Origin of the sequence: Streptomyces sp. NPDC085927 (assembly GCF_044540975.1) — a bacterium.
Lineage (GTDB): Bacteria > Actinomycetota > Actinomycetes > Streptomycetales > Streptomycetaceae > Streptomyces > Streptomyces hirsutus.
In genome coordinates, this window is sequence record NZ_JBITSN010000001.1 from 337003 (window position 1) to 394673 (window position 57671).

49 protein-coding genes and 1 pseudogene (2 of these 50 only partly in view) are annotated in these 57671 nt (G+C 70.5%); 12 read left to right on the top strand and 38 right to left on the bottom strand.

Annotated features, from left to right (window positions below; genetic code table 11):
* Both ACIF80_RS01600 and mshB read right to left on the bottom strand, forming a co-directional pair.
* Positions 1–415, bottom strand: partial view of a DUF6113 family protein gene (locus ACIF80_RS01600; protein WP_399797984.1) — the 5' portion only. The gene continues 14 nt to the left of window position 1, outside the view; only the first 415 of its 429 coding nucleotides appear in the window; it begins with the start codon at positions 413–415; its stop codon lies off the left edge, out of view.
* The gene (gene mshB / locus ACIF80_RS01605) at positions 412–1344 is read right to left on the bottom strand and encodes an N-acetyl-1-D-myo-inositol-2-amino-2-deoxy-alpha-D-glucopyranoside deacetylase (protein ID WP_399797986.1); all 933 of its coding nucleotides are present in this window, start codon (positions 1342–1344) and stop codon (positions 412–414) included. The genes ACIF80_RS01600 and mshB overlap by 4 nt, the downstream gene beginning before the upstream one ends.
* A gap of 45 nt (positions 1345–1389) precedes the next feature.
* On the opposite strand from mshB, the gene ACIF80_RS01610 reads away from it, so the two are divergent.
* Positions 1390–1632 carry a hypothetical protein gene (locus ACIF80_RS01610; protein WP_399797989.1) on the top strand — a complete coding sequence of 81 codons (243 nt, stop codon included), beginning with the start codon at positions 1390–1392 and terminating at the stop codon, positions 1630–1632.
* A gap of 99 nt (positions 1633–1731) precedes the next feature.
* On the opposite strand, the gene ACIF80_RS01615 is transcribed toward ACIF80_RS01610, so the two are convergent.
* The 4 genes from ACIF80_RS01615 to ACIF80_RS01630 form a co-directional block, all read right to left on the bottom strand.
* Positions 1732–1941 (bottom strand): hypothetical protein, encoded by a 210-nt coding sequence (locus ACIF80_RS01615; protein ID WP_399797991.1) that lies wholly within the window; start codon positions 1939–1941, stop codon positions 1732–1734.
* 190 nt (positions 1942–2131) lie between these two features.
* Positions 2132–2869, bottom strand: a complete 738-nt coding sequence (locus ACIF80_RS01620; protein ID WP_399797993.1) for an APC family permease — start codon at positions 2867–2869, stop codon at positions 2132–2134.
* An 80-nt stretch (positions 2870–2949) separates the two neighbouring features.
* Positions 2950–3594 carry a hypothetical protein gene (locus tag ACIF80_RS01625; RefSeq protein WP_399797996.1) on the bottom strand — a complete coding sequence of 215 codons (645 nt, stop codon included), beginning with the start codon at positions 3592–3594 and terminating at the stop codon, positions 2950–2952.
* A gap of 523 nt (positions 3595–4117) precedes the next feature.
* The gene (locus ACIF80_RS01630) at positions 4118–4681 is read right to left on the bottom strand and encodes a dihydrofolate reductase family protein (RefSeq protein WP_399797998.1); all 564 of its coding nucleotides are present in this window, start codon (positions 4679–4681) and stop codon (positions 4118–4120) included.
* A gap of 337 nt (positions 4682–5018) precedes the next feature.
* On the opposite strand from ACIF80_RS01630, the gene ACIF80_RS01635 reads away from it, so the two are divergent.
* Positions 5019–6281, top strand: a complete 1263-nt coding sequence (locus ACIF80_RS01635; protein ID WP_399798000.1) for a pyroglutamyl peptidase — start codon at positions 5019–5021, stop codon at positions 6279–6281.
* Between the two features lie 197 nt (positions 6282–6478).
* Here ACIF80_RS01635 and ACIF80_RS01640 read toward each other — a convergent pair whose 3' ends face one another.
* The gene (locus ACIF80_RS01640) at positions 6479–6955 is read right to left on the bottom strand and encodes an ATP-binding protein (protein ID WP_399798002.1); all 477 of its coding nucleotides are present in this window, start codon (positions 6953–6955) and stop codon (positions 6479–6481) included.
* A gap of 155 nt (positions 6956–7110) precedes the next feature.
* On the opposite strand from ACIF80_RS01640, the gene ACIF80_RS01645 reads away from it, so the two are divergent.
* Positions 7111–7995, top strand: a complete 885-nt coding sequence (locus tag ACIF80_RS01645) for a helix-turn-helix domain-containing protein (RefSeq protein WP_399798005.1) — start codon at positions 7111–7113, stop codon at positions 7993–7995.
* Positions 7992–8264, top strand: coding sequence for a DUF397 domain-containing protein (locus ACIF80_RS01650; RefSeq protein ID WP_399798007.1), 273 nt, complete (start codon positions 7992–7994; stop codon positions 8262–8264). The genes ACIF80_RS01645 and ACIF80_RS01650 overlap by 4 nt, the downstream gene beginning before the upstream one ends.
* Positions 8265–8656: 392 nt before the next feature.
* Here the strand turns inward: ACIF80_RS01650 and ACIF80_RS01655 are convergent, their stop codons facing one another.
* Positions 8657–10078 (bottom strand): amidase, encoded by a 1422-nt coding sequence (locus tag ACIF80_RS01655; RefSeq protein WP_399798010.1) that lies wholly within the window; start codon positions 10076–10078, stop codon positions 8657–8659.
* 26 nt (positions 10079–10104) lie between these two features.
* Between ACIF80_RS01655 and ACIF80_RS01660 the strand changes: the two are divergent.
* Positions 10105–10410 (top strand): annotated as a pseudogene (locus ACIF80_RS01660) (DUF4157 domain-containing protein); the annotation flags it as partial.
* A 177-nt stretch (positions 10411–10587) separates the two neighbouring features.
* Here ACIF80_RS01660 and ACIF80_RS01665 read toward each other — a convergent pair.
* Positions 10588–10965 carry a DUF4267 domain-containing protein gene (locus ACIF80_RS01665; RefSeq protein WP_399798013.1) on the bottom strand — a complete coding sequence of 126 codons (378 nt, stop codon included), beginning with the start codon at positions 10963–10965 and terminating at the stop codon, positions 10588–10590.
* A 113-nt stretch (positions 10966–11078) separates the two neighbouring features.
* Here ACIF80_RS01665 and ACIF80_RS01670 point away from each other — a divergent pair, with 113 nt between their 5' ends.
* Positions 11079–11681 carry a TetR/AcrR family transcriptional regulator gene (locus tag ACIF80_RS01670; RefSeq protein WP_399798016.1) on the top strand — a complete coding sequence of 201 codons (603 nt, stop codon included), beginning with the start codon at positions 11079–11081 and terminating at the stop codon, positions 11679–11681.
* Here ACIF80_RS01670 and ACIF80_RS01675 read toward each other — a convergent pair.
* Complete coding sequence (locus tag ACIF80_RS01675; RefSeq protein ID WP_399798019.1) at positions 11629–12186, bottom strand: hypothetical protein; 558 nt, start codon at positions 12184–12186, stop codon at positions 11629–11631. The genes ACIF80_RS01670 and ACIF80_RS01675 overlap by 53 nt on opposite strands.
* 76 nt (positions 12187–12262) lie before the next feature.
* A complete protein-coding gene (locus ACIF80_RS01680) occupies positions 12263–12457 on the bottom strand; it encodes a hypothetical protein (RefSeq protein WP_042172665.1) in 195 nt (64 codons plus the stop codon).
* Positions 12458–12635: 178 nt separating this feature from the next.
* Between ACIF80_RS01680 and ACIF80_RS01685 the strand changes: the two genes are divergently transcribed.
* Entirely contained in the window at positions 12636–14792 is a 2157-nt protein-coding gene (locus ACIF80_RS01685) for a prolyl oligopeptidase family serine peptidase (protein ID WP_399798022.1), read from the top strand.
* A gap of 366 nt (positions 14793–15158) precedes the next feature.
* Positions 15159–16874: an ABC-F family ATP-binding cassette domain-containing protein gene (locus ACIF80_RS01690; protein WP_399798024.1), complete on the top strand. Its 1716-nt coding sequence runs from the start codon at positions 15159–15161 to the stop codon at positions 16872–16874.
* Positions 16875–16908: 34 nt separating this feature from the next.
* Here the strand turns inward: ACIF80_RS01690 and ACIF80_RS01695 are convergent, their stop codons facing one another.
* The 12 genes from ACIF80_RS01695 to ACIF80_RS01750 form a co-directional block, all read right to left on the bottom strand.
* On the bottom strand, positions 16909–18003 hold the full coding sequence (locus ACIF80_RS01695) for an ABC transporter ATP-binding protein (protein WP_399798026.1): 1095 nt from the start codon (positions 18001–18003) through the stop codon (positions 16909–16911).
* Positions 17996–18979 (bottom strand): ABC transporter ATP-binding protein, encoded by a 984-nt coding sequence (locus ACIF80_RS01700; protein ID WP_399798029.1) that lies wholly within the window; start codon positions 18977–18979, stop codon positions 17996–17998. Before ACIF80_RS01700 ends, ACIF80_RS01695 begins: the two co-directional genes overlap by 8 nt.
* Positions 18980–18988: 9 nt before the next feature.
* Positions 18989–19969 carry an ABC transporter permease gene (locus ACIF80_RS01705; RefSeq protein WP_399798032.1) on the bottom strand — a complete coding sequence of 327 codons (981 nt, stop codon included), beginning with the start codon at positions 19967–19969 and terminating at the stop codon, positions 18989–18991.
* Entirely contained in the window at positions 19962–20885 is a 924-nt protein-coding gene (locus ACIF80_RS01710) for an ABC transporter permease (protein ID WP_399798035.1), read from the bottom strand. The genes ACIF80_RS01705 and ACIF80_RS01710 overlap by 8 nt, the downstream gene beginning before the upstream one ends.
* Before the next feature lie 6 nt (positions 20886–20891).
* Positions 20892–22526, bottom strand: coding sequence for an ABC transporter substrate-binding protein (locus ACIF80_RS01715; RefSeq protein WP_399798038.1), 1635 nt, complete (start codon positions 22524–22526; stop codon positions 20892–20894).
* Positions 22527–22795: 269 nt separating this feature from the next.
* A complete protein-coding gene (locus ACIF80_RS01720; RefSeq protein ID WP_399798040.1) occupies positions 22796–23935 on the bottom strand; it encodes an ABC transporter ATP-binding protein in 1140 nt (379 codons plus the stop codon).
* 27 nt (positions 23936–23962) lie between these two features.
* Complete coding sequence (locus tag ACIF80_RS01725; protein WP_399798042.1) at positions 23963–25024, bottom strand: ABC transporter ATP-binding protein; 1062 nt, start codon at positions 25022–25024, stop codon at positions 23963–23965.
* A gap of 10 nt (positions 25025–25034) precedes the next feature.
* Positions 25035–26012: an ABC transporter permease gene (locus ACIF80_RS01730; RefSeq protein WP_399798045.1), complete on the bottom strand. Its 978-nt coding sequence runs from the start codon at positions 26010–26012 to the stop codon at positions 25035–25037.
* Between the two features lie 117 nt (positions 26013–26129).
* Positions 26130–27932 (bottom strand): ABC transporter substrate-binding protein, encoded by a 1803-nt coding sequence (locus tag ACIF80_RS01735; RefSeq protein ID WP_399798047.1) that lies wholly within the window; start codon positions 27930–27932, stop codon positions 26130–26132.
* A 107-nt stretch (positions 27933–28039) separates the two neighbouring features.
* Positions 28040–29071 (bottom strand): ABC transporter permease, encoded by a 1032-nt coding sequence (locus ACIF80_RS01740; RefSeq protein WP_399798050.1) that lies wholly within the window; start codon positions 29069–29071, stop codon positions 28040–28042.
* A gap of 1072 nt (positions 29072–30143) precedes the next feature.
* Positions 30144–32060, bottom strand: coding sequence for a translational GTPase TypA (gene typA, locus ACIF80_RS01745; RefSeq protein WP_399798053.1), 1917 nt, complete (start codon positions 32058–32060; stop codon positions 30144–30146).
* A gap of 179 nt (positions 32061–32239) precedes the next feature.
* Positions 32240–34627, bottom strand: a complete 2388-nt coding sequence (locus ACIF80_RS01750; protein ID WP_399798055.1) for an ABC transporter family substrate-binding protein — start codon at positions 34625–34627, stop codon at positions 32240–32242.
* A gap of 300 nt (positions 34628–34927) precedes the next feature.
* Between ACIF80_RS01750 and ACIF80_RS01755 the strand changes: the two genes are divergently transcribed.
* The 4 genes from ACIF80_RS01755 to ACIF80_RS01770 all read left to right on the top strand — a co-directional run bounded on the left by ACIF80_RS01755 (position 34928) and on the right by ACIF80_RS01770 (position 38917).
* Complete coding sequence (locus ACIF80_RS01755; protein ID WP_065002018.1) at positions 34928–35221, top strand: hypothetical protein; 294 nt, start codon at positions 34928–34930, stop codon at positions 35219–35221.
* Between the two features lie 67 nt (positions 35222–35288).
* Complete coding sequence (locus ACIF80_RS01760) at positions 35289–36125, top strand: hypothetical protein (protein WP_399798058.1); 837 nt, start codon at positions 35289–35291, stop codon at positions 36123–36125.
* 90 nt (positions 36126–36215) lie between these two features.
* On the top strand, positions 36216–38144 hold the full coding sequence (locus ACIF80_RS01765) for a fumarate reductase/succinate dehydrogenase flavoprotein subunit (protein WP_399798061.1): 1929 nt from the start codon (positions 36216–36218) through the stop codon (positions 38142–38144).
* Entirely contained in the window at positions 38141–38917 is a 777-nt protein-coding gene (locus ACIF80_RS01770; protein ID WP_399798063.1) for a succinate dehydrogenase/fumarate reductase iron-sulfur subunit, read from the top strand. Before ACIF80_RS01765 ends, ACIF80_RS01770 begins: the two co-directional genes overlap by 4 nt.
* Positions 38918–39033: 116 nt before the next feature.
* Here ACIF80_RS01770 and ACIF80_RS01775 read toward each other — a convergent pair whose 3' ends face one another.
* The 15 genes from ACIF80_RS01775 to ACIF80_RS01845 form a co-directional block, all read right to left on the bottom strand.
* Positions 39034–40002: a class I SAM-dependent methyltransferase gene (locus ACIF80_RS01775; RefSeq protein WP_399798066.1), complete on the bottom strand. Its 969-nt coding sequence runs from the start codon at positions 40000–40002 to the stop codon at positions 39034–39036.
* Positions 40003–40117: 115 nt separating this feature from the next.
* Complete coding sequence (locus ACIF80_RS01780; protein WP_399798069.1) at positions 40118–41233, bottom strand: hypothetical protein; 1116 nt, start codon at positions 41231–41233, stop codon at positions 40118–40120.
* A gap of 145 nt (positions 41234–41378) precedes the next feature.
* Entirely contained in the window at positions 41379–41972 is a 594-nt protein-coding gene (locus ACIF80_RS01785; protein WP_399798071.1) for a GNAT family N-acetyltransferase, read from the bottom strand.
* A 65-nt stretch (positions 41973–42037) separates the two neighbouring features.
* Complete coding sequence (locus ACIF80_RS01790) at positions 42038–44845, bottom strand: SpoIIE family protein phosphatase (protein ID WP_399798074.1); 2808 nt, start codon at positions 44843–44845, stop codon at positions 42038–42040.
* A gap of 290 nt (positions 44846–45135) precedes the next feature.
* Positions 45136–45588, bottom strand: coding sequence for an ATP-binding protein (locus ACIF80_RS01795; RefSeq protein WP_399798075.1), 453 nt, complete (start codon positions 45586–45588; stop codon positions 45136–45138).
* 136 nt (positions 45589–45724) lie between these two features.
* The gene (locus ACIF80_RS01800) at positions 45725–47185 is read right to left on the bottom strand and encodes a nitronate monooxygenase (protein ID WP_399798078.1); all 1461 of its coding nucleotides are present in this window, start codon (positions 47183–47185) and stop codon (positions 45725–45727) included.
* 199 nt (positions 47186–47384) lie between these two features.
* Entirely contained in the window at positions 47385–47786 is a 402-nt protein-coding gene (locus ACIF80_RS01805; protein ID WP_399798081.1) for an NUDIX domain-containing protein, read from the bottom strand.
* Between the two features lie 167 nt (positions 47787–47953).
* A complete protein-coding gene (locus ACIF80_RS01810) occupies positions 47954–48142 on the bottom strand; it encodes an SPOR domain-containing protein (protein ID WP_399798083.1) in 189 nt (62 codons plus the stop codon).
* Positions 48143–48520: 378 nt separating this feature from the next.
* Complete coding sequence (locus ACIF80_RS01815; RefSeq protein ID WP_399798085.1) at positions 48521–49273, bottom strand: GntR family transcriptional regulator; 753 nt, start codon at positions 49271–49273, stop codon at positions 48521–48523.
* Positions 49274–49420: 147 nt separating this feature from the next.
* The gene (locus ACIF80_RS01820) at positions 49421–50689 is read right to left on the bottom strand and encodes a DUF4190 domain-containing protein (RefSeq protein WP_399798088.1); all 1269 of its coding nucleotides are present in this window, start codon (positions 50687–50689) and stop codon (positions 49421–49423) included.
* A gap of 263 nt (positions 50690–50952) precedes the next feature.
* Entirely contained in the window at positions 50953–52533 is a 1581-nt protein-coding gene (locus ACIF80_RS01825; RefSeq protein ID WP_399798091.1) for a S8 family peptidase, read from the bottom strand.
* 434 nt (positions 52534–52967) lie between these two features.
* Entirely contained in the window at positions 52968–54707 is a 1740-nt protein-coding gene (locus ACIF80_RS01830) for a CocE/NonD family hydrolase (RefSeq protein WP_399798093.1), read from the bottom strand.
* The gene (locus ACIF80_RS01835) at positions 54704–55699 is read right to left on the bottom strand and encodes an MBL fold metallo-hydrolase (RefSeq protein WP_399798095.1); all 996 of its coding nucleotides are present in this window, start codon (positions 55697–55699) and stop codon (positions 54704–54706) included. Before ACIF80_RS01835 ends, ACIF80_RS01830 begins: the two co-directional genes overlap by 4 nt.
* A gap of 35 nt (positions 55700–55734) precedes the next feature.
* Positions 55735–56658, bottom strand: a complete 924-nt coding sequence (locus tag ACIF80_RS01840; RefSeq protein ID WP_399798098.1) for an alpha/beta hydrolase — start codon at positions 56656–56658, stop codon at positions 55735–55737.
* 4 nt (positions 56659–56662) lie between these two features.
* Positions 56663–57671 carry the 3' portion of an FAD-dependent oxidoreductase gene (locus ACIF80_RS01845; protein ID WP_399798100.1) on the bottom strand. The gene runs 107 nt beyond the window's last position, so only the last 1009 of its 1116 coding nucleotides appear in the window; its start codon lies off the right edge, out of view; it ends in the stop codon at positions 56663–56665.

The window sequence follows — 57671 nt, forward strand, 5'->3', positions numbered from 1 at the left end:
GGACAGGATCGCCCTGCGGTTGCCGCCCCGGCGCGAGGGTGGCACACATCACAGCGACGGCGATGCCACCGAGCAGGAAGAGGTACGAGCCGGCTCCCGCGGCGAACAGGAAGTCGCCTTCCGGACGGCTGGCGGTGAGCAGGAGGACGACGATGACCCAGCCGCCGGCGGCCGACGCGGCCCCGGCGCGGCTGCGCAGCGCGAGCGCCCCGCCCAGGCAGAGCCCGGCCTCGGCGGCGAGGGCGAGCAGCAGCCCGCCCGGGAACCACGCGGGCTGCACCAGCGCCCCGGCCACACCCACCACGGCGCCGAGCAGGAACAGCCCCACGCAGGCGGCGATCCGCCCGCCGGAGGGCAGCCGCAGCGGCTGAGCCAGTGCCGACACCGGTGCGTTCCCGCTCGTCCGCCCGCTCATGACGTCTCCTCCGCGCCGGCCGTGGTGCCGGTCCCGACCCCGGCGAAGAGGTCGCTCTCCCGGCCGCCGGGGGTCCGCGCACCGCGGACCAGCTCGTAGTACTCGGTCGTGAACAGCGGCTGCGCAAGCTCGTTGGAGAGCACGAAGCAGGGCGCGTACGGCTCCGCCACGGTGATCTGGGTGGCGTGGGCGCGCATCGCGGCGGCCTTGGCGGCGGCGTACGCGGTGCCGTCGATCTCGGTGGTGACCAGGGCGTCGTCGACGACTCCGGGCACGTCGCCGACCTCGCCCACCTTGTCGAACGGCAGCCCGGACAGGTCCTCGTCCAGCCGCGCGAAGGCGGCCTCGGCGACGGAGCGGGGCACCCGGTTCCAGTAGACCTTGGGAACGTCCCACCCGTCCCGGGCGGCGAGCTCGACGGCCCGCATGGCGACGCGGTGCGCCTGGATGTGGTCGGGGTGCCCGTAGCCGCCGTTGTCGTCGTACGTGACGAGCACCTGGGGCCGCACCTCGACGATCACCTGGGCGAGCAGACCGGCGGCCTGGTCGACGTCGGCCTGCCAGAAGCAGCCGGGGTCGTCGTTGTCGGGCAGGCCCATCATCCCGGAGTCGCTGTAGCGCCCGGCGCCGCCGAGCAGCCGGAAGTCGTCGACGCCGAGGGCGCGCATCGCCTCGGCCAGCTCGCCCATCCGGTGCTGCCCGAGGGCGGGACCGCTCAGGTGGGCCAGCCCGGACGGGATGACCTCGCCGCGCTCACCGAGCGTGCAGGTGACCAGCGTCACGTGCGCGCCCTCTGCGGCGTAGCGGGCCATGGTGGCGCCGTTGTTGATCGACTCGTCGTCCGGGTGGGCGTGCACCAGCAGCAGCCGCCGGGCGGAGCGGGAGGGGGGTTCCCCCGGCCGGGAGCCGGGGGAGGGCAGTTCCGTCATGGTTCCACCCTATGAGGCGCCGGGCCCTCTTCGCCCGCACACCGGATGTCCGCCCCCCTGCCTTCCGTCACCCGGCTCACCGGGCTCGCCCTGGGCCGGACCGGCATCCGCGATCTGGCCGGGCTGCACGACGTCCCCGCCCTCGCGGAACGGGACCTGCGCAGTTGCGGCCGGCTCAGCAGTCTGAAGGACATCGACTCCCTCACCGGCCTCACCGACCTCGCCCTCGAGGGGTGTCCCCGTCCGACGACGCTCGAGGGCCGAGGAGTGACCGTCACATCGGGCTGACCGCCGTACGACGCGTGACGCCTCGCCCCGAGCCGCCCCACCGGGGCGAGGCGCGGCGTGCCCTCGACGACGGCCTGCCGGTGCCGGCCGGCCGGGCCGTCACCTCTCGTCGTCGAGCACGTGGGCGATGGCCGGGGCGATCCTCTCGATCCGGTCGACGGCGTCCGTCACCGCGGCCTCGTCGACGGGGCGGCGCTGTTTCAGGTCGCCGTCGACCAGGCCGGCATCGTGTGCGATCTTGTTGCGCCGTTGTGTGATCTCCAGGTAACGACTGCGGAGCTTCTTCTCGTTGAGCGTCCCGCGGACCACACGGCAGGGCGCCCCACCCGCTGCCGGGCAGCGCGCCGCCGATCTTTGAGATGCCCCGCCACCGACGGGGCATCCGGCACCTCTGCCGAGAAAAGAGCAGGGGGGATGTGTCATTCCGCTTGTCGAGGTGTCAGCGTCGGGCGTGACCGGCGGGTGTACGGCGGTCGGGTCGGGTGGAGACAGCGGCTTCTCAGCGTGCTGCCGCAGTCGACTCCTGGTCGTCGACCCGGAGTTCGGGTGCGGGACGGCGCAAGCCCTTGGTGATGACGGCGAGGTAGACGACGCCGATGGCCATCCAGCCGAGTCCCAGTTTGGTCGCGGTGGCGCCGAGTTGGGTGATCAGGTAGATGTCGACGGCGGCACCGGCCAGGGGCAGGAGCACGAACCCGAACAGTGAGGGGCGACTGCCGGAGCGCCATTTCCGTACGGCGTAGGCGATGACGCAGATGTTGACCAGGGTGAAGCCGAGGAATGCGCCGAAGTTGATGAACGAGGTGGCGTCGGCCAGGGTCAGGTTCGTCGCCAGGAGCGCGATCGCGGCCACGATGAGGACGTCCGGCACCGGGGTGAGCAGTTTGCTGTGCAGGCGTCCGAAGACGGGGCGGGGAAGGACGTTGTCGCGGCCCATGACGAACATCAGCCGGCTGGTGCTGGCCTGGATGGCCACGCAGGAGGCGAAGCCGCCGAGCATGGTGAGGGTGTTCGCGACGTCGGCGAAGCCCTGGCCGCCGACGAGGATGGAGACGGCGTAGCCGGCTGAGGACTCGTCGGCGAAGGTGCCTCCGGGGTGCGCCCACTGCATCACGAAGGAGAGCGTCACGAAGATCACGCCTCCTGCGAGCACGGTGAGGATGATGCCCTGCGGGATGACCCGCCGCGGGTCCCGGGCTTCCCCGCGTCCGGTTCGGCCTGTCCCGCGACAGCTCACGTGCGAGAACGCGGTCTCGCACGCGGCCCCCGGTACGGCCTTGAGCGCGGCCCGGGAACCGACGTCGCGGGGCTCTGCGCTCAGCCGATGTCGAAGTCGAGGTTGGTGACGTACCAGGCGTCCTCGATCTTGCCGGCCTCCACGTTGACGTTCAGATCCTCCGGATCCACGCCGGTGGAGTGGGACAGGATGATCTTGTCGAGCGCCTGTCCGTCGACGGTGATCCTGCCTGCGGGGACCACCACCTTGTCACCGTCGGCCGGGACCTGGGCGGCCTCCACCTTCGGGTCGTCCGTGGGCGGTTCAGGTGTGAACGACTCACGGAAGCTCCCGACCACCTCCTCCATCTGCTTCGCCTCGGGCGCGTCGCTGCCGCACCTCGCGGGGGTGCCGACCTGTGCGGGCGACGAACCGGTGGCCGCTTCCCCCATCAGCAGGCATGCTTCCTCGGCCTCCCCCTTGATGACCGCGGCGACCCACGCGGCGACCACCCCTTCGCCGGTGGACTGGTCGGCGGCCGAGGACTGCGGAGCCGGCGAACCGCTCTCCTGCTCGCCCTCCCCTGCCTTCCCCGAGCCGGCCGGCGCCGAACTGCCGGCGGCGGGCTCCTTGTCCGCCGCGGAGTCCGTATCGCTCGAGCATCCCGCGACACCCGCGAGCGTCACCACCAGCGCACCCCCGACGAGCCAGTCGGCGGCCCTTTTCCCGCGCCTCATTAACGCCATTTCAGTAACTCTTTCCCATAAAGAACCCATACATCTGGAAGGCACCCCGAAATGACTTCGATCGCGATGCCGCATTGGCCATAGAGACGCGGCGGGCGCCGAAACGGTTCAATGTCCGGGCAGGAGAACATGCTGGTCAACCGCACTACGCGGACATCCCGTCCGGGTGGGGTGATCTTTCCGGAATAGGTGGGCCAAAAGGCCACCCACCCGAGTTCGGCGGCGGTCGAGGGAAATGTCCCCTCCTGTGCCCCTGCCGTCTTCATCGCCCCGCCACGGGGCGGTTCCCGGCCTTCGGATTCGATGGGCCTACCTCCCTGTACGGAGTGAACAGCGCTCGGCGAGCGCACCGCGGCGGAGCTGAAAGAGCGTTGGCGTGCCCTCGAACACGTCACCCTCAGCCCGAGCCGGACAGGCGACCTCGCCCGCGCCGCCCTCGCCCTCGACGGCCGGCGGAAATGCTCTCCGTTGAGAGGACCTCACCGGCCGGCCCGTTCTTCCCGGGGCTCGGCGGACGACCCGGCTAACGCGCCACGCGGTGGCGGAGGTGGACGACTCTCGAGCTGAAGGCGCGGGTCTCGACGAGTTCGAGATCCACCCGGCGCTCGCGTTGGGGAAAGAACGGAATGCCACCGCCCACCAGCACCGGGTAGACCATGGCCCGGTACTCGTCGATCAGACCCGACGCGGCCGCCTCGGCAGCGAGGGTCGCGCCGCCGATCGCGATGTCGCCCTCCCCCGGCTCGGCCCGCAACCGCTCGATCTCCTCCGCCAGGCCGCCGGAGGCCAGGCGGGCGTTGCCCTGCACCGCCGACAGCGTGGCAAAGAACACGACCTTGGGGAGCTGCTTCCAGAGCGCGGCCCACTCGAGCTGGGAGTCGTCGAGCGAGGGATCATCGTCGGCGGTCTCCCAGTACAGCATCGTCTCGTACAGCCGTCGTCCCAGCAGGTGGACGCCCACCTCCCGGATCTCGTCGATCCAGGAGCGGAAGACCTCCTCGTCGGGTGCCGTCCAGTCGAAGCCGCCGTCCGGGCCGACGATGTAGCCGTCGAGCGAGACGCTCATCGAACAGGTGACGCTGCGCATCGGAAGTCCTCTTCGGTGACGGGTTCGACCGTACGACCGCCGGTCGCAGCGGGACTCATCGCGGCGCGCGGGATTTCTGGGCCGAGTCACCTCGAGCAGGGCCGGCGCGGCACGGAGCCCGAATGGAGCAGGGGCGACGCGGGACGGCCGCGTCGTGTGGGGCGGTCCCTCGAATCCCGCCCGCACCTTCGGATAACAACTGACTTGCACAGCAAGCCCGTTCGGGTGTCGCCCCGCGCTCCCGCGCCCCATGGCGCGTTCTCCGCGATCACGCGATACTGCGGTTTCCGGCACCCCACGCACCCCATGCACCCCACGTGAACGGAAGGCCCGCCCCTTGAAACCCCTGCGTGTTCGCCTCGCCGTCCTCGGCCTCGCTCTGCTGACCGGTGGCCTCGCCGTCCCGGCCACCGCGACCGCCGCCTCCACGGCGCTCTCCCCCACCACCGAGGAACGACGCCTGGACGGAGCGGTCCCGCAGGAGGTGCTGCGTCGTTCCGGATTCGACACCGTGGCGGCGGGGTTCGCCGATTCCCTCGACCGCGCGGGCTCCCACGAGGAGGCCCGCCTGGTCGTCGCGGCCGAGGGGAGGCGGCTGTGGCACAGGGCTGTCGACCGGGCACAGGGGCGCGGCCCCGCCGGTGGCGACCTCAGCCGGGACGACGACCGGCCCCTGTACTGGGCACGGCTCGGCATGACCCGCGAACTGCGTACCTGGGAACCGGAGTTCCGGCTGACCGTCGCCCAGCGGAAGCTGATGCTGAGCAAACTGGAGCAGGTCTCGCGGGGGCAGAACGGATTCGACTACCCGGCGGACAGGAGCGTCAGGCGGATCCTGGTGACCGGGTTCGACCCGTTCTCCCTGGACCGGGACGTCCGCACCTCCAATCCGTCCGGCGCCACCGCGCTCGCACTCGACGGCACCGTGATCCGGACCGCGGACGGCCCGGCGCACATCGAGACGGCCGTGTTCCCCGTGCGCTGGGAGGACTTCGCGGACGGTGTGGTGGAGCGGGCGCTGCGGCCGTACCTGCCGAAGGTGGATCTGTTCACCACCGTGAGCCAGGGCCGGTTGTTCCGCTTCGACCTCGAGCGGACCAACGGGGCCTGGCGGGGCGGGACCGCGGACAACGACGGCGTCGGCCACGCCGAATTGATCCCGGTCGCCGCACCGGCCTCACAGCCCCAGTGGACGACGACCACCCTGCCGTACGCGGCCGTCGTCGCCGCGAACACCGGTCCGTACCCGGTCTACGACCGCACCACCGTGACGGAGATCCCGGCGGGAGGCACCCAGCCCGTCGAACGGCCCGACGGCCCCACTCCCGGCTCGACGGCCCGCGCGGGCGGCGGCGGTGACTACCTCTCCAACGAGATCGCCTACCGGGCCACCCTGCTGCGGGACCGTCTCGGTCTGCGCGGCACACTGCCCGGCGGCCATGTCCACACGCCGGTCCTGCTGTTCGGCTCCGGGAACATGGACCCGAGTACGGGAACGGTCACGGACCCGGAGTTCGTACAGAACCGGCTGGACATCATCACCCAGGTGCGGTCGATCCTGACCACGGCGATCGGCGCGGCGGAGCAGCCTCGAGGCTGACGCCGGGCCCGGCCGGGGCGTCGGCGCCGGCGGGCACCTCGGCCACAGCAGGCGCCTCCGCCACAGCCAGGGAGCCCTGCCGCCCGGCTCGCCCGTGCCCTCCCCGCTGGTCTCCTCGCCGAACAGGTGAGGTTCCGACGGGCGGGTCGGGGAGGGGTGAGGCTTGGTGGGGTTTTTTCCCCCACGTTCTTTGTCTTTCAGTCGTCGACGGCACCGGGACCCGTGGGCACGGGTTCCGGTGGTACGAGGCACAGTTCCGCCCATACGGTCTTCCGCGGGAACCGCCCCTCGCTCACTCCCCAGCGGTCCGCCAGCGCCTCCACCAGCAGCAGCCCACGGCCCGATTCGGTCCCGCCGTCGGGCTCCTGCCGTGCGGGGAGCCGGTCGCCCCGCGTGTCGGTGACCTCGATGCGGAGCGTGGCGCCGACCACGTACAGCGTGAGGCGGAAGCTGCGGCCGGGCAGACGGCCGTGCGTGGCCGCGTTGGCCGCCAGCTCCGCCACGACGTGGCTCGCCGCCTCGTCCGGCAGGCCCCAGTTCCGGAGCGCGTCCACCGCGAGCAGGCGGGCGAGACGGGCACCGCGCGGGGTGGACGACAACAGCATCGTGACGTTGCGGATTTCGCGGCCGGGTCGGGCGTCCGCTCCGGCGATCTCCTGAGTTTCCTGATTCACGTCACTCAGCGTGGCCGACCGGACGTACCGTGATGGGTAATCGCGGCGCTGCGTAGGGTGACCGTCCACGGCTTGTCCGGCCCTGTCCGACCTGTCGATACGACTCCCACCGGCACCGCGTGACGGTACGGCGCGGCACAACGGAGGAGCGCGACATGTCGGTGAACGGCGAGGCGGTGCGGGTCACGACCGAGACGGACCGGACGGACGAGCCGGGGTGGGAGGTCGACCCGGACGACGACTGGGCACTCGCGGTGGTGGCCACCGTGGGACGGCAGTTGAGGCTCCGCCGGGAGGCGGCGGGCATGCGGGTCGGCGACTTCGCGGTAGCGGTCGGTTACGGAGACGACCTCGTCTACAAGATCGAGAGCGGCAAGCGCATCCCCCGGCCCGAGTACCTGGACACGGCGGACGAGCTGTTCAACGCCGGTGGCCTCATCGCAGCGATGAAGGAGGACGTGCAGAAGGTCCGGTACCCGAAGAAGGTGCGGGACCTGGCGCAGATGGAGGGGCGGGCGGTGGAGATCGGCTTGTACGTCTGCCACAGCATCAGCGGGCTTCTGCAGACGGCCGATCACGCCAGAGCTGCCTTCGAATCACGGCAGCCCGCCTACTCCCAGGACGAAATTGAGCGGATGGTGGCCGCCCGTATGGCCCGGCAGTCCATCTTCCAGAAAGACCCGGCGCCCACTCTCAGTTTCGTCCTGGAGGAGGCTCCGCTCCGGCGTCCGCTCGGAGGCACAATGGTGTGGCGGGGACAGCTCGAACACCTGCTTGAGGTAGGCAAGTTGCGTTGCGTGACGCTTCAGGTGATGCCAACGCACTGTGAAGTGCATCCAGGCTTGGATGGAAAGATCGAACTGCTGAAGTTCGAGGACGGTTCAGCAGTGGCACGCTGCGAGGGTGCGTTCAACGGCCGTCCGGTCACGGACACTCGGCAACTCCGCCTTGCCGAACTGCGGTATGGCACCATCCGAGCGCAGGCTCTCCCGCCTCGGGCGTCTCTGGCCTTCATCGAAGAACTGTTGGGAGAAACATGATCCGCAAAATCTCCGGCCAGAACGCTTCGGGCCTCGCATGGTTCAAGAGCAGTTACAGCGACGGCAACGAAGGCGACTCCTGCGTCGAAGTAGCAGGAGCCTGGTTCAAGAGCAGTTACAGCAGCGGCAGTGAGGGCGACTCGTGCGTAGAGATCGCCACTGCGCCCGGCACCGTCCACGTCCGTGACTCCAAGGACGTGGACGGCGGCCGGCTGTCCTTCGCCCCCGCCGCGTGGGCCGACTTCGTGCCGTACGCGGTCGAGGGCTGACGGCAGCTCCTACTCGACCTCGGCCTCCGGTACGTCCCCTTCGCCGCCCAGGGGACGGGCGATGGCGGTGAACTCGTCCAGGGCGGACTGGAGGTCGCGGACGATCTCCTCGGTGATCACCTCGGGCGGCAGACCGCTGTCGGCGTCGTCGAGGGCGCCGATCGGACAGAGCGATGCTCGAGTCGCCCCATTTCGACAACCTCACCCGGTGGACACATCGCTGTCGTGCATCCCGGTGACATGGCAGGACGCCTGAGGGTCCGGCCCGCTGCAGGCCGAATGCCGAAGTGTGTGGTGCCGACGCACCCTGGCACCCAGCGGATACCGGTGGGCTGTACGGCGACCCCGCGCCGCACAGTCCATTCACGTAATCCACCTGTCCGGAGCACCCCTCAGGCGTCCTGGAGGCGTCGGAAGGGCTGGTCGGCCTCCAGCTCGAAGGCGAGCTCCAGCAGCGTCCGTTCGGCGCCCGGGCGGCCGGAGAACATGACGCCGACGGGGAGCCCGTCCGGTGTCGTGGTCGTGGCCGGCACCGAGATCGACGGCGTTCCGACGACGTTGTTGACCGGGGTGAACGCGACGTAGGCGAGGATGCGTTCGATCAGGGTCTCGTAGGGGACGGCCGGGTTGAGGTGGCCGAGCGGGGGCGTGGTGTGGGCGAGGACCGGGGAGAGGATCAGATCCAGTCCTCGAAACGCCGCCGCGTACGGCTCCCGCGTGCGCTTCAGCCTCCGCACCACGCCCGGCGTGCGCTGCCAGTCCTTCACGTACGTCTCGCGCAGGCCCCGGCTGAGGCCGTCCATGCGGCGCCGGTCGAAGTCCGCGCCCAACGTCCTGCCGGTGACGCCGATGAGGAACGACAGCAGGCCCCAGTAGGTGAGGAAGTCCGGGGTGAAGCGCGGGTCGATCGACAGCTCCACCGGCTCCACGGTGTGCCCGAGCCGCTCCAGCCGCTCCGCCGTCTCCGTGACGGCCGCGCGGGTGTCGGCGTCGGAAGGGACGCCGTTGGGCGAGTCCAGGACGAACCCGATGCGCAGCCGCCGCTTCGAGGGGCCCTCGACCAGGCCGACGGGCTGCAGTTTCGGGTTGCGCCAGTGCTGCTCGGCGGCGGCGAGGAACGCGGCGCTGTCCCGTACCGAGCGGCTCACGACGCCGTCGGTGACGAGGTCGATCGGCAGTTGGCGGCCCTGGGCGTTGGGGACCACCCGGCCCCGGGTGGGCTTCAGGCCGACGAGTCCGCAGCAGGCGGCGGGAATCCGGATCGAGCCGCCGCCGTCGTTGGCGTGCGCGACCGGTACGGCTCCGGCGGCGACGAGGGCCGCGCTGCCGCCCGACGAACCGCCCGCCGAGTGGCCCGTGTGCCAGGGGTTGCGGACGGGCTCGGCGTCCTCGTACTCCGTGGTCGGGCTGAACCCGAACTCGGGCATCCGGGTCTTGCCGAGCACCGTGACGCCGGTGCTCAGGAACTGCCGGGCGAACGGGGCGTGCCGCCGTGCGGCCCTCGGCACGAACGCGGCGCTGCCGTGTCCGGTGGGCAGCCCCTGGTAGTCGGTGTTGTCCTTGACGAAGGTCGGCACCCCGGCGAAGGCACCGGCCGGCTCGGATCGGTGCGCCGGAACGTCGATGTGCACCTGGACGGCGTTGAGCCGCGCCTCCACGGCCCTGACCCTGGCCGCCGCGTCACGGGCGGCCTCGGCGGCGCTGACCTCTCCCCGGCGGATCGCCTCGGCGAGGCCCACGGCGTCGTGGTCGCCGAGGGCGTCGTCGCGGAAGACGTGCACCCTGGTCTGTTCCTGTTCCTCGGAAGTCGTCACCGGTGGCACCGCCCCTGAACGCGTGGATGATTGCCCGCCATCATTCCTTACCGGCGAGTAACAGGCGAGAGGGCAGGTGCACCCGGGTCAGTACGTCGGCGCACCCGGGTCAGTGCAGCGCCGTCCGCGAGGGTCACCGGCTTCGGCGGATCCCCGGCCCGGACCGGCCACCCGGACCGCGACCACCTGATTTTTCAGATGTCAGGGTGCACACCGGTGCGGTTGCCCAGCGCTCCGCGACCGACCTCGGAGCCAAGGCCTACACGGCGGGCAACCACGTCGTCATCGGCCGGGGCGGGGCTGACGACCACACGCTGGCGCATGAGCTCACCCACGTGATCCAGGTCCCGTCCGACGGCACCGATCACCGCACCCACGAGGAACAGAGCGCCGCGATCGCGGCCTACGTCCGCCGGCGCAATGCCCGCGCCGAACCGAAGGCCGGCTTCGCCCGGGACTCACCCCTCCGTCAGTGGACGCATACCCGGCCCGAGCGGCGTGACAAGCGGTTACCCGACGAGCAGGAGCACGCTGATCGCCAGCATCACCACGGCGGTGGCCCCGTGGATGCCGTAAACGGCCGCCCTGGGCCCGTTGCTGCGCAGCACGATCAGCGCGTCGCCGACGGGTATACCGGTGGCGGCCAGCATGAACCAGCCCAGCAAGTGGGGTGTCGCTCCAGCCAGCAGGATGAAGATGAAGAGCCCCGAGGCTATGTCGCGCACGGCCTTGACGGACAGCCAGGCCTGGAAGTTCCGGTCCTCGGTCGGCGTGCCGGGGATGCCGAAGCCGGCCGCGGCCTGCGGTGCCCAAAAGGCGCGCGCGCCGATGAAGATGATGCCTGCGCCGATCAGTCCGGCGAGTACGTTGGCGACGTTGGTGGGCATGGGTTGCTTCCCCTCTCGGTGGCAGCGCCCGCAACGGTTCCTAGCGGCGCTAGTAGTGATAGCGACGATAGGTCTATCCTCGACAGGATGTCTAGCGTTGCTAGGATGTCGTCATGTCCGCCATCAACGAGCGCCGTGAACGCGAACGCGCCCACCGCCATCAGCTGATCATCACGGCCGCGCGCGAACTCGCGGAGACTGAAGGCTGGGAAGCGGTGACGACGCGACGGCTGGCCGAACGCGTCGAGTACAGCCAGCCGGTGCTGTACAGCCACTTCAACGGCAAGGACGCCATCGTGAGCGCCGTCGCCATCGACGGCTTCAGCGAACTCGCCGCCCACCTGCGCCGCGCACGGCAGGCCGCCCCGGAGCCGGGGCAGGCCCTGCGCGCCGTCTGCCGCGCCTACCTGGAGTTCGCGACCGAGCGGCCGGCCCTGTACCAGGCCATGTTCGTCCTGCCCACCGACGTGAAGTTCGCGAGCGCCGAGACACCACCCCCGCTACGGGCCGCTTTCGACGAGTTCGTCAGCTGCTTCCGCCCGGACGACGAGCGACGCGAACTGTTCGCCGAAGTCACCTGGAGCGCATTGCACGGCATGGCCGTCCTGTCCGACAGCGGCCGCATCCCCCCGGACGGCCAGGAGGAACGGCTCGATTTCCTCGTCACCCAGATCGCCGGCCCCCAGCGGGCCGACCACGCGACCAAGGACAACTGAAAGGCCAAGAAGCTGAGCCGGGCCGCTGGCGCGGCAGGAGGTCCGCCGGCATCGCCCCGCCCCGGAAGCCGCCATCCTGGCCGCGGACAAGCCGCGTGACGCCGAACCACAGCAGCACGCCGGTGGCGAGCAGCACGAAAGCGGCGCAGTTGAGAATCGTCGGGTTGACCCAGGCCGGAACCAGGTCGTACGCCCCGTTGCATTTGTTGTGCAACGGGAACAGCCGCTGGGACTCCTCGACATGGGCCGCCTGGTAGGCGCTGTCGTACCTCTGGTGATGGACGTACGCGCACGTCTCGCCGATGTCGAGCCCACCGCTGAGCGCGCCCCGGAGCCATGCCCCACAGCCGACGAACAGCGCGAGGGACCACAGACGCGCCCACCACAGCGGACGCTGCCACGATCCGTCGCGCAGGCCGACGGGGATGCGGTAGAGGTTCCAGAGGCTCCACAGCAGCCACACGACGAGGAGCCCGGAGACGGTGAGCAGCCCGGCTTCCTTCACGCGTCGGTCCAGTCCTCACCTGCCGCTCCAGCATCCCGGCAGGGATGGGGAGTCGGGCAGGACGAGGCCGGCGGGGTCAGAAGTTTATGCTGCCGATCATGCCTGCGATGTTGGTCGTCAACTCGCTGATCGTAGGCGCGATCGTCGACGACGCCATGTAGAAGCCGAGGAGCATGCAGACCACCGCATGCCCCGCCTTGAGGCCCGACTTCTTGATCAGCAGGAAGACGATGATCGCCAGCAGCACTACCGCCGAAATCGAGAGTGCCACGGCGGCTCACCTCCAAGGATCCCAGGACGACAGGGGGGTAGGAATATGGGGGCAGATAAATCCACACAGCAGCCAGCAGGTTCATACCCACTATGCGCTAACGATCATAACTATCCGTACGTGCGCATCGGTCGGCGCACGGCCGCACAAGGGGGCGCATGGCCAATATGGTCATGGCATGACGACCGACGCTGACTCCTTCCCCCGACGGCACGCCCGCACCCAGCGCTTCACGCTCGGCGCGCCGCGATCGTTCACCGTGGCACCCGACGGTTCCCGGGTGGTGTTCCTGCGCTCAGGTTCCGGTACGGACCGGGCGAATTCGCTGTGGGTGCTCGACCCCCAGGACGGCGAGGAGCGCGTGGCGGCCGACCCGCGCGCCCTGCTGGGCGGCGCCGCGGAGCGCCTGTCGGCCCAGGAGCGGGCCCGCCGCGAACGCAGTCGCGAGGGCGGTGCCGGCATCGTCGGCTACGCCACCGACGCGGAGGTCGAGTTGGCCTCTTTCGCCTTGTCAGGGCGGCTTTTCACGGCCGAGTTGCAGGCCGGGACGGCTCGTGAACTGCCCACCCCCGGACCGGTGATCGACCCCCGGCCGTCGCCCGACGGCCGTCACGTCGCCTACGTCGCGCAGGGTGCGCTGCGGGTCGTCGCAGCGGAGGGGGCGGACGACAGGGCACTGGCGACCCCCGAGACGGAGAACGTCACCTACGGGCTGGCGGAGTTCATCGCGGCCGAGGAGATGGGGCGTTCGCGGGGCTTCTGGTGGGCTCCCGAGTCGGACCGGCTGCTGGTGGCGCGCGCGGACGACACGCCGGTGAAGCGGTGGTGGATCGCCGATCCGGCCCATCCGGAACGGGAGCCGCAGCGGGTCGCGTACCCGGCGGCGGGGACCGCGAACGCGGAGGTGCGGCTGTTCGTGATCGGGCTGGACGGGGCGCGTACGGAGGTCGTGTGGGACCGGGCGCGGTACCCGTACATGGCGCATGCGCACTGGTCAGCGGCGGGTGCGCCACTCCTGCTCGTACAGGCGCGCGACCAGCGCAGCCAGCTGTTCCTGGCGGTGGACCCGGACACCGGGGCCACCCGGATGGTGCACGCCGACGAAGATCCAGTTTGGCTTGATCTTTTCGCGGGGGTGCCGTGCTGGAGCCCTTCCGGGCAGTTGGTCCGGATCACGGACGAGGGGGGTGCGCGACGACTCGCCGTCGGCGAACGCCCGCTGACCGGGCCGCAGTTGCACATCCGTGCGGTACTGGACGTATCGGACGGCGACGTGTTGGTATCGGCGTCGGCGGGAGCGGAACCGGGATCGAGGCCGGGATCGGCGGACGGCGGCCCGGAGATCGGTGAGGTGCACGTCTACCGGGTGAACGAACTGGGCGTGGAGCGCGTCTCCCAGGAGCCCGGTGTGCACTCCGCGGTACGCGCCGGGGGCGTGACCGTCCTGGTGTCCGCGACACCGGACCGGCCGGGGGCGCGGGCGCGGATTCTGCGTGACGGGAAACCGACGGCGACTGTCCGCTCGTACGCCGAAGACCCCGGTATGTCCCCTCGGATGACCCTCACTCAGGGGGGCGCACGCAAAATTCCGTGCGCCGTGCTTATGCCAACGGACTACCACGGTGACACACCCCTCCCCGTCCTCATGGACCCCTACGGCGGTCCGCACGGCCAGCGCGTGGTCGCCGCGCACAATCCCCACCTGACCTCGCAGTGGTTCGCCGACCAGGGTTTCGCGGTGATCGTCGCCGACGGCCGCGGCACCCCCGGCCACTCCCCCGCCTGGGAGAAGGCCGTCAAGGACGACATCGCCGCGATCACCGTCCAGGACCAGGTGGACGCGCTCCAGGCCCTCGCCTCCGACTTCCCGCTCGACCTGGGCCGCGTCGCCATCCGGGGCTGGTCCTTCGGCGGCTACCTGGCGGCCCTCGCGGCGCTGCGCCGGCCGGACGTCTTCCACGCGGCGGTGGTGGGCGCCCCGGTCACCGACCTGCGCCTGTACGACACCCACTACCAGGAGCGCTACATCGGCCACCCGGACGAGCAGCCGGAGGTCTACCGCCGCAACTCGGTGATCGACGACGCGGGCCTGGTCGACGCCGCCGAGCCGCACCGCCCCATGATGATCATTCACGGGCTGGCGGACGACAACGTGGTGGTCGCCCACTCACTGCGCCTGTCCTCGGCCCTCCTCGCGGCCGGCCGCCCCCACGAAGTACTGCCCCTGTCCGGCGTCACCCACATGACCCCGCAGGAGGAAGTCGCCGAGAACCTCCTCCGCCTCCAACTGGACTTCCTCAGGCGCTCGCTCGCGCCCGCCGCTCCGGAGGCCTGAACTCCGTTAACCCGGAGGCAACTCGAGGGAAGCGGTACCGATATACGGACACGCGAGGCTGTCCAGCGTACGGCCGTGCGGGTGCCGTGAACGGGCCGGGGCGCGCCATGTCGCCCCGGCCCGTTGCCCTGCCCGGCCGGGCGCTCCGCGGGAGCCCGGCCGGCCGGGCAGGTCGGAAATTCGGAGGAGCGGTCGCGGCGTCACTGTTACCGTGACGGGCATGGCACGAGGTATCTGGTCGCAGAAGGTTCGATCCGCCCGCTGACGGCGGCGCCTTCTCCCTGTTGAACTGCGCTCGCCGTTCCGGTTCCCGCCGGGCGGCCGCTTCTCGGTGCCCGGCTCCACTGCGAGCTGCGGAGCATCCCCTTGAACCTCACTCCTCCGACCACCCCTGTCGGCACTGCCACCCCTGAAGCCCTGTCCCTGCCCGTCGCGGCGGGCGGCAGCGCGCACGTCCGTGCCGAGGGCGTCACCGTCACCCGTGGGTCACGGCGGGTCCTGAACGGTGTCTCGGTCACCGTCTCCGCCCGGTCGCGGATCGCCGTCGTCGGCGAGAACGGGCGGGGCAAGACGACCCTGCTGCACGTCCTGGCCGGGCTGATCGCGCCCGACGAGGGCTCCGTGCACCGGGCCGGCACCCTCGGTCTGGCCCGCCAGGAACTGTCCGCGCGGGACGGCGAGACCGTCGGCACCCTGACCTCCGAGGCGCTGGCCCCGTCCCTCGCCGCCCTGCGCGCGCTGGACGAGGCGGCCCTCGCCCTGGCCGCGGGGGACGACCCCGGTGCCGACGACCTCTACGCCGCCGCGCTCGACGCCGCCACCCGGCTAGACGCCTGGGACGCGGAACGCCGCGTCGACGTCGCCCTCGACGCCCTCGGCGCCTGCACCGACCGCGACCGCCCCCTGTCGACGCTGTCGGTCGGGCAGCGCTACCGGGTCCGGCTGGCCTGCCTGCTCGGCGCGCTCCACGACGTCCTGCTGCTCGACGAGCCGACCAACCACCTCGACGCGGGAGGCCTGGACTTCCTGACCCGCAGGCTGCGCGAGCACGACGGCGGTCTCGCCGTCGTCAGCCACGACCGGGCGCTGCTGCGGGACGTCGCCGACCGGTTCCTCGACCTCGACCCGTCCCGCGACGGGAAGCCCCGCCTGTACGCCGGCGGCTACGACGCCTGGCAGGACGCCCGGCGCCGTGAGCGGGAGCGCTGGGAGCAGGAGTACGCGGAGCAGCAGGACGAGCACCGGCGGCTGAAGGACGCGGTGTCGAAGGCCCGCGACCGGCTCTCCACCGGCTGGCGCCCGGACAAGGGAACCGGCAAGCACCAGCGCCAGTCCCGCGCGCCGGGCGTGGTGCAGGCCCTGAACCGGCAGCAGGACGCCCTGGAGGCGCACCGCATCGACGTGCCGGAACCGCCGTCGGTGCTGCGCTGGCCGGACCTGGGCGTCCGGCCGGGCGCGCCCCTGCTGCGGGCGCACGGCGTCGCGGTCGACGGGCGGCTGGCCGGTCCCGTCGATCTCACCCTCGACGGCGGTGACCGGCTCCTCGTCACCGGACCGAACGGTGCCGGGAAGTCCACGCTGCTCGCCGTGCTGGCCGGGGAACTCGACCCCACGGAGGGCTACGTGCGGACGGCGAAGGGGGCACGGGTCGTGCGCGTCACCCAGGAGACCGCCGCACAGGACCCCGGACTCACCGCCCGCGAGGTGCACGCCCGCCAGGTGGGACGGCTGGTGGCGCGCGGCGTGCTCCGCGACGCCGACGCCGTCCCGCTCGGGGCGCTCGGCCTGCTCGACTCCGAGGCGCTGCGCACACCGGTCGGGCGGATGTCGCAGGGGCAGCGGCGTCGCCTCGACCTGGCGCTGGCACTGGCCGGGCGGCCGGGACTGGTCCTGCTCGACGAGCCGACCAACCACCTGTCGTCGACGCTGGTCGACGAGCTGACCGACGCGATCCGCGCCACCAGCGCCGCCGTCGTCGTCGCGACGCACGACCGCCGGCTCCTCCGCGACCTCGCCCACTGGCCGCGACGGGAGGTGGCCGCACTTCAGCACCGGGAGGGCCCGGTGCCCGACCCGGCCTGACCGGCCGGCTCCTCACCCGCCCCACCGGCGGCCCCTACGGCACCACCTGCTTCTCCTCCGCGAAGTGGCACGCCGAGTCGTGCGCCGCCGGGCCACCGGTCCGGCGGAACACCTCGGGGACCGCCAGCAGCGGCACCTCCTCGGCGCAGCGCGCCTGCGCCTTCCAGCAGCGGGTGCGGAAGCGGCAGCCGGAGGGGATGTTGGTGGGGGACGGGACGTCGCCGGAGAGGATGATCCGCTCCCGGTGTTCCCGGGCCGCCGGGTCCGGCACGGGGACGGCGGACAGGAGGGCCTGTGTGTACGGGTGGGTCGGGTGGTCGTAGATCTGGGTGTCGGTGCCGATCTCGACGATCCGGCCCAGGTACATCACGCCGACCCGGTCGGAGATGTGCCGGACGATCGACAGGTCGTGGGCGATGAAGACGAACGCCAGGTCGAACTCGGCCTGGAGCCGGTCCATCAGGTTGATCACCTGGGCCTGGACGGAGACGTCCAGCGCGGAGACCGGCTCGTCGGCGACGATCACCTCGGGGCGCAGCGCCAGCCCGCGCGCGATGCCGATGCGCTGGCGCTGGCCACCGGAGAACTGGTGCGGGTACCGGTTGATGTACTCCGGGTTGAGCCCGACCACGTCCAGCAGGTGCCGGACCCGCGCCCGCCGGTCGCCCTTCGGCGCCACCTCGGGGTGGATGTCGAAGGGTTCCCCGATGATGTCGCCCACCGTCATCCGGGGGTTGAGGGAGGTGTACGGGTCCTGGAACACCATCTGGATGTTGCGGCGGACGGCCTTGAGGGCCTTCCCCGACAGCTTGGTGATGTCCTCGCCCTTGTAGCGGATCGTGCCGGCCGTCGGCTTCTCCAGGTGGACCAGCATCTTCGCGACCGTGGACTTGCCGCACCCCGACTCGCCCACGATGCCCAGGGTCTCGCCCCGGCCGAGGGCGAAGTCGACCCCGTCGACGGCCTTCACGGCGCCGACCTGCTTGCGGATCAGGACGCCCTGGGTCAGCGGGTAGTGCTTGACCAGCCCGGAGACCTCCAGAATCGGTTCCCCGGCAGGCCCGGCGCCCTTCTCGAAGCCCGGCTTCGGGGTCGGCTTTCCCTCCGCCCCGCCCCTCGGCTCAGTCATGCAGGCACTCCCTCCAGAAGTGGCAGGCGCTGCCGCGGTCGGCGTCCGACTCGGTGACCTCGTACAGCGGCGGCTCGTCGGTGCGGCAGACGTCCTGGACCATCGGGCAGCGGGGGTGGAAGGCGCAGCCGGGCGGGATGTTCATGAGGTTGGGCGGCAGCCCCTTGATGGCGTAGAGCTCCTGGCCCTTCTGGTCGAGACGGGGGATGGAGTCCAGCAGGCCCCGGGTGTACGGGTGGGCGGGGGCCTTGTAGATGTCGTGCACGGGGGCCGACTCGACGATCCGTCCCGCGTACATGACGGCGATCCGGTCGGCGACGTCGGCGACCACGCCGAGGTCGTGGGTGATGAGGACGAGGCCCATGTGGTACTCGCGCTGGAGTTCCGCGAGGAGCTCCATGACCTGGGCCTGGACGGTGACGTCGAGGGCGGTGGTCGGTTCGTCGGCGATGATCAGGGCCGGTTCCAGGGCCAGCGCCATGGCGATCATGATGCGCTGGCGCATGCCGCCGGAGAACTGGTGCGGGTACTGCCGGACCCGCTCCCGGGCGGCGGGGATGCGCACCCGGTCCATCAGCTCGACGGCCTTGGCCCGCGCGTCCTTCTTCGACATGCCCTGGTGCACGACGAACATCTCGCCGAGCTGGTCGCCCACGGAGATCACCGGGTTCAGGGAGGACAGCGCGTCCTGGAAGATCATCGCCATCTCGGCGCCCCGGACCTTGCGGCGCTGCTCCTCCTTGAGTTTGAGGAGGTCGCGCCCCTGGAAGACGACCTCGCCGCCGGTGATCCGGCCGGGCGGCATGTCGAGGATGCCCATGATCGCCTGCGCGGTCACCGACTTGCCGGAGCCGGACTCGCCGAGCACCGCGAGCGTCTCCCCCTCGTCGACGCCGTAGCTGACGCCGTTGACGGCCTTGGCGACGCCGTCCCGGGTGTGGAACTCCACGTGCAGGTCACGCACTTCGAGCAGCATGACGGCGGTTCACCTCAGCTTCGGGTCGAGGGCGTCGCGCACCGCGTCGCCGAGCATGATGAACGCCAGGACGGTGATCGCGAGGGCGCCGGAGGGCCACAGCAGTGCGTGCGGGGCGTTGCGGATGTAGGGCGAGGCGGCGGAGATGTCGATGCCCCAGGAGACGCTGGGCGGCTTCAGCCCGACGCCGAGGTAGGACAGGGTCGCCTCCAGCGAGATGTACGTACCGAGCGCGATGGTCGCCACGACGATGACCGGGGCGATCGCGTTGGGCGCGATGTGCCGGAGCATCAGGCGGGAGTTGGAGGCGCCGAGGGCCCGCGCGGCCTGGACGTAGTCGTTCTGCTTGGCGGTGATGACCGAGCCGCGGGCGATGCGGGACAGCTGCGGCCAGCCGAGCAGCACGATGAAGCCGATGACGGGCCAGACGGTGTTGCTGGTGATGACGGACAGCAGCACCAGCCCGCCGAGGACGACCGGGATGGCGAAGAAGACGTCGGTGATCCGGGACAGGAACGAGTCCCACATCCCGCCGAAGAAGCCGGCCAGCGCGCCCAGGACGCTGCCGAGGACCGCGACGCCGAGCGTGGCGCAGACGCCGACCGTGACGGACGTGCGGGCGCCGTAGACGGTACGGGTGTACACGTCGCAGCCCTGCCCGTTGAAGCCGAAGGGGTGACCGGCCTGCGAGCCCTCCTGGGCCTTGGCCAGGTCGCACTTGAGGGGGCTGCCGGAGGTGATCAGCGAGGGCCACAGGGAGATGACGACCAGGAAGAGGATCACCAGGGCGGAGACGATGAAGACGGGGTTGCGGCGCAGGTCGCGCCAGGCGTCGGACCACAGGGAGCGCGGCTTGCCCTGGGGGCCGGTGCCCTCCGGTCCTCCTGGAACCCTCTCGAGGGTCTCGGCCTCGTCCACGCCCAGGTCCATGGTGCCGCCCATGCCCGTCCCCGCGACGGCGCGGCCGGGGTCGAAGTGTTGTTCAGGCATAGCGGATCCTCGGGTCGAGAACAGCGTACAGAAGGTCGACGACGAGGTTGGCGACCAGGAAGACCAGGACGAGGACGGTCACGAAGCCGACGACGGTCTGGGTGTTCTGCCGCAGGATGCCCTGGTAGATCTGGTAGCCGACGCCGTGGATGTTGAAGATCCGCTCGGTGACGATCGCGCCGCCCATGAGGAAGCCGATGTCGGCGCCGATGAAGGTGACCACCGGGATGAGGGAGTTGCGCAGCAGGTGCCGGGTGATCACCCGGCGCCGGGGCAGCCCCTTGGCGATGGCGGTGCGGACGTAGTCGGAGCGCCGGTTCTCGGCGATGGAGGTGCGGGTCAGCCGGGTGACGTAGGCGAGGGAGACGGATGCCAGCACCAGGCCGGGCAGGATCAGCTCGTCGAACGGGGCCGCGGAGGAGACCGACGGACTGATCCACCCCCACTGAACCCCCAGCAGCAGTTGGAGCAGCAGACCGGTGACGAAGGTGGGGACGGAGATGACGACGAGGGTGAGCAGCAGGACGCCGGTGTCGACGGGGCGCCCCCGGCGCAGTCCGGTGACCACGCCGAGGGCGATGCCGATGACGATCTCGAAGAGGATCGCGATGATCGTGAGCCGGATGGTCACGGGGAACGCGGTCGCCATCAGCTCGGTGACCTTCTGGCCGTTGAACGCCGTGCCGAAGTCGCCGGTGAAGACGTTCCCCATGTAGGTCAGGTACTGCTGCCAGACGGGCTTGTCGAGGCCGAACTCCTTCTCCAGCTGGGCGGCCGTCGCCGGGTCGCACTGCCGCTCGCCGCAGAGGCCCGCGATGGGGTCGCCCATCACGTTCACCATCAGGAAGATCAGCAGCGTGGCCCCGATGAAGACCGGGATCATCTGGAGCAGGCGCCGGACGACGTAGCGTCCCACGGCGGATCAGCTCACCTTGATCTGGTCGTACACGGGGACGCTGAAGGGGTTGAGCTTCACGTCGGACAGCCGCTCGGACCAGCCCGCGCTGCCGTTCTGGTACCACAGCGGGATGGCGGCCATGTTGTCGCGGACGACCTCCTCGGCCTGCTGGAACAGGCCGACGGCCTTGGCGGTGTCGGTCTCCTGGTTGGCCCGGTCGACGAACTCGTCGAAGTCGTTGTTGGACCACTTGCCGTCGTTGGAGGAGGCGTTGGTGTAGTAGAGCGGCTGGAGGAAGTTCTGGATGAGCGGGTAGTCCATCTGCCAGCCGGCGCGGAACGGGCCGCTCATCTTCTGCTGGGTGATCTGGGTGCGGAAGTCGGCGAAGGTGCCGACCGGGTTTCCGGCACAGGCGCGCTCGTTGTCCAGCGCGTTGTTGATGGAGTTGCAGACGGCGTCGACCCAGTCCTTGTGGGAGCCGGTGTCCGCGTTGTAGGTGAGGGTGACCTTGCCGCCGGGCAGGCCGCCGCCCTCCTCGATGAGCTTCTTCGCCTGGTCGGGCCGGTACTCGCAGGCGTCCCCGCACAGTCCGTCCTGGAAGCCGCCGTCCTTGCCGAGGACCGGGGAGGTCCAGTCGGTGGCGGGGGTGCGGGTCCTCACGAAGAGGGTCTCGGTGATCTGGTCCCGGTTGATCGCCATGGACAGGCCCTTGCGGACCTTCTCCGAGCCGGTCTTGTTCCAGGCCTCGTCGTAGAACGGGAAGGCGAGGGTCTGGATGATGCCGGCGGGGGTGTTGAGGTAGCGGTCGCCCAGGTCGCTCTTGACGTTCTTCAACTGAGCGGCGGGGACGTCGTCGACCAGGTCGAGGTTGCCGGCGAGGAGGTCGGTGTAGGCGGTGTTGTTGTCGGTGTAGACCTTGAGGTCGACACCGCCGTTCTGCGCCTTGTCGTCGCCGGGGTAGTCCTCCCACTTGCGCAGGGAGATCTGCGAGCCCTTGGTGTACGTGTCGACGGTGTACGGGCCGTTGCCGACCGGCTTGGCGACCCAGGCGTCGTGGTCGTCGAAGAAGGCCTGGGGCAGCGGGGCGAAGGCGGCGTAGCCGAGGGTGTCGGGGAAGGTCGAGAACTTCTGGGTGAGCTTGACGGTGAAGGTCAGGTCGCCGGTGACCTCGAGCCCGGAGAGCGTGTCGCCGGTCTGCTTGCCGCCGTCCTCGGGGTGGACCTTGTCGTAGCCCTCGATGTAGCCGAAGAAGTAGGCGTTGCGCTGGTTGTTCTTCAGGCTCGCGCCGTAGTTCCAGGCGTCGACGAAGGACTTGGCGGTGACCTTCTCGCCGTTGGAGAAGGTCCAGCCGTCCTTGACCTTGACGGTGAAGTTCTGCGAGTCCGTGGTCTCGATGCTCTCGGCGAGCATGTCCTGGGCCTCGCCGGTCTCCGGGTCGTAGCGCTTGAGACCCCGGAAGATCATGTCGAGGACCTTGCCGCCCTGCACCTCGTTGGTGTTGGCCGGCTCCAGCGGGTTCTGCGGGTCGCCCCAGGAGGCACTCAGCACCGCGCCCGTGTCACCGCTGCCGCCCCCACTGCCCCCGCCTCCGCAGGCCGTCGCCGCGAGAGCGACCGCCACCGCGCATACGGCCCATCCGGCGTGCGTGGCTCCGCGCATGGAGTGCCTCCTCGTACGTACGCAGTGGTGCACTGACGCTTTACGCCAATATCGGCGCAAAGGGTGCACCACGCACATGCGTGGCGTCCGTACGGGCGCGACTCGGGCCGTATGCACCCGTCCGGCGGTGCGGACGGGACGGTGCGAGACGGCGTCAGAAGACGCGGGACGACGCGAAAAGACCGGCACCCGGCGCCCCTTGTACGGGGTGCCGGGTGCCGGGTGCCGTCAGCGGGTCGGGGCCGCGGCCGTGGGCGGCGGCCCGGACGTCACTCCTTGCCGGAAGTGGACTGGAGGTCTTCCTCCATCGCCGCGAGCGCCGGGTCCATGACGATGTCCTCGCCGCGGTCCGCGGTGGTGGGCTCCTCCGGGAAGTGGCAGGCGGTCAGGTGCCCCGGCTTGCTGCCGGAGATCTGGACCAGCGGCGGCTCCTCGGTCGCGCACTTGTCCTGCGCCTTCCAGCACCGCGTACGGAACCGGCAGCCCGACGGCGGTGAGATCGGCGAGGGCACGTCGCCCTCGAGGCGGATCCGCTCCTTCTTCTCCGCGTCGATGTCCGCGTCCGGCACGGCCGACAGCAGCGCGTGCGTGTACGGGTGGCGGGGCCGGTTGTAGAGCGAGTCGCGGTCCGCGATCTCCATGATCTTGCCCAGGTACATCACGGCGACGCGCTGCGAGAAGTGCCGCACGATGGCCAGGTCGTGGGCGATGAAGACGAACGCGATCCCCATCTCCCGCTGCACCTTCTGCAACAGGTTGATCACCTGGGCCTGGATCGACACGTCGAGGGCCGAGACCGGCTCGTCGGCGACGATCAGCTTCGGCTCCAGGGCGATGGCCCGCGCGACGCCGATGCGCTGGCGCTGACCGCCGGAGAACTCGTGCGGGAAGCGGTTGTAGTGCTCCGGGTTGAGACCGACGATCTCCAGGAGCTCCCGGACCCGCTTCTCGCGGCCGCCGGGCGGGTTGATCCCGTTGATCTCCATCGGGCCCGAGATGATCGTGCCCACGGTCTGGCGCGGGTTCAGCGCCGTGTACGGGTCCTGGAAGATCATCTGGATCTCGGACCTGATCGGCGCCAGCTTCTGCCGGCTCGCGTGGCTGATGTCCTGGCCCTTGTACGCGATGGTGCCCTCGGTGGGCTCGTACAGGCGGGTCAGCAGCCGGCCGGTCGTCGACTTGCCGCAGCCGGACTCGCCGACGAGGCCGAGGCTCTCCCCGGGGAAGACCTCGAACTCGACGCCGTCGACGGCCTTGACCGCGCCGACGGTGCGCCGGATCGGGAAGCCGCCCTTGATCGGGAAGTGCTTCTTCAGGCCCTTGACCTGGAGAAGCGGTGCGGTGTCGCCGTCCCGCTGCTGCGGGATCTCGTCGGCGACCGCCGTGGTCGTCTTGGTTGTGTCGCTCATGGTGATGCCCCAGTCGCCGGTTTCAGCTCAGCCCAGCCGGGGCTGAATCTTGTCGATGAACACCTGCTGCCGCTGTTCCACCGTCAGGTGACAGGCAGCCGCACGCCCCTGGGCGAGCTCAGGCCGCTCGCCCGAGCAACGGCTGCCGGGAACCAGATCGGTGAAGGCGCACCGCGGGTGGAACGCGCACCCCGTGGGCGGGTTGAGCAGCGAGGGCGGTGAGCCGGGGATCGGCATCAACGGCTCGTCGACATCGGAGGTGAGCCGCGGCATCGAGCCGAGCAGACCCCAGGTGTAAGGGTGCTGGGGCGCCTTGAGCACCTCGCGCACCGTGCCGCGCTCGACGGCGCGGCCGGCGTACATCACCAGGATGTCGTCGGCCATGTTGGCGACCACGCCCAGGTCGTGGGTGATCATGATGATCGCGGAGCCGAACTCCTGCTGGAGGTCCTTGAGCAGGTCGAGGATCTGTGCCTGCACCGTCACGTCGAGCGCCGTGGTCGGCTCGTCGGCGATGAGCAGGTCGGGGTTGCAGGAGAGCGACATGGCGATCATGGCGCGCTGCCGCATACCGCCGGAGAACTGGTGCGGGTAGTCGTCGACCCGCTGCTGCGGGTGCGGGATACCGACCTTCTCCAGCAGGTCGATGGCGCGCACCCGGGCGTCCTTCTTGGAGGCGCCGGTGTGCTTCATGAACGGCTCGGCGATCTGGCGGCCGACCGTGTAGTACGGCGACAGCGCGGTGAGCGCGTCCTGGAAGATCATCGCCATCTTCTTGCCGCGCAGCGTCTCGAGCTGCTTCTCACTGGCGTCGGTCAGCTCCTGACCGTCCAGCTTGATCGACCCGTCGATGGCGGTCTTCTTGCGGTTGTGCAGGCCGAGGACGGCCAGGTTGGTCACCGACTTGCCGGATCCCGACTCGCCCACGATGCCGAGGGTCCTGCCGCGCTCCAGGTCGAAGGAGAGTCCGTCCACCGCCTTGACGATGCCGTCGTCGGTGGAGAAGTGGACCTTGAGGTCGCGCACCGAGAGAAAGGCTTCCCCCGCGGCGGGGGCCGCGTCCTCGTCGGGCTTGGTCAGAGTGGTCACGGTGGTTCTCCTAGGACAGACGCACGCGCGGGTCGATGACGGCGTACAGGGCGTCCACGATCAGGTTGAAGAGGATGATGAGGGCCGCGCTGATCAGCATGACGCCCATCAGCATCGGCAGGTCCTTGTTGATGACGGAGTCCAGCGCGAGCCGGCCGAGACCGGCCAGGCCGAAGGTCTTCTCCGTCACCATGCCGCCCGCCAGCAGCGAGGCCAGGTCGATGCCGAGAATGGTGATGATGGGAATGAGGGAACCACGCCAGGCGTAGCGCATGAAGACGTAGTTGCCCGACATGCCCTTGGCGCGGGCCGCCTTCACATGTTCTTCCTGGAGCTGCTCGATCATCGAGGAGCGGCTCATACGGGTGTAGTTGGCGGTGAAGATGGTCGCCATGACGAGCCAGGGGATCAGCAGCCCCATGAACCAGCCGCCGAGATCCTCGGAGAACGGCACGTACTTCGGCTTGTCGAGCCAGCCGGTGCTGTAGACGAAGGCAAGCAGTACGAGCGGGCCGAGGAAGTAGATCTGCAGCGAGCTGAGGACCAGTGAACCGCTGCTGAAGGTCTTGTCCAGCCAGGTGCCGCGGAACTTGGCGGCCAGCAGACCGGCGCCGAGACCGACGATGAGGAAGACCACCAGACCGCCGATGGTCAGCGAGAGGGTGAGCGGGAAACGGTCGACGATCGTGTCCCAGACGTTCTGGTTGTTGGCGAACGAGACACCGAAGCAGGGGGCGGCGCAGTGGCCGACGGCGAAGTCCCGACCGGTGAAGATGCCGGTGAGGAAGATCCAGTACTGGACGGTGACCGGCTTGTCGAGGCCCAGGTTCTTGTGGATGATCGCCAGCGCGTCCGGGGTGCAGTTCTTGCCACAGGCCAGCAGGGCCGGGTCCTGCGGGATCGCGAAGAACATGAAGAACGTGAACGCACTGATCAACAGCAGAATCAGCGCCGCGCCGAATGTCCGGCGAACGAGGAATTGAAGCATGGCAGAAAGCTGCTCTCAGGACGGCGGCAGTCGGTTGGGGAGGTCGGGACAGGAACCGGGCCCCGGGGGTGGGCGCTCCGCCGCGCGCCCACCCCCGGTTTCCCTACGAGCCGGCTACTACTTCTTCAGGAAGATCCGGGTGACGTCCACGTAGCTCGAGTCCGAGCTGTAGCGGATGCCGCCGATGTTCGAGCCGAAGATCTGGAAGACCTTGGTGTAGTACATCGGGGCGGCCGGGTTGACCTTGTCCGAGATGTACTCGTTCAGCTCGGCCCAGGCCTTGGTGGCCTCGGCGGTGTCGGTGATCTTCTGGATGCGCGCGATCTCGGAGTTGACGTGGTCGTCGTTGATGTGCGCGTAGTTCGACGCACCGTCCTGGATCTGCGTGCCGTCGTACAGCGGCGGGAAGACGGTGTTGGCGGACGGCCAGTCCTGGCCCCAGCCGGTCATGTACAGGTCGAGGCCGTTGTCGACCTTGCCGATCTGCTCGTACCAGGTGGCGGCGTCGATCTCCTTCTTCTGGATGTCGAGGCCGATCTTCTCCAGCGCGTCGGCGATCAGCACGGCCTGCTGCTGGCGGACCGGGCTGTTGGCGTAGGCGTAGACGAGCTTCTTGCCCTCGAAGCCGCCTTCCGTGACCAGCTTCTTGGCGGCCGCGATGTCACCGTTGGGCTTCTTGGACCGGTTGAACGGGTCGTAGTCCTCGGTGTAGCCCGGGGTGGTGGGCGACATCAGCGAGTTGGCGACCTCACCGCCGTAGGCGCCACCGTCGGCCTTGAAGACCGAGGCGGAGGGGATGGCCAGGGTGATCGCGTCACGGAGCTTCTTGTCCTTGACACGGTCCATGTTGAAGTTGAGCTGCCACACGTAGGGCGCGTAACCCTGGATCGTGCGGTTCTTCATGGCCTCCTTGTCGCCCACGACCTTCTGCAGCTGCGTGGTGGCGACCTGACCCGTGAACATCATCGCGTTCTTGGCCTCGCCCTGGTCGGCGAGCAGGGTCTTGGTCTGGTCCTCGTCATCGTGGTTGATCGAGATGTCGAAGCCGTCCACGTACTGGTGACGCACCGAGTCGGACTTCGGGTCCCACTGGTCGTTCTTGACCAGCTTCATGGACTTGCCCGGCTTGAACTCGGCGATCTTGTACGGGCCCGTGGCGACCGGGTCGGTGTCGTACTTCTCCTTGGTGTCCGACTCCTCGGGCACCACGGCGTAACCGGGCATGGTCAGCAGCTGCGGGAGGTCGGGCTGCGCGTCCTTGAAGTGGAAGACGACCGTCTTGTCGTCCGGCGTCTCCAGGACGTCGTCGGGCAGGTGCTTGCCCTTGTCCGGACCCTTGTACGCGTCACGGTAGGTGGTGCCGGCACCGGACAGCCACTGCTGGAGGTAGGTCGGGCCGTCGGTGATGAACGACGAGTACATGCGCTCGATCGAGTGGCGGATGTCCGCCGAGTTGATCGGGTCGCCGTTCTCGTCCTTGAGGTCGTCCTTGAGCGTGTAGGTCCAGGTCTTGCCGCCGTCGGAGACCTTGCCCGCGTCGGTGGCGAGGTCGCCCACGACGGTCAGGTTGCCCTTGTCGTCCTCGTCGTACTGGGTCAGACCGCGGTAGATCAGGCGGCTGAGCAGCTTGCCGTCCGAGACGTAGATCTGGCCCGGGTCCAGGTGCGAGAAGTCCGACTCCTGGTAGACGATCGCGGTGCCGCCCGCCTTGGCGCCGGGGACCTCCGGGGCGGGGCCGGTCGACGCCTTGGCATCGCCGATCTGCACCGGCTTCGACTGGGCGGCGGCGTCCTTCTTCTGCTTGCTGTTGTCCTTGGCCGAGCTGCCGCCGTCGCCACCGCCGCACGCGGTGAGGGTCAGGGCGCCGGCCGCCACCGCGACAAGCGCGGCCGTAGCGGTGCGGTTGCGGAAGATGCTCATGGAGTCGATCCACCTGCCTGTGAGTAGTGAGCGTGGTTGGTACTGGCCGGAAGCGGGCCGAGTGGCGCCGAACCCGACCGGGGCAAGGATGAGGAATCCCCCCGGACTCAGCGGCCCGTCTTGGGATCGAACGCGTCCCGCACCGAGTCACCGAGGAGGTTGAAGGCCACGACGAAGATCACCATGGCCACTCCGGGGAAGAGCATGTAGTACGGATCCTGTTCGACGATGTCGGCCCCGATGGCGAACATGCGGCCCCAGTCCGGCGTGGGTTCGACGTATCCGACGCCCACGAAGGAGAGGAAGGCGATACTGAGGATGAGGGACGGCAGCGCGAGGGTCGCCTGGACCAGCACCGGCGTGACGATGTTGGGCAGCAGCTCCTTGCGGATGATCCGCCAGGGCGAGGCCCCGGAGATGCGCGCCGCCTCGATGAACTCCCGGTCGCGCAGCGACAGCGTGGCCGCCCGGACGATCCGGGCCATGCTCATCCAGCCCAGGAACGAGAGCACGATGATGATCGCGCTGGCGCGCACATAGGTGGGCGTCTCCTCGTCCGGGGCCACGAACACCGTGGTGATGACGGGCATCGCCGCGACGAAGAAGAGCTGGTTGGGCAGGGCCATGAAGAAGTCGGTCGTCCGGCCGAGCCAGTAGTCGACCTTGCCGCCGAAGTAACCCCCGAAGAGACCGATCAGCACACCCAGGAGGGTCACCAGCAGCGCCGCCACCAACGCCGTGAACAGCGAGGTCCGGATGCCGTAGATCAGCTGCGTGAACACGTCGCGGCCCAGGCCCGGTTCGATGCCGAACCAGAACTCGCCGGTGATGCCGCCGAAAGGCTCCGCCGGCATGGTGAACATGTCCAGGAGGTCCGGGTTCTCCTGTCCGTAGAGCGTGTACGGATCCTTGCCGTACACCTTCGAGATCAGCGGCGCCGCTGCCGCGACCACGAAGAAGAACAGCACGACAAAGGCGGAGATGACTCCGGTGCGGTCGCGCTTGAAGCGCGCCCACATCAGCTGCCCGGGGCTGCGGCCCTCGAGCTTCTTCGGCTCCTTGGCGTCGCCCTGCGGCTCGCTCTCTTTGTCCAAGACTGAAGAGGCCTCAGCACCCTCGATCTCGGTTGGACTCGTCATGATTCGTCCGTTTCACAGGTGTTGGAGGCCGTCGGGAGTGCACAAGCGGTCCGACGGCCTTCGCACGGCGTACGTCATTCGAAGCGCGCGACTGGAACAGCGACTGGAGGTCGACCCCACCGCCGGGGAACCCTGGCCCGTGACCGACGCCGGCCGGTCACGGGTCGGGGCAGTCAGGGAAGTTCGCGACGCCGGATCGTTGCCTCGGCCACGGGAGCGGGAACATGAACGGGAACGGGACTGAACGTACCCACGGGGCCTACACCTGTCATCGGGGACGACGCGACCCATATGGCGCTTGTGGCACCTCGCATGGGTTCCTCCTCATGAATCCACTGGTTCACCGCAAAGAGGAGCACGCGACATGTCTTCGTTCACCGCCCGTCGCTGGTGTCGGAGATCGTCGGGTGCCCCCTGGCTCGCAGTCCCGCATCGATGACGCGTGACCCGTTCGGCCGAGTTCTACGCGCCTAACTATCTGCCATGCGACAAGACCGAACCACACCCACGAGGTCTCGGTTCGATCACAGCTAGGTACTACATCTTCCAAAATCCGGACAAAGGGTTTCGTCGGAGATCCCTGCGAAACGGACTTGTTACACATCTATCGGGGGTGCCTGTCCGTATAGCGGACACCGGTATCAGGAAAAGCCGTTGCGAGTAGCGCGACCGCCGTGCATGGCCCTCACAGGGCTTCCGTGCACTCAACGCGCTTGGGCGGCAGGGCCATTGGCCGTCGGGTCGCACATCGGCGTGAACTTGACCACGCCGGCGCGACAACCGTCCGCTTCGGGAGAAGGGTAGTGGGCATCGCCCACTTCAGGGGCATCTCCCGGCAGGATCGAGGGTTATCCCTACCTTCCTCTTCTGCTCCGCTTCGCCACGGGACCGCGCCGTGACCTCGCGCTGTGACGCGGCACCGGCCGGTTTCGGCCTCTTCCGACGTGCCCCCGCTCCCTGACCCGGCGCGAGTTCCGCCCCCGCACGCACGAACGGCACCGGGCACCCCTGCGCTCAGGGGTGCCCGGTGCCGTAACTGCCCGCGTGCGCGGGACGGGGGCCGGCCGACGTGTCAGCCGTGCTTGGCGCGGCTCGCGGCGCGGGCGCGCTCACGGCCGTCCAGGTTCACCTTGCGGATGCGCACGGACTCCGGGGTCACCTCGACGCACTCGTCGTCGCGGCAGAACTCCAGGGACTGCTCCAGCGACAGCTTGCGCGGCGGGACGATCGCCTCGAACGAGTCGGCCGAGGACGACCGCATGTTGGTGAGCTTCTTCTCCTTGGTGATGTTGACGTCCATGTCGTCGGCGCGGGAGTTCTCGCCGACGATCATGCCCTCGTACACCTCGGTGCCGGGGTCGACGAACAGCACGCCGCGCTCCTGCAGGTTGGTCATCGCGAACGCGGTGACCGCGCCGGCGCGGTCGGCGACCAGGGAGCCGTTGTTCCGGGTCTGCAGCGGTCCGAACCAGGGCTCGTGGCCCTCGTGGATGGAGTGGGCGATACCGGTGCCGCGGGTCTGCGTGAGGAACTCGGTACGGAAGCCGATCAGTCCGCGCGAGGGCACCACGAACTCCAGGCGCACCCAGCCGGAGCCGTGGTTCGACATGTTGTCCATCCGGCCCTTGCGGATGCCCATCACCTGGGTGACCGCGCCCATGTGCTCCTCGGGCACGTCGATCGTCATGCGCTCGACGGGCTCGTGCACCTTGCCGTCGATCTCGCGGGTGACGACCTGCGGCTTGCCGACGGTGAGCTCGTAGCCCTCCCGGCGCATCTGCTCGACCAGGATCGCCAGCGCCAGCTCGCCGCGGCCCTGCACCTCCCAGGCGTCGGGGCGGCCGGTGTCCAGGACGCGCAGCGAGACGTTGCCGATGAGCTCGCGGTCCAGACGGTCCTTGACCTGGCGGGCGGTGACCTTGCGGTCCTTCACGGCCGCCTTCGCGTCGGCGCCCTTACCGGTGCTGCCGCGGCCGACCAGCGGCGAGGTGTTGGTGCCGATGGTCATGGAGATCGCGGGCTCGTCCACCATGATCAGCGGCAGCGGGACCGGGTTCTCCGGGTCGGCCAGGGTCTCGCCGATCATGATGTCCGGGATACCGGCGACCGCGCAGATGTCACCCGGGCCGGCCTTCTCGGCGGGCTTGCGGGTGAGCGCCTCGGTCATCATCAGCTCGGAGATCCGCACGTTCTGCACGGAACCGTCGCGCTTCATCCAGGCGACCGTCTGGCCCTTCTTCAGCTCGCCCTGGTGGACGCGGAGCAGGGCGATCCGGCCGAGGAAGTTGTCGGCGTCCAGGTTGGTGACGTGGGCCTGGAGCGGGGCGCCCTCGTCGTAGGTGGGGGCCGGGATGTGCGACAGGATGGTGGAGAAGAACGGCTCGAGCGAGTCCGAGTCCGCCGGGACCGTGCCGTCCGCCGGCTTGGTCAGCGAGGCGATTCCGTCACGGCCGCAGGCGTAGACGATCGGGAACTCGATCTGGTCCTCGTCGGCGTCCAGGTCGAGGAACAGGTCGTAGGCCTCGTTGACGACCTCGTCGATACGGGAGTCCGGCCGGTCCGTCTTGTTGATGCACAGGATGATCGGCAGCTTCGCCTGGAGCGCCTTGCGCAGCACGAAGCGGGTCTGGGGCAGCGGCCCCTCGGAGGAGTCGACGAGCAGCACGACACCGTCGACCATCGACAGGGCCCGCTCGACCTCGCCACCGAAGTCGGCGTGGCCGGGGGTGTCGATGATGTTGATCGTGATCGGGTCCCCACCGTCCTTGGGGTGGTACTTCACCGCCGTGTTCTTGGCGAGGATCGTGATGCCCTTCTCACGTTCCAGGTCGCCGGAGTCCATCATGCGCTCGTCGACCTGGTCGAGCTGGTGGGCTGCGAAGGCGCCTGCCTGCTTGAGCATGCCGTCGACGATGGTGGTCTTGCCGTGGTCGACGTGGGCGACGATGGCGACGTTTCGGATGTCGTGACGCTGGATGGACAAAGCCATGGGTTGGCGTACTCCCGGAATGGTGAGGAATGCCCTGCGCGGACGGCTGCGGTGCGCGGGCCCTGCCGGGCTGAACACGCCACGGCCACTCCCCATGGTACGGGCCCCCGGCACCGGGGGCTCGCCCTCCTCGTCCGGACCGGCCCCTCGGACCCGTCACGCGGGGTGATCAGGACTGATCAGGACTCCGCATCCGAGCCCGCATCCGAGCCCGAGGCGGAGTCCGAGTCCGAGCCCGATTCCGAGGTGGAGGCGGAGGCGGACGGCTCGGTGCTCTCCTCCCCGGGTGTCCGGGCCGGGCCCTGCGCGCCCTTCTTCAGATAGCCCATGTCCTCGTAGACCGGGGTACGGAATCCGAAGGCGCCGACGTTGGCCAGGCCCTTGCGGGCGGCGGTGAGCTGGGGGCGCTGGTAGAGGGGGATGGAGCCGGCCGCCGCCCAGATGCGGGCGTCCGCCTTGCGGATCAGCTCGGCGCGCTTCGCGTCGTCGAGCGTCGCGAGGGCCTGGTCGAAGAGCTGGTCGACCTGGTCGGTGCCGACGCGGGTGTAGTTCTGCCCGATGTTCAGCGAGCCGTCGGCGGCCGGGACCGGCTTGGCGTAGACGGGGCGGGCGTCGGTGGCGGGGAAGGCGGTCGCGGGCCAGGAGTAGAGGGCCAGGTCGTACTCCCCGGAGGCGATGTGGTCCGTGAAATAACTCTCGTCGTCGACCTTGGTGATCTCCGTACTGATACCGACCCGCTTCAGCATCTCCGCGATCCGGTCGGCCACGGTGGCGAGGACCTCCGAGCCGGGCCCGGAGGGGAGCACGAAGTCGAGCGTGAGCGCCTTGCCGTCCTTGGCGAGCGGGGCGCTCTCGGCCTGGGCCGGGGCGGCGGTGCCCAGGGGGGCGTAGGCGCCGGGGGCGCTGCCCCGCTTCAGCCGTGTGCGCTGGGTGCCGTCCTGGGCGAGGTGGTCGTCGCCGTTGCTGCCGTCGCTCCCGGCGTCACCGTGGTCCCCGGTGGCCTCGGCGTCCCCGTCGTCGTCCTCGCCGACGACGTACGTGCCGTCGTCGTCCGCGTCCTCGCCGGACGACCCCGCTTTCTCGCCCTCCCCGCCGGCGGCCTTCTCCCCCTTCTTCTTCACCGGGCCGCCCGGCACCCAGCCGGCGTCCGCGAGCAGGGCCCGCGCCTCCTTGGCGTTCTGGTCGCCGAGGGCACCGCTGCTGTCGGCGTAGGCGGCCTGCCCGGCGAGCGCGAGGTGGCTGCCGACGGGCTCGGCGGGCAGGCCGAGCGGCTTCAGGACCGTTTCCGCCAGGTCCCGCCGGTCCAGGGCGCGGGCCACGGCGCGGCGGACCCGTTCGTCGGCGAGGGGACCCTCGGCTCCGTTGAGGGCGAGCTGGGTGTAGGCGGGCTCCAGCGACTTGCGCACCTCGAAGCCGCTGAGGGCCAGCCGCTCACGTGTGAGCTCCGCGGCGGCCTCGCGCCGCTCCTCGCGGGCGGAGACCTCCTCGTCGGCGGCCTCCTCGTCGGAGCCGTTCGCGACGGCCCAGGAGCGCAGGGCCTTCGACGCGGACCGTCCGGCCCCGCGGCCTGCGGCTCCGGGGCCCATCAGGGCCGTACTGTCCTCGGCCGCACTGCCCGACGCGCTCGCACTCGCGCTCCCGCTCGTACCTGGGCTCGCGCTCCCGCTCGGGCTCGTGCCCCGCGGGCCGGCGGCGACGGAGATGCGGCGGGCGGCCGTGGCGTCGACCTCGGCCAGGTCCAGGGTTCCGGCGGTGAGCGCGGCGACGCGTTCGTCGTGGGGCACCTCGCGCAGCACGATCGTGGAGAGCCGGGCCGGTTCGCCCCACCAGCGGGCGTTGCGGGTGAGGGTGACCTCGTCGTCCTCGCGGTCGACCTTCTTCACCTTGAACGGGCCGGCGGTGACCTTCAGCTTCTTGCGGGCCCCGTCGTTGAAGGAGTCCGGGGTGCCCATGACGTCCTTCGGGTACAGCGGTGCGAACAGCGACTTCCAGTCGGCGTAGGTCCGGCCGAAGGTGACCTTGACCTCCAGGTCGCCCTTGCCGCGCTCGATCTTCTCGATGCGGTCGTAGCCGGCGTTGCGGGCGGTCCAGTAGGCGGAGTCCTTGCCGGACAGGGCGCGCCACTGGGCGGCGAAGTCGGCGGCGCCGATCTCCCGGCCGTCGCTCCAGACGGCCTGCTGGTTGAGCTTGTAGAGGACGACCTGCTTGGGCTCGGTCTCGACGACCTCGGCGGACTCCAGGTAGTCGGGGTTGCGCACCGGACGTCCCCGGCTGTCCGTCCGGAACATCGACGGCAGCACGGCCTGGGCGATCCGGACGGTGGTGGCGTCGGCGTCCGCCTGGAAGGCGTTCAGGGTCTCCGGGACGGTGTCCACGCCCCAGCGCAGGGTGCCGCCGTCCGCGATTCCCGCGCGGTCGGCGCGGGCGATGTCCCCGCCGGCGAGGGGACGGCCGGCCGGGTCGTCGTCGGAGCTGCATCCGGCCAGCGCGGGCACCACGAGCGCGCCCGCGGTGAGGAAGGCGACCGAGCGCATGACCGCGCGCGGGCCGACGCCGTCGTGGGACATCTCTGGTTACCTCCGTGAAGCTGCGGGCGTTATGATCACTTTTGTTGGTATTTGGATCTCATCTGATGTATGCGGCCACTGAAGAGGAAAGGGTTCGGCAACCAAGAGCGACACGGCGGCCATGGATCGGAAGGGCACCCGTACGGCGTACAACACCGCGCGATGCACCCATGCGCCTCGGCCAATCGATGCACATCCCTTCACAGCGCAAGGTGTGACGCGCAACACTCGCAGGCGCATGAACGTTGCCGCCTTGGGCCTGAAGGACCCTGATGGACCCGCGAGAAGTGAGGGCAAGTCATGTCCGTGCACGACGAACTGGCATCCGTCCAGCGCAGTCTCGACGACCTGATCCGGTCGGTGGGACGCCTGGAGAAGCAGCTCGGCAGCGGCGGCCTGGAAATGCGCCGCGTCCGGTCCGACACCAACCATCTGCGCGAGAGCGTCGCGCTGCTCCGGGAGACGGCCGTCACCACGGCCGGCGTACCGCAGCGGCCCGATCTCGTCACCATCTCCGACACGCCGTACGACCCGTCCCTGTGGGTGGACACGGACGACGAGGGGCTCGGCGCGCGCGACCGCCGCGCTCCCTGACCTCCTCCCCTCCCCTCCCCCCTCGCAGGATCCGCCGCGCCCCCCTGACCCCGACCGGAGCGGACAAGTGGCCACTGGTACGGAACCTCCCGCCACAGACCCCCAACCCCGACGTACCGGCGTGAGAACCGGTACCCGCGCCGCGATCGCCGCTCCGCACCTGCGGACCGACCGCTGGTGGCTGGCCCCGGCCGCCACCGCGGCCGGTCTGCTCGCCTTCGTCGTCTACTCGACCTGGCGGGCCCTGTCGAACGCGGACTACTACGCGGCGCCGTACGTCTCGCCGTTCTACTCCCCGTGCCTCGCCGAGAACTGCGAGCCGATGCGCGGCGGGCCCAACTGGGAGCTGTTCGGAAGCTGGTGGGGCCTCTCACCGGCGATCCTCATCCTGATCTTCCCGCTCGGCTTCCGCCTGACCTGCTACTACTACCGCAAGGCCTACTACCGGGGTTTCTGGGCGTCCCCGCCGGCCTGCGCGGTCGCCGAACCGCACAAGAAGTACACCGGGGAGACCCGCTTCCCGCTGATCCTGCAGAACATCCACCGGTACTTCTTCTACGCGGCGCTCCTGGTCGCCCTGGTGCTGTCCTACGACACCGTCCTCGCCTTCCGCGACGAGCACTACGCGTGGGGCCACATGGGGCTCGGCACCCTCGTCTTCCTGGTCAACATCGCGCTGATCTGGGCGTACACCCTCTCCTGCCACTCCTGCCGGCACATCGTCGGCGGCAAGCTCAAGCACTTCTCCCGGCATCCCGTGCGCTACCGGATGTGGCAGTGGGTGGGGCGGCTGAACGCCCGGCACATGCAGCTCGCCTGGGCGTCGCTGGTGAGCGTGGCGGTCGCCGACCTCTACGTCTATCTCGTCGCGTCCGGCGCCTTCGACGATCCGCGTTTCTTCTGACCCTCCGAGCGTTCTGTGAGTGTTGCGAGTGTTGCGAGTTCTGTGAGTTCTGGCAGGTTATGACGGTTTCCGACGAGTGGGGCCTTTGAGATGACCGTGGTCGACCGGCAGGAATGGGACGTCGTCGTGGTCGGTGCGGGCGGCGCCGGGCTGCGCGCCGCCATCGAGGCACGCGAGCGGGGCGCCCGTACGGCGGTGATCTGCAAGTCGCTGTTCGGCAAGGCCCACACCGTGATGGCCGAGGGCGGGATCGCCGCCGCCATGGCCAACGTCAACACCGGCGACAACTGGAAGGTCCACTTCCGCGACACCCTGCGCGGCGGGAAGTTCCTCAACCAGTGGCGGATGGCCGAACTGCACGCCCAGGAGGCGCCGCAACGGGTGTGGGAGCTGGAGACCTGGGGCGCGCTGTTCGACCGGACGAAGGACGGCCGGATCTCCCAGCGCAACTTCGGCGGCCACGAGTACCCGCGCCTCGCGCACGTCGGCGACCGCACCGGCCTGGAGCTGATCCGCACCCTCCAGCAGAAGATCGTCGCCCTCCAGCAGGAGGACTTCCGCGAGACCGGGGACTACGAGTCCCGGCTGAAGGTCTTCCAGGAGTGCACGGTCACCCGCGTGCTCAAGGACGGCCGCCACGTCTCCGGCGTCTTCGGCTACGAACGGGAGTCCGGGCGCTTCTTCGTCCTGGAGGCGCCCGCCGTGGTCCTCTCGACGGGCGGCATCGGCAAGTCGTTCAAGGTGACGTCGAACTCGTGGGAGTACACGGGCGACGGCCACGCGCTGGCGCTGCTGGCCGGGGCGCCGCTGCTCAACATGGAGTTCGTGCAGTTCCACCCCACGGGCATGGTCTGGCCGCCGTCGGTGAAGGGCATCCTGGTCACCGAGTCGGTGCGCGGCGACGGCGGGGTGCTGCGCAACTCCGAGGGCAAGCGGTTCATGTTCGACTACGTGCCGGACGTCTTCAAGGAGAAGTACGCCGAGTCCGAGGAGGAGGGCGACCGCTGGTACGACGACCCGGACCACAACCGCCGTCCCCCCGAACTGCTCCCCCGCGACGAGGTCGCCCGCGCGATCAACGCCGAGGTGAAGGCGGGCCGCGGCTCCCCGCACGGCGGGGTCTTCCTGGACGTGTCCACCCGGATGCCGGCCGAGGTCATCAAGCGCCGGCTGCCGTCGATGTACCACCAGTTCAAGGAGCTGGCGGACGTCGACATCACGGCGGAGGCGATGGAGGTCGGGCCCACCTGCCACTACGTGATGGGGGGCATCGCCGTCGACTCGGACACGGCGGCGACGCGCGGGGTGCCGGGGCTGTTCGCGGCCGGTGAGGTGGCCGGCGGCATGCACGGCTCCAACCGGCTGGGCGGGAACTCCCTCTCCGACCTGCTGGTCTTCGGGCGCCGGGCCGGCCGGCACGCGGCCGAGCACGCGGCGGGGCAGGAGCGGCCCCGGGTGGACGACGTCCAGGTGGACGCCGCCGCCGCGGAGGCCCTGCGACCGTTCTCGGCGGAGAGCGAGGACACGGACGGGAGCCCCCCGGAGAACCCGTACACCCTGCACCAGGAGCTCCAGCAGACGATGAACGACCTGGTCGGCATCATCCGTCGCGAGCACGAGATGGAGCAGGCCCTGCGGAAACTGGCCGAGCTGCGGGCCCGCGCCCGGCGGGCCGGTGTCGAGGGGCACCGGCAGTTCAACCCGGGGTGGCACCTCGCCCTGGATCTGCGGAACATGCTGCTGGTCAGCGAGTGTGTGGCGCGGGCCGCGCTGGAGCGTACCGAGTCGCGCGGCGGCCACACCCGCGAGGACCACTCCGCGATGGAACGCTCCTGGCGCAACGTCAACCTGCTGTGCGCGATGACCGATCCGACGGGCGGCGTCGCGGCCACCGACCCGGAGCGCGGCCAGATCGTCCTGACCCGTGAGACCACCGAACCCATCCGCCCCGACCTGCTCGCCCTCTTCGAGAAGGAGGAGCTGGTCAAGTACCTCACCGAAGAGGAGCTGTACGAGTGAGCAGCTATGAGGCCCGCTTCAAGGTGTGGCGCGGGGACGTACGGGGCGGCGGTCTGGAGGACTTCCGGGTCGAGGTGCACGACGGCGAGGTGGTCCTCGACATCGTCCACCGGCTCCAGGCCACCCAGGCCCCCGACCTCGCCGTCCGCTGGAACTGCAAGGCGGGCAAGTGCGGTTCGTGCTCGGCCGAGATCAACGGCCGCCCGCGGCTGCTGTGCATGACCCGGATGTCGGTGTTCGACCGGGACGAGACGATCACCGTGACCCCGCTGCGGGCCTTCCCCGTGGTCCGCGACCTGGTGACGGACGTCGGCTTCAACTACACGAAGGCCCGCGAGGTGCCGGCCTTCGTGCCGCCGGAGGGCGTCGGGCCCGGCGAGTACCGGATGACGCAGGAGGACGTGGAGCGGTCGCAGGAGTTCCGCAAGTGCATCGAGTGCTTCCTGTGCCAGGACACCTGCCACGTGGTCCGCGACCACGAGGAGAACAAGCAGGCCTTCGCCGGACCGCGGTTCCTGATGCGGGTGGCGGAGCTGGACATGCATCCGCTGGACGCGGCCGACGAGTCCGGCCTGGACCGCAAACGCACGGCGCAGGACGAGCACGGGCTCGGCTACTGCAACATCACCAAGTGCTGCACGGAGGTGTGCCCCGAGGGCATCAGGATCACGGACAACGCCCTGATCCCGCTGAAGGAACGGGCGGCGGACCGCAAGTACGACCCGCTCGTCTGGCTCGGGAACAAGATCCGGCGCCGGTCGGCGCCGTCCTGACACCCCGGGCCCCCGACGTCCCCGGCGCCCCCGGGCGCGGGGGTCCGGGGGACTCAAGGGCCCGGGGTCGCAGGGGCTCGGGGTCGCAGGGGTGGAGCTCGGGGAGCGGGGGCCGGTCAGTCGGTTCCGGAGGTTCCCGCCGGGGTTTCCGCCGAGGTTCCCGCCGGGGCGGGCGCCGCCCGCAGATAGCCGGAGTGCGCCACCTGACCGAGGAAGGCCAGCCTGGTGTCGGTGGCCATGTGCTTCTCGAAGGCCTCCTTGATCCCCGGCCACTTCGGGTGCCCGAAGTCGTCCAGGACGACGATGCCGCCGGGTGCCACGATCCGCTCGGCCCACTCCAGGTCCGCGGCGACACCGGCGGCCGAGTGGTCGCCGTCCACGACGATCACACCGTAGGAACGGTCGGAGACCAGGGCCCGTACCTCGGGGTCCTCGGAGAAACCCTGCTGGATCCGGGTCGCCGTACCGGCGGCACCGACCAGGGCGAGATTGGCGCGCACCGCCGCTCCGCGCACCGGGGTGCCGGTGACGTCGCCGGTCATGGAGGTACCGGGCTGGAGCTGCGTCCCCGCGAGCGGGTCGACGATGGTCAGCTTCGGATCGCGTCCGGCGCGCTCCATCATCCGGATCAGGCCCGCGCCGAACATGCCGTACAGCGTGCCGATCTCGAGGATCTCGTCGTTCGGCGGATCGAGCAGGGGCACGGCGGAGAGCTTGCCGCAGATGTTCATGGTGCCGCCGGCGATCCGGCCGACGCCGAGCGCCTCCAGGGCGATGAGCAGCCGGAAGGCCTGGGCGACGTTGCGTTCCGCGCCGTCGCGTTCCCCGGTGACCCCGGTCAGCTCCGTGACGGTCCGCTCCAGGTGGGAGGCGGAGGGAAGCCGGGACGCGCCGCGCCCCGTCCCGTCGAAGAAGAGCTCCAGGGGACGCTGGCGGTTGCGCAGTGTCCTGAGTTCCTGGCGCAGTGGTTCGCCCGCGGTGTCCGCGAGGGCGCGTCCGATCTGGCGCTGGATGCGCTGGTCGATCAGGTCGGCGACGGGGCGCAGGGCGCGCCGGGCGACCTTGCTGGTGAGTAGCGCTCGCATGGGTCGGTGATCCTCACAGGGGTGGGAGGTGGCACCGACCGTAGGGGGCGGACCGGACCCCCACAACGGACATCGCCGCCCCGCCGCGAAAACTTCCGGTACCGACGGTCTGCCGTCATGGAGTGTTCACCCAGTCTTCCCGGTACGCGGCCCAGTCCTCCTCCGTCGCCGCGAAGTCCACGTAGAGGGCGACGCCGAAGTCCGGCCGGTCGGCGTCGGCGCGGGACAGCCCGAGCCGCACGCCGCGGACGGCGGCCGGGACGGTCTCGGCGTGGGCCCAGTGACCGAACCGGTTCTCCTTGAAGAAGGGCAGGCCCATGAGCAGGTCGGTGCCGGGCGGGGTGGCCTCCAGCGCGAGCGCGGTCTGCTGGGCGACGTACCCGCCGTAGGTGCCCTCCAGCGGCTGCATGGTGTCGTACGACATGACGGCGATCTGGTCGACGCGGCGCGCGACCTGCCCGAAGAACTCCTGCGACCACCACTTGGGATGGCCGGTGACCGCGCCCCAGAAGGAGTGGAAGCCCGGGAGCGGATCGATCTGGTGGGCGGCGACGGACAGGGGGACGTCGCGGGAGCCCGTCTCCTCGTGCAGGGCGTCGAGCAGCGTGAGGTAGTCGCCGTCGCCGGAGTGCAGGGGCTCCAGGTCGAAGTGGACGCCGTCGTAGCCGGTGTCCAGGATCTCCCGGGTGGACCGGAGGATCGCGGCGCGGGACTCGGCGCGCTCCAGGTGCAGCGCCTCGGGGTGTTCGGGGGCGAGGATGTCGCCGAGCCAGGCCTGGACCCGGACGCCGGGTATCTCCCGGTGCACCGACTCGATCAGCCAACGGGCGCGCGGGTAGGCAGACTTCGGCAGGCTTCCGTCGTGCTCTAGCGGACCCGAGTGGACGTACAGGTCGCGTATCCCGGTGCCGTCGAGCTGCCGGGCGAGGGCGGTGACGTCGGCGTCCTTCTTCCGCCCGTCGACCCAGGCGTGCCCGAGCCAGAGGGCGTCGCGGCCGCGGGTGTACGTCCCGTCGGCCGGGTCGCCGGTGAAGTTGACCCGCAGTACCGTCCCGGCGGTCAGCAACGGCACCAGCACCGCGAGCACGGCCGTGAGCGTGACCCACGTGAGCCGGCGCTTCCAACGCCGGGGCGGTCTCCCTGCGCTCTCCCTCTCCTCGTGCTCGTGCCGGGTGTTCTCCGCGTCGTCGGGTCCGGACTCGTCCGGCTCGGTGGGCTCCATGGGCGCCATGGGCTCCGCGGACCCGGGCCCCATAGGCCCCGTGGGCTCCGTACGCTCCGTGCGTGACATCGCGCGTCCCCTCCGCCGCCGGCCCCGTCCGGACCCACGGCTGATCTTGGGGAGGAGGACGAGGGCGGGGACGCCGCGGTTGCGCTCAGGCGGCGGTGGGCGCGTGCCGTACGTGCGCGTGCCCGTCCAGGGGGAAGGCCGGCGGCGCGGCGGGGAGGGTGCCGGCCAGTGTGAAACCGGCCTTCTCGGCGACCCGGCAGGAGGCCACGTTGTCGACCTGGTGCAGCAGCTCCAGGCGGGTCAGGCCCTCGTGGGCGAAGGCCGTGAACGCCCAGCCGGTCAGCGCCCTCAGCGCGCGCGGAGCCACTCCCCGGCCCCGCGCGCGGGCGGCGGTCCAGTAGCCCACCTCGGCGGAACCCGAGCCCCTGGCCGCGTACTTGAGGACGACGTTGCCGACGAGCCGCACCGCGGTGCCGGGTGCCCGCGTCTCCGCCGGAGTCTCTTCGAGCGCCTCCTCCGGCGCCTCCTCAACGGCGAACGAGAAGCGGTCCCCCGCCTCCCGGCCCCGCTGCTGCGCCGTCACCCAGCGCGCCGCGCCGGCCTCGTCGTGCACGGCCTCGCTCGTCCAGCGGCGCAGCGCCTCGTCCCGGTACAGCTCGGCCAGCTCCGCCGAGTCCTCCGGGCTCCAGGGCCGCAGGGTGAGGGTGCCGGCCGGCAGGCGTGTCGGAGTCGTGTGCATACGGCGAGGGTAGGAGGACGGGCCGCCCGGCTCCGGAGCGGGGCCGGCGGAACGGAGGGGCGGGGTCAGAAGAGGCTCAGGAGGGCTTCTGCGGGGTCGGTGAGCGTGGTGTCGGCGCCGGGGAGGGGGAGTTCGAACCAGACGGTCTTGCCACGGGGGGTGCGGCGGGAGCCCCAGGCCGCGCTGAGCAGGCCGACGAGCTGAAGGCCGCGGCCGCCCTCGTCGGTGTCGCGGGCGCGGCGGCGGCGCGGCTGGACCAGGCCCGCGTCCCAGACTTCGCAGACCAGGGTGCGGTCGAGGAGGAGACGGAGCCTGATCTCGCCCTCGCCGTACCGCAGGGCGTTGGTGACCAGCTCGCTGACCAGGAGTTCCGTGGTGTCGACGAGGGGTTCCAGGTCCCAGGCGAGCAGCTGGGCGCGGGCGTACTCACGGGCGCGGCCCACGCTGCGGGGTTCGCGCGGCAGGGCCCAGTCGCCGACGGAGTCGGCGGGCAGCCCCTGGACCCTGGCCATGAGCAGCGCGATGTCGTCCTCGCCGTGGTGGGTGTCGAGGGTGTTGAGGACGTGGTCGCAGACGTCCTCCAGGTTCCGGGTGTCGGCGCGCGGCGGCGTCGAGGCGTCGTAGGGCGCGTCGCCCGACGGCCGGACGGGGCCGGTGAGGGCTCCCACGAAGGCCTGGAGTCCCTCGTCGAGGGGATGGTCGCGGCTCTCGACCAGCCCGTCCGTGTAGAGCGCGAGCAGGGCGCCCTCGGGCAGTTCGACCTCGACCTCCTCGAAGGGTTCCCCGCCGACGCCGAGCGGCAGGCCCGGCGGCACGTCCAGCATCAGTGCGGACTCGCCGGGTTCGACCAGGACGGGTGGCAGGTGGCCCGCGTTGGCGAAGGTGCACCGCCTGGTCACCGAGTCGTACACGGCGTAGATGCACGTCGCCAGGTAGATCTCGGAGAGGTCGGCCTCCCGGGGCCGGCGGGCGGCCCGGGTCGCCTGCTGGACCCCGCCGGGGGCACCGAGGCCTCGGGCGATCTCGTCCAACTGGGAGAGGACCTCGGCGGGTTCGAGGTCGAGCTGGGCCAGGGTGCGGACGGCGGTGCGCAGTTCACCCATCGCCACCGCGGCGCGCAGGCCCCGCCCCATCACGTCCCCGACGACCAACGCGGTGCGGTGGCCGGGCAGTTCGATCACGTCGAACCAGTCGCCGCCGACCTCGCCGGCCCGGCCGGTCGCCGCGCTGCCGGGCAGGTACCGGCAGGCGATGTCGAGGCCGGAGGCCTCCGGGTCGCCGGGCGGGAGCAGGGACCGCTGGAGTATCAGGGCGCGCTCGTGCTCGCGCCGGTAGAGGCGGGCGTTGTCGATACAGACGGCGGCGCGCGCGGCCAGCTCCACGGCGAGATCGCGGTCGCGGTCCCCGAACGGCTCGCTGCCCTTGGTACGGGCGAACTGGGCGAGGCCGACCACCGTGTCGTGGGCGACCATCGGCACGGCGAGCGTGGACCGCACCAGCCCGCCCTCCTCGCCCGGCACGGTCCGCGGGCGGGCGGTGCGCAGGGCGTCCGCGCACGGCGAGTTGAACGCGTAGTGGTGGACGGCACCGAGCTTGACGGGCTCTCCGGTGACGCTGAACGGCGCGTCGGAGACGGCGCTGGCGAAGGCGACACGGCGCACCTCCGCGCTGCCGTCGGCGAGACCCGGCGGGGTCTCGTCGCCGGCCAGCAGTCCCTGGTAGAGGTCGACGGTGGCCAGGTCGCAGAAGCCGGGAACGACGACGTCGAGGAGTTCGCGGGCCGTGGTCTCCAGGTCGAGGGAATTGCCGATCCGGGCACCGGCCTCGTTGAGCAGGGCCAGATTGCGCCGCGCAGCGGCGGCCTCGCGGGCGGCGGCCCGGCGGGCCGTGATGTCCGTCGCCAGCCATGCGATGCCGATGGGACGGCCGCTGCCGCTGTGCACGCGGTACAGGTTGATGGACCAGTGACGGCGCCCTTCGGTGCCCGGTACGAAGCCCGTGACGTGCATGTCCGTGATGGATTCGCCGGTGTCCAGCACCCTGCGCATGGTCGCGTCGACCCGCTCGGCCTCACCGCGCGGCAGATAGTCGTGGACGTCCTTGCCCCGGTGGTCGTCGGGCGTACCGCCGAAGATGGACGCGAACCGCTGGTTGGCGCGGCGAACCCGCAGATCGGGGTCGATCAGCAGGAACCCGAAAGGAGACTGGCCGAAAATGGCCTGCGAAGCGGCAAGATCCGTCTCGATGCTGCGCAGGGTGCGCACGTCGACGACGATGCAGACGGCCGCCCTCTCGCCCTCCTCGGTGTGCGTCGGCATGACGTAGACCTCGGCGAGGGCCTCCCCGCCGGGCTCGCCGTCCTCCTCCGTCCCGGGGAGCCGGAAGGGGACGACCCCGGTCCACTCCCGGCCGTCGAGGATCTCGGCCATCTTGCGCTGGCCCTGCTCGCGCCGGTCCGGGTCGATGAAGGCCGCGATGGGGTCCATCCCGACGGCCCGCTCCGCCGGGATGCCGAAGATCTGCTCGGCGCGCAGGCTCCACTGGTCGACCAGTCCGTCGGGGCCGATGGAGAAGGACGCGACCCTGATGTAGTCGTACATGGAGCCGGGAGGACTGACCTGCCACGTCCCGCCCGCCGACGGAATGCCACCGGCGGGCAGCCCGTCGTCGAAAGCAGTGGCGGAGGACGAGGCGTCAGTGACCGGGCTGCCGGTGGCCGAGCTGCCGGTGGCCGAGCTGCCGGTGGCCGAGTTGTCAGTGGCTGACAGGTGAGCGGACGAGGCATCGCCGGAAGAGAGGCCGTCCGCGGCCTCGGCCCTCGCGCCGTCCCACGGGTCCTTGGACTCCGTGGCCTTCGCTGGTATCTCGCTCACGCGAACCGTCCCCTCCAGCTCACCGCGTCCGGCACCGGTCACCGGGGGCGGCTGCCCGCAGTATCCAGCACTACGGCGCCGCACAACACGGTGTTCACGATCACAGCACGGTCCCGATGCTTTTCGGTCCGGACTGTGAGAACACTCCCAGTCTTCTAACCAGCGGACACGTCATCGAACCCCCTTCATCGACAACCATCAGGGGCCTGAACCGGCCGTTCGACAGGGACGGCCCGTACGTACACCGGCGAGGAGCGGCACAGCGTCTCGTTTCAGCCGGGGGCGAACGCTCACTTCGGCACCGCGAGTTCGAACCACACGGTCTTGCCGACGTCGCCGGGCCGGATGCCCCAGCGGCGGGTGGTGCGGGCGACGAGCTGCAGTCCGCGTCCGCCCTCGTCCCCGGGCTGGGCGACCCGCTCGTGCGGAAATTCCGGCAGCGGGTCGGAGACCTCCACCCGCAGGATCCCGTCGAGGCCGGAAGGGCGCACCAGGCGGACGTCTATGGGACCGGTGGCGTACCGCAGGGCGTTGGTGACCAGCTCGCTGACCAGCAGGGTCACGAGGTCACCGACGCCGTCGAGGCCCCAGCCGTGCAGCTGGGCCCGGACCATGGAGCGCGCGGCGCCCACGGCACCCGGGTCCGCGGGGAAGGTCCACGTGATGTGGTCGCCCTCGGTGTCGATCACGTGGATCACTTCCGTCACTTCCCGGTCGGCGAGTCGACCCACGTCATGCCGCATGGGGACTAATAGTCCTATACCCGGCATTCAAGGCCGGTTACCGTCCCCCGGCGGCGCATCGTGGCACCGTGGCGCGGGACGGCTCCCCCGCCCCGCCACCACGCACCACCGTCCCCACCGCTCCGCGCTGCGGCGCTCACACGGACGCGGAGGCTTCCTCCACCAGTCCAGCGGACAGCCGGCGCACCCCCGCCTCGGCGCTGTACTCACCGCCGTCCGGGGCGATGTGCCGCAGGAAGCCCAGGTCCTGGCCGATGGTGACGACGGGTGGTTCCACCACTCCCCTCGGGCGGCGCTGGCCCAGCCCGACGGCGGCGAGCAGCCCGTTGCACAGGCACTGCCGGCCCTCCGTCTCCTCGAGGGTTCCGCCCTTGCGGACATGGGCGGCGGCGGGCTCCGCCGGGCAGCGGTAGCCGATGGTGCCGCGGCCGGTCCGGTACGGGGTCCGCAGATAGCCCAGGTCGCAGACGCGGGTACGGGCGGCACTCGTTCTCGCGTCGGCGAGAGTGCCCGGCAGCTCGGCGACCTTGAACGGGAAGGAGGTCGGGGAGGCCGCCGGATCATTACGCACCGTCAGCTCGCCCGCGAGTTCACGCTCGATCAGCTCCCGCCGCAGCCCCTCCTCCAGGCCCGACTCCTCGCAGAGCGCGAAGACGCTGCCGACCTGAACACCCGTCGCGCCCACCGCCCTGGCCCGGCGGACCTGCTCCGGTCCGCACTGGCCGCCCCCGATCCAGAACGGCAGACCGAGAGCGGCCATCCTCGCGAAGTCGGGTGTGTCCCGGGGACCGTAGACGGGGTCACCGTGCTCGTCCAGGCGCAGGGGTCCACGGGGCGGGGCGCTGTGGCCGCCCGCGCCGTGCCCCTCGACGACGAATCCGTCCGGCCTGGTCTCCTCGTCGCGGTTGAGATACGCGGCCAGGGCGGGCAGCGAGACGATGGCCAGGACCCGGGGCCGGCGCAACGGACCGGGGTCGGCCCCGCGCAGCATCGCGGCAGGGTCGAAGCGGAGCTCGTGCGGCTGGTCGTCGCCCTCCACGTCCACCCGTGCGAGAACCGGTTCCCGCCGGGCGAGTCCGCGCGCGATCCGGGGGATCTGGGCGGGAATGCCCGCGCCGACCAGGACGTAGTCCACGCCGGCCAGGATCGCCCCGAACATCGCCGGGAGGGTGGCCGGCTGGACCTTCTCCAGGTAGTTGACGCCGACCGGGCCGCCGTGCCCCTCCTTGGCCAGCCACACCTCGCAGAAGTTGGCGACGACGGTCAGCGACCGGGACGGGCACGTCTCGGCGGCCGTCATCAGAGGCGTGGCCGCGAACCGCTCGCCTTCCCGGATCCCGCCCTCCACGAAGTACCTGTCCCGGACCGCCCCGGCGAGTTCCGGTACGGGAAAGGCCGCCAGCGCCCTCCTGAGGTGCCCTTCCGGGTCGCCGGACTGCAGCCCCCGGATCAGCAGGGTCTCGAGGGCCGTACCGGAGACGACACCCAGTTGCCCGGTCCGCGCGACGGTCCGGGCGAGCCGCCACCCGGACACCCCCACACCCATCCCTCCCTGGATCAGCCAGGGCGGTTCGGAAGTCGTCCGGGGTGCGTTCATGAACCCTCACTCATGTTCGCCGCAGTGCCGCAAGCCCGCAGCGCCGCAGCACCACGGGAGCCAACCTTCGGTACCGTAACTTACGGCACCGTAGGTACGGGTGTACACCCGGGTGCCCGTGAGGTTCCGCGAGCGGGCGGTACGGCCCTCGGGCGGGGACGGGAGCGGGTGACTACGTGAAGTGGGGTGGGGCGGGGGGCTACGCGAGTTCGCCGGCAGCGGCCAGATCGTCGAAGAGCGACTGGTCGACAGGAGGCACCCGGTCCCGGTCGGCGTACGAGAACCAGGCCACCTCCTCGATCTCGCTGCTCGGGACCAGTTCCCCCCGGTATTCGGCGGTGTAGCAGGCCATCCGCACGACGGCACCGTCCGGGAGGCCGGGTACGTCGGCCTCGTACGTCCCCACATGGGCAGCGGTCCGCGGGTCGAGCAGAACCGTCAGCTCTTCCTCGATCTCACGCAGCAGGGTCTCCAGGTCGCTCTCCGCGCCCTCGCGCTTGCCGCCGGGGATGTAGAAGACGTCCTTTCCCCGTGGCCGCGCGCAGAGAACCCTGCCGCCCTCCACACGCACCCACGCCACTGTGTCGATCAGGACCGACATCACTCCGCCTTCACCATGGGAAACCTGGTCGGCAGGACCTTAGCGGGGCGTGGACCACGACCGGAGTCGTCCGGGCGTCCCCTCACGGAACCCGGCGGCTCCCACCCGGCAGCCGGCCCGCCGGGGAACACAGGCGGTTCCCCCTGCCCGGCCGGGCCCGTGGGAGATCAGTCGGCGGGGGTCGCGTTCCGCCCGATGCGCTCGACCCAGTACAGCTGCCTGTGCCCGCGGCCGTCGAGACTGTCCGCGATCTTCTGCGCCTCGGCGCGGGTCGCGTACCGGCCCACGCGATAGCGGTTGCCGTTGTCGTCCTGTCGCACCACGAGCCAGGGAAGCGTGGCCGTGCCGTCGTTCATCGCGCCCCTCCGCTTCCCGCCCGCGACCCGTGCCGCGCCCCACCCGGTAAGGAATCCCCAGTCCGCATATGCCCGAGCCTACGCCTTACCTTCACGCAGCGAATATGGCTTTACACAAAGAGGTACGCAACCAGCCAATATGCAGGGGGCGCATCACCGCGAATGCGCCGTACGCGAGTTCGACACATCCGGTCAGGGGCGTGCCGTCCCCACGCCCGTCACTCGGGGGCCACCTGCGAGAACGGCCAAATTCGTACGGCGCCCGGCCGGATGTGCCGCCGCCCGTCCGGGGGAGCGGATACCCGGACGGGGCGCAGAGGGAGTGTTTCGGGGTCGGCGACGGCTCGGGGTCGCGGTCCGTGACGGCCGCTGGTCCGGCTACTTCACCGGGAGGTGGTAGGCGACCCGGTACCGGTCGGCGGGGATCACCACGTCGGCCGTCTCGACCGGGCGGCCCGAGGCGTAGTACGTGCGCTGGATGACCAGGACGACATGGCCGGGGACACCACCGAGCAGCACCAGTTCCTCGGCGAGGCCGGGACGGGCGCCGACCTCCTCGGTCACGTTGTCCACGATCACGTCGATGGCACGCATGCGCTCGACCACGCCCATGCCGCCGAGGGGGCCCTCCTCGGGCAGCATCACGGGCGTCCGGCCGGTCAGGGCGAGCGGCTCCCAGGAAGTGGAGAGCATCATCGGCTCGCCCGCCTCCCGGAAGAGGTACCGGGTGCGCATCACCCTGCTCCCCGGCTCGACCTCGAGCCGCTCGGCGACAGCCCCGCAGGCGTCGGTCTGCTCACTGCTCGACTCCCAGGTGCCGCGCACGTCCCCGTCCGCCTGCTCCTGCCGGAACGGGGTGGCGCCGCGCTCCGGACGGAACCCGGAACGGGCCACGCGCCGGGGCACGGGCCGCTCACGGACGTACGTCCCCGAACCGGAGCGGCCCTCCACGAGACCCTCCGCCATGAGCACCTTGCGCGCCTCCAGCGCGACCGTGTCGGAGACGCCGTACTCCTCGCGGATCCTCGCCTGGGACGGGAGGCGGGTGTGCGGGGGCAGCCGACCATCGACGATCTTCTTACGGAGATCACCCGCGACGCGCAGATACGCCGGCTGCTCACCGAATGTCACTGGCCGCTCCCATCAGGTTGTACAGACAGCGACAGCGTGGCAACCGCAGGTTGTACCAGGCAAGTGAAGGCCAAAGAATCACTCGATGTGATGACAGACCTTGGAGGGGGTCTTTACGCAGGCCCTTTCTCCCCGCTATAGCGGGCCTCACACCTCGATACGGTCCTCATCGGCACCGCCGTCTCCGCCCCCGGTCCCGTCCTCGCCCCCGTCCTCGCCTTCGCCCCCGTCCTCGTCGTACGTGGGCGGGGTGGTGGCCAGGCCCAGCGCCTCGCGTGCGGCGACCGACTGCTGGGGGTCGATGAGTTCCCACCCCTTGTCGTAGTGCTCGTAGAAGGTGTCCACGTCGTCGGTCCCGGCGGCCTTCGCCCACGCGGCCTCGGCCTTCTCGAGGTCACCGGCGAGATCCGTCACCGGGCCCTCGGCGTCGGCGGGCCACTCGTGCTCCCGCAGCATCCCGCTCTGCTCGGCGAGCGCCCCGGCGATCTCCCGGGCCCACTTCCTGTGGCCGGGCAGGTCGTCCTCGACGAACTCCGACTCGGGGGCCTCCTCCAGCGCCGCGTTGATGACGTGCGTGCTCTTCAGGTAGGCCACCTGGTGCGCGTCGAGCGTGGTCTCGTCCCGGCGCAGCGAACCGGTGAGAGTGGCGTTCTCGTCCCGGTTGCCGAACACACAGGTGATCACGCGGTCGCCGTAGCGCCAGCTGTCCCTTGACGGGGTGAGGTGGTACACGTCCACGTCGGCCGGCAGGGCCCAGCCGTCCATGGCGTAGGCGTCCTGGAGGGCGTAGCACCGGTCGTCGGCGGTCCGGCCGATGTCGGCGGCGCCCGGGTAGGCGCCGTCGGACAGGAGGACGACGCCGAAGACCTCCCCGTCGTGCTCCCCCTCGCACGGCACCCGGTCGGCCTCGGACGCCCAGCCCACCAGACCGCCGGGCGAGTCGAAGCACTCGCCCTTCTCGAGGGTCGAGATCTCGTTGCCGCGCGTCACCTGGAGGTCGTCCCAGAAGCCGGCCGCGGCACCGGAGAGGACCATCCCCGCCCACGCCACCATCCCGGCGGCGGACATCGCGGCCCCGCCGATCGCCATGCCCCGGCCCTGCTCCCCCCGCCGGCGGATCTGCCGCAGCGCGACGAGTCCCAGCACGAGCCCGAGGACCGGCACGATCCACAGGAGGCCGAAGACGAGTGAGGCGATGGCGAGACCGTTGGTGGGGGGCGGGGGCCGGAACCCGTACGGGCCGTAGGGGCCGGGGGCGCCCTGAGGGCCGTACGGGCCCTGGGGATGGTGCGGACCCTGGGGGAACTGCGGTGGCGGGTACGCCTCTTGGGGCTGGGGAGTGGGGTACTGGCCCTGGGGGTGCTGCCCCTGGGAGCCCTCGGGCTGCCGGGGCCCGGCGGGCGGGGGTATGGACACGAGTACCGTGCTCCTGGTTCTGCCGTGCTGCTGCGGAGAGGTGCATGCGCTGATGCGGGCCGACATGCGGCTCCGCGCATCGTAAGCGCGGCCGGGCGGGGCCGTGGGGGCACCCCTGTTCGGGCCGGACCGAGCCCGGCGCACCTCCCGCACACACGCCTCGTCCCCGTGGCGGACGACCGGATCACCGACCCGGAGCCCGGCCACGAGGACGAGGGATGAGACGAGGGCCGGGCACCTGCCCGCGGGCCGGCCCCGTCACATCAGAACTGCAGGGCCCAGCCGTTCAGCCGGCCCGTGTCCCGTGTCGCGGTGTCGGCGACCCGCAGCTTCCACGTGCCGTTCGCGGCCTCCGAGGAGGCGTTGACCGTGTACGTGGTCCTGATGTCGTCCGCGCTGCCGCCGGTGCCGGACGCCTTCAGCGTGTACGCCGTGCCGTCGGGGGCGATCAGCTGGACCCGGAGGTCGCCGATGTAGGTGTGGGTGATGTCCACCTCGACGGCCAGGTCGGAGGGCGCGTTGCCGGAGACGCCGGAGACGGTTATCGGGGTCTCGACGGTGGAGTTGTCGGCGATGGCGACGCTCTGGGTGCTCTCGAAACGGTCACCGGTGGGCGGCGGGGTGGTGCCGCCCTGCCCGACCCGCAGCAGGAGGTTGGGCGAACCGCTGCCGGGGTTGCCGACGGCACCGCTGGTGGCGGCGGAGGTCAGCGCGGAGGAGACCTGGGCGGGGGTGGCCGACGGGTTGGCGGCCAGGTGCAGGGCGGCCGCGCCGGCGACGTGCGGGCTCGCCATGGACGTACCGGAGATGGTGTTGGTGGCCGTGTTGCCGGTGTGCCAGCTGGAGGTGATGGAGGAGCCCGGAGCGAAGATGTCCACGACCGAGCCGTAGTTGGAGTAGCTGGCGCGGGCGTCGGTGGAGGTGGTGGCGCCGACGGTGATCGCCTCGGTCACCCGGGCCGGGGACTTGGTGGAGGCGTTGGTGGACTCGTTGCCGGCAGCGACGACGAAGGTGATGCCGGCGTTGACCGCGTTGCGCACGGCCGTGTCGAGGACGCTGTCGGCGCCACCGCCCAGGGACATGTTGGCGACGGCCGGCTTGACCGCGTTCCGCGCGACCCAGTCGATGCCGGCGACGACCCCGGCGGTGGTACCGGAACCGGCGTTGTTCAGCACGCGGACGCCGACGATGTTGGCCTTCTTGGCCACACCGTGGGCGGTGCCCGCGACGGTGCCCGCGACGTGGGTGCCGTGGCCGTTGCCGTCCTGGGCGACGTTGTCGTTGTCGACGGCGTCGTAGCCGTGGGAGGCGCGGCCGCCGAAGTCGCTGTGCGAGATGTGGACGCCGGTGTCGATGATGTACGCCGTCACACCCTGGCCGGCCGAGTCCGGGTAGGTGTACGAGCTGTTCAGCGGCAGGCTCGCCTGGTCGATGCGGTCCAGACCCCAGGAGGGCGGGTTGGTCTGGGTGGCGGTGGTGTGGAAGGTACGGTTCTGGACCACCGAGGCGACGGCCGGGTCGGCGGCGAGACGTTTCGCCTCGGCCTCGGAGGCCTCGATCTCGTACCCGTTGAGCGCCTTGGTGTAGGTCCGCTCGATCTCGGCGCCGTACTTCTTGGCCACGGCGCGGCCCTCGGCGGAGCCGGACTTCGCCCGGTCCGCCCTCAGGGTCACGATGAAGCTGTCGCTGACGGCGTTCGCGGCGCCCTCGTACTGGATGGGGCCTTCGGCGGCGGCCGGGGCCGCGCCGGCGGGGAGCGCGGAGACGAGGCCCGCCATGAGCGCCGCGCTGGTCGCGACGCCGAGAGTGGCCAGTCTTCGGTGGGGGTGACGCATCAACGCCATGTGAGGGTTCCTCCTCGGTCGGGGTGCGTTGCCGTGGGGGTGGTGCTGTCGACGCACGTGCCGCGTGGGTGGCGCGGCCGGACGTTAATGACGTGGGCATGACAATGGTTACTGTCGGAACAACTACGTGCGTCAGCCGAAAGATTGAGGGTTCCACAGGAATTCCACAAGAGGGCCCACGGGAACGAAACAGCCCCGCCACGCGGGCGACATGTTCACCGGCCCGCCGGCCTCCCCCGCCATGGAACCCACGGAGCCCGGGAAGCCCGGGGGAGCGACGTCGCCGAGACGGTGCGGCGAGCCGCGCGCGACACGAACGGCCGACCGGCCGCCGAGGGGGTCCGGCGGCCGGTCGGCCGGTGTCGTGAGGGCGCGTCACGTGAGGGCGCGTCAGGAACCGCCGCGTCCTCTCCTTCGTGATGGCGGGCGGAGCCCTACTCGGTCGCGTCCGGCGCCGTGACCGTCGTGAACGGCAGCACGAGCCGGGAGGGGTGCTCGGCGTCGCGGTAGATCTTGTGGGTGACGGGGCGGCCCACCGGCAGGTGGAAGGCGTCCGGCGGCAGCAGCGCGTTGTGCTCGTCGGCCAGCGGCTCCGCGTTGGAGAGCTCCACGACCAGCTTGTGGCCCGGCAGGAACGTCGCCCCGAACGGGTAGACGCGCAGCACGTACTCCTCGATCCTGCCCGGCTCGACCGGCACCGCCCGGGTGTGCGGGTGGTGGGGGTCGCCCTCCGTGGTGCGCTCCTCGTCGAGCTCGCGGTGCGAGGCCTTGAGGTAGGCGGTCGTGATGAGCTGACGCTTGCCGTTCGGGGCCTCGTCCCACATGCGCAGGATGAAGTTCGTGTCGGGCTGGTCGATCTCCACGAAGAGGTGCGCCGCGCCCTGGCCGATCATCTCGGTGGGCTCGGTGAACGGAGCGGTGCTCCAGTCGAGGATCTCCACCTTGTCGGTCACCGTCAGCGGCGCCTGGTAGAAGCCGTCGGGGGCGGCGTACTCGGCGCCCATGAGCTCGGGCTCGAAGGACAGCTTGCGGCGCGGGCGCAGGTAGAGCGACTTGTATTCCACGTCCTTCGGCGGCCACTGCCCGCCGGTGACGGTCTCGCGCGAGCCCTCGACGTGGACGGTGACGGCGGGCTCGTCCATGATCCCGTTGTCGATGCCCTTGAGCCAGTACTCGTACCAGCGGAACATCTTGTCGTGCTCCTCGATGAAGGGGCGCGACTGCATCGGCGGGTAGGGGCCGATGTCGAGCTTCTTCGGGCCCTTCAGCGACTTGTACAGCTCGATGGTGCCGTCCATCGTCCAGCCGCGGCCCTGGTCGATCTGGAGCCAGACCGGGATGTCGATGGCGGGGGCGAGCGTGATCGGGTTGCGCTCCTCGTACCAGTCGCCGTCGACCTCGTTCATCACGATGTCGAACCAGGCCTCGTGGTTCTTCGGGTAGTTGAGCACATGGACCAGGTTGGGCCAGGCGGCCACGTCCGGGTCCTGCAGCCGCTGGGCGACCTTCTCCCTGATCTCCTCGGGGGAGAAGGTCTCGAGCATGCGGGACTTGACGCCGTCGGTGAAGGCCCAGCCGGAGTCGCCCCCGCGGCCCTCGCGGGCGGCACGCGGCATGAACCACATGACGCCGCCGTGGTAGGTGGTCTCGTAGAAGTCGTAGTGGCCGCCGCTGACGAAGATCGCCTTGAGGCTCGGCGGCCGCTCGGCCGCCGCCAGTACCTGCATCGAGCCGAAGTAGGAAATGCCGATCATGCCGACGTTGCCGTCGCACCACGGCTGCTGTGCGACCCACTCGATGAAGTCGTACGCGTCCTGGCCGAGCGGGACGCCACCGGCGTTGTAGTTGCCGATGTGCTCGCCCTCGGAGGCGCCGGAGCCGCGCAGGTCACCGATGACGTGGACGTAGTCCTCCTGGACGACGCGTGCGATGTCACCGGCCTCGATGCAGCCGTCCCACATCGGGCTGGGGCGCCGCTGCGGCGGCGTGGTGAGCGCGAGGGCCTGCAGCTCCTTGCCGTACGGGCTGAGCGCCACGAGCGCCGGACGCGGCTTGTCGTCGACGCCGCTGTAGGTGTCGGCCGCCAGCAGGACACCGTCGCGCATCGGCACGCGGAGATCCTTGCGGACGGCGATCTCCTGCCGGCCCGCCCGGATCGTCTGGAAGTCGGTCATGAGTGTGAAGCTCCTCCGGGGGTCTGGGGGGCGTCCCCCAGGACAGTGCGGTACGAGTTCTGGGGGTGCTGCGCGCGGTAGCCGTGCATCGAGGTGAAGAACGGCGACGGCTCGAGCGTGGGGTCGCCGGTGTAGCCGAGCTCCTCGGCGGTACGGGCGAACGGGGAGTACGGCGAGTCCGTCTCCTTCGGGCCGGCCTCCAGGCAGCCGCAGGCGGCCGCGGCGACGCGGCCCTCGACGGCGAGGCTCTGGTCGATGGCCTCCCGGGCCTGGGCGGCGTCGAGTTCGACGCCGTACGGCGTGCCGTCGGCGCGGCGGTACGGGTGTCCGAGGTACAGGTGCTGCGGACGGACCTCGTCGCGCAGGTACTCCAGACTGGCGCGGTAGGCGACCGGGTCCGTGTAGCCGGGGAAGCCGTTGGCGGCCCCGTGGACCTGCACGGAGTCGCCGACGAACACCGAGCGCTGCCCGTCGACGACGTAGGCGACCGAGCCGGGCGTGTGGCCCGGTATCGAGTGCACCGAGACGGTGACGTCACCGCCGAGGGAGAGGGTCTCGCCGCCCTTGACGAGCAGGGTGGGCTCCATCTCGCCGGAGATGACGGCGTTCGCGGCGGCCGTCACCTTCGCCTCTCCCTCCGGGTCGCCCAGGTACCGGCCCCGTCCCGCGAGGTACTCCTCCACGTGGGCCCGCCGCGAGCGGAGCATCGGCGCGTCGGCCTCGTGGATCACCACCTGGGCCCGCCGGCCGGTGAGCTCCCACAGGGCGTAGGCCCCGCCGACGTGGTCGATGTGACCGTGAGTCAGCAGGATCCAGCGCACGTCCTCGATCCGGCGCCCGATCGCCTCGAGGGCGGGAGCCATCCCTTCGGCGGGCGAGGAGCCGATCCCGGTGTCGACGACGGCCGGCTCGGGTGCGTCGATGAAGAAGCTGTAGAGACCGAACCGGCCCCACGGGGAGACCAGGGGGTGGACGGGGGCTGCGTGCGTCATGGTCCTCTTTCCGAACTCGTACGCGGCCGGCCGGGTCAGCGCCGGCCGAGGAAGTCGCGCGTCTCCTCGAAGACCCTGTGGTACTCCGGGATCCAGGAGAAGTGCTGGACGAATCCGTGGCCCGCGCCCTCGTACCGGCTCACCGTCGCCTCCACGCCGGCCTCCTGCAGCCGCCGGCCGTAGAGCTCGCCCTCGTCGCGCATCGGGTCGTACTCCCCGGTGACGACGAGGGCCGGCGGCAGCCCGGTGAGGTCCGCCCGCTTGATCGGCGAGACGAGCGGGTCCGCGGGGTCGGCGCCGCTGTCGATGTAGAAGGCGTTGAAGGGCTTCAGTCCCGCCGTCTCCAGGCCGTAGCCCACGGCGTTCTCCCGCAGCGAGGCGTAGCGGTCGACGTCGAAGTCCAGGTCGAGCGAGGGGTAGTAGAGGATCTGGTGCGTGATCCGGTCGAACCCGTCGTCGTGCGCCTTGGCCGCGACCGCGGCGACGAAGGTGCCGCCGGAGCTGTCGCCGGCGAGGGCGAGGGTCGTGCCGTCCCAGGCCAGGCTCTCGCCCTGCTCGGCGACCCAGCGCACGACCGCGTAGCAGTCGTCGAGACCGGCGGGGAAGGCGGCCTCGGGCGCCAGGCGGTAGCCGACGGAGACGACCTTGAGCCCGGTCTCCTTCGCCAGTGAGCGCGCGACGTGGTCGTGCGTCTCCAGGCTGCCGAGGAAGAACGCGCCGCCGTGGAAGTAGACCAGCACGCCGTGGCTGTCGGCCTCGGCCGGCGTGTAGATCCGTACCGATACCTCGCCCGACGCCGTCCGCGCGGTCACGTCCTCGACCGCGTGGAGCGGCAGGCGCTCCTCGGGGGGAGCGACGTGCGTCTCGTCCGCGGCGCGCATGGCGACCGGGTCGAGCGGGCCCTCGGGCGGGGTCGGCAGACCGGCGAGGAACTTGGCGATCTCGGGGTGCAGGGGCATTCCGTTACTCCTTCGGCGCGGCGTCGGCGGGCTTCTGGCCCGGGAAGACGTCTTCGATCTCTTCTTCGGACCAGCCCTGGCGCGAGATGGCCTGCAGCTTGTCGGTCTCCGGCTTGCGGGTGGCCTGGTACTGGGCCAGCGCCTCCTTCGGGGAGGCCGCGTCGCGCAGGGCGTCGGCGAGCGCGCCGGCGTCCTCGATGGCGGAGTTCGCGCCCTGGCCCTGGTGGTGCAGCATCGAGTGGGCCGCGTCGCCCACCAGGACCACCGAGTCCGAGTGCCACGTGTCGACCGGGTCGATGTCGTAGACCGCGCGGATGTTCACCGTGCTCATGTCCAGGCCGCGGGTGATGGCGATCAGGCGCTCGTCGAAGCCCTCCACCGTCGCCAGGATGTCGTCCTTGGTGACCTCGGGGTTCCAGGCGCCGTCCGGGCACAGCGCGGTGATGTCGAACGACACCTGGCCGCGGTGGCGCAGCGGCAGCAGGTAGACCTTTGTCCCCTTGCCGATGTACATCCGCAGGTTGTCGTCGGTGACCATGCCGTGGGCGTCGTCGACGGAGATGACCGCGCGGTAGGCGTGCTCGCCCGAGAACACCGGACCCTTGTCGCTGAACAGTTCCTTGCGCACCACCGACTTGATGCCGTCGGCACCGACGACCAGGTCGGCCTCGACGGTCTTGCCGTTGGCGAAGGTGAGGACGGAGCGGTCGCCGTTGTCCTGGATGCTCTCCAGCTTGTGCCCGAGGTGCACCATGCCCTCGGGGAGCACGCCCAGGAGGGCCTCGATGAAGTCGCCGCGGTGGATCAGGTGGGTGTGGGTCTGCTCGCCGTCGGCCGGCCACGCCTCTTTCATGATCGGGTCACCGGTGGCGGTGAGGATCTCGAAGTACTCGCTCGGCGAGGTCACCTTCGCGATCGCCTCGAAGATGCCCCACTGGCGGAACCGGTTCATGGTGGAGGGACGCAGACCGATCCCCGCGCCGACCTCCCGGATCCGGTTCGCCTGCTCGTAG

What these genes read in the sequence shown, in the direction of transcription:
- mshB (WP_399797986.1), bottom strand. Translation starts at nt 1,344, where the DNA reads ATGACGGAACTGCCCTCCCCCGGCTCCCGGCCGGGGGAACCCCCCTCC.
- ACIF80_RS01610 (WP_399797989.1), top strand. Translation starts at nt 1,390, where the DNA reads ATGTCCGCCCCCCTGCCTTCCGTCACCCGGCTCACCGGGCTCGCCCTG.
- ACIF80_RS01625 (WP_399797996.1), bottom strand. Translation starts at nt 3,594, where the DNA reads ATGGCGTTAATGAGGCGCGGGAAAAGGGCCGCCGACTGGCTCGTCGGG.
- ACIF80_RS01630 (WP_399797998.1), bottom strand. Translation starts at nt 4,681, where the DNA reads ATGCGCAGCGTCACCTGTTCGATGAGCGTCTCGCTCGACGGCTACATC.
- ACIF80_RS01645 (WP_399798005.1), top strand. Translation starts at nt 7,111, where the DNA reads ATGTCGGTGAACGGCGAGGCGGTGCGGGTCACGACCGAGACGGACCGG.
- ACIF80_RS01650 (WP_399798007.1), top strand. Translation starts at nt 7,992, where the DNA reads ATGATCCGCAAAATCTCCGGCCAGAACGCTTCGGGCCTCGCATGGTTC.
- ACIF80_RS01665 (WP_399798013.1), bottom strand. Translation starts at nt 10,965, where the DNA reads ATGCCCACCAACGTCGCCAACGTACTCGCCGGACTGATCGGCGCAGGC.
- ACIF80_RS01670 (WP_399798016.1), top strand. Translation starts at nt 11,079, where the DNA reads ATGTCCGCCATCAACGAGCGCCGTGAACGCGAACGCGCCCACCGCCAT.
- ACIF80_RS01685 (WP_399798022.1), top strand. Translation starts at nt 12,636, where the DNA reads ATGACGACCGACGCTGACTCCTTCCCCCGACGGCACGCCCGCACCCAG.
- ACIF80_RS01695 (WP_399798026.1), bottom strand. Translation starts at nt 18,003, where the DNA reads ATGACTGAGCCGAGGGGCGGGGCGGAGGGAAAGCCGACCCCGAAGCCG.
- ACIF80_RS01700 (WP_399798029.1), bottom strand. Translation starts at nt 18,979, where the DNA reads ATGCTGCTCGAAGTGCGTGACCTGCACGTGGAGTTCCACACCCGGGAC.
- ACIF80_RS01705 (WP_399798032.1), bottom strand. Translation starts at nt 19,969, where the DNA reads ATGCCTGAACAACACTTCGACCCCGGCCGCGCCGTCGCGGGGACGGGC.
- ACIF80_RS01715 (WP_399798038.1), bottom strand. Translation starts at nt 22,526, where the DNA reads ATGCGCGGAGCCACGCACGCCGGATGGGCCGTATGCGCGGTGGCGGTC.
- ACIF80_RS01720 (WP_399798040.1), bottom strand. Translation starts at nt 23,935, where the DNA reads ATGAGCGACACAACCAAGACGACCACGGCGGTCGCCGACGAGATCCCG.
- ACIF80_RS01730 (WP_399798045.1), bottom strand. Translation starts at nt 26,012, where the DNA reads ATGCTTCAATTCCTCGTTCGCCGGACATTCGGCGCGGCGCTGATTCTG.
- ACIF80_RS01735 (WP_399798047.1), bottom strand. Translation starts at nt 27,932, where the DNA reads ATGAGCATCTTCCGCAACCGCACCGCTACGGCCGCGCTTGTCGCGGTG.
- ACIF80_RS01740 (WP_399798050.1), bottom strand. Translation starts at nt 29,071, where the DNA reads ATGACGAGTCCAACCGAGATCGAGGGTGCTGAGGCCTCTTCAGTCTTG.
- typA (WP_399798053.1), bottom strand. Translation starts at nt 32,060, where the DNA reads ATGGCTTTGTCCATCCAGCGTCACGACATCCGAAACGTCGCCATCGTC.
- ACIF80_RS01750 (WP_399798055.1), bottom strand. Translation starts at nt 34,627, where the DNA reads ATGTCCCACGACGGCGTCGGCCCGCGCGCGGTCATGCGCTCGGTCGCC.
- ACIF80_RS01755 (WP_065002018.1), top strand. Translation starts at nt 34,928, where the DNA reads ATGTCCGTGCACGACGAACTGGCATCCGTCCAGCGCAGTCTCGACGAC.
- ACIF80_RS01765 (WP_399798061.1), top strand. Translation starts at nt 36,216, where the DNA reads ATGACCGTGGTCGACCGGCAGGAATGGGACGTCGTCGTGGTCGGTGCG.
- ACIF80_RS01775 (WP_399798066.1), bottom strand. Translation starts at nt 40,002, where the DNA reads ATGCGAGCGCTACTCACCAGCAAGGTCGCCCGGCGCGCCCTGCGCCCC.
- ACIF80_RS01780 (WP_399798069.1), bottom strand. Translation starts at nt 41,233, where the DNA reads ATGGCGCCCATGGAGCCCACCGAGCCGGACGAGTCCGGACCCGACGAC.
- ACIF80_RS01785 (WP_399798071.1), bottom strand. Translation starts at nt 41,972, where the DNA reads ATGCACACGACTCCGACACGCCTGCCGGCCGGCACCCTCACCCTGCGG.
- ACIF80_RS01795 (WP_399798075.1), bottom strand. Translation starts at nt 45,588, where the DNA reads ATGCGGCATGACGTGGGTCGACTCGCCGACCGGGAAGTGACGGAAGTG.
- ACIF80_RS01800 (WP_399798078.1), bottom strand. Translation starts at nt 47,185, where the DNA reads ATGAACGCACCCCGGACGACTTCCGAACCGCCCTGGCTGATCCAGGGA.
- ACIF80_RS01805 (WP_399798081.1), bottom strand. Translation starts at nt 47,786, where the DNA reads ATGTCGGTCCTGATCGACACAGTGGCGTGGGTGCGTGTGGAGGGCGGC.
- ACIF80_RS01810 (WP_399798083.1), bottom strand. Translation starts at nt 48,142, where the DNA reads ATGAACGACGGCACGGCCACGCTTCCCTGGCTCGTGGTGCGACAGGAC.
- ACIF80_RS01825 (WP_399798091.1), bottom strand. Translation starts at nt 52,533, where the DNA reads ATGGCGTTGATGCGTCACCCCCACCGAAGACTGGCCACTCTCGGCGTC.
- ACIF80_RS01830 (WP_399798093.1), bottom strand. Translation starts at nt 54,707, where the DNA reads ATGACCGACTTCCAGACGATCCGGGCGGGCCGGCAGGAGATCGCCGTC.
- ACIF80_RS01835 (WP_399798095.1), bottom strand. Translation starts at nt 55,699, where the DNA reads ATGACGCACGCAGCCCCCGTCCACCCCCTGGTCTCCCCGTGGGGCCGG.
- ACIF80_RS01840 (WP_399798098.1), bottom strand. Translation starts at nt 56,658, where the DNA reads ATGCCCCTGCACCCCGAGATCGCCAAGTTCCTCGCCGGTCTGCCGACC.